The 57,671-nt window shown below is 47.4% G+C and carries 52 protein-coding genes (2 of these 52 only partly in view); 20 read left to right on the top strand and 32 right to left on the bottom strand.

The genetic code is table 11. The features are described from left to right. The 12 genes from AB4Z50_RS08500 to AB4Z50_RS08445 form a co-directional block, all read right to left on the bottom strand. Positions 1-79: the beginning of an ABC transporter substrate-binding protein gene (locus tag AB4Z50_RS08500; RefSeq protein ID WP_441877923.1), read on the bottom strand. 977 nt of this gene lie to the left of the window's left edge; only the first 79 of its 1,056 coding nucleotides appear in the window; its start codon is at positions 77-79; its stop codon lies beyond the left edge, outside the window. A 25-nt stretch (positions 80-104) separates the two neighbouring features. After that, complete coding sequence (locus AB4Z50_RS08495; RefSeq protein ID WP_441877921.1) at positions 105-968, bottom strand: ABC transporter permease; 864 nt, start codon at positions 966-968, stop codon at positions 105-107. After that, on the bottom strand, positions 968-1,762 hold the full coding sequence (locus AB4Z50_RS08490) for an ABC transporter ATP-binding protein (RefSeq protein WP_441877919.1): 795 nt from the start codon (positions 1,760-1,762) through the stop codon (positions 968-970). Before AB4Z50_RS08490 ends, AB4Z50_RS08495 begins: the two co-directional genes overlap by 1 nt. Before the next feature lie 676 nt (positions 1,763-2,438). Beyond that, positions 2,439-3,191, bottom strand: coding sequence for a type I methionyl aminopeptidase (map, locus tag AB4Z50_RS08485; protein WP_441877917.1), 753 nt, complete (start codon positions 3,189-3,191; stop codon positions 2,439-2,441). A gap of 452 nt (positions 3,192-3,643) precedes the next feature. After that, on the bottom strand, positions 3,644-3,832 hold the full coding sequence (locus AB4Z50_RS08480) for a hypothetical protein (protein ID WP_076268380.1): 189 nt from the start codon (positions 3,830-3,832) through the stop codon (positions 3,644-3,646). Between the two features lie 181 nt (positions 3,833-4,013). Next, a complete protein-coding gene (locus AB4Z50_RS08475) occupies positions 4,014-4,235 on the bottom strand; it encodes a hypothetical protein (RefSeq protein ID WP_076268381.1) in 222 nt (73 codons plus the stop codon). 138 nt (positions 4,236-4,373) lie between these two features. Further along, the gene (locus AB4Z50_RS08470; protein ID WP_076268382.1) at positions 4,374-4,802 is read right to left on the bottom strand and encodes a PaaI family thioesterase; all 429 of its coding nucleotides are present in this window, start codon (positions 4,800-4,802) and stop codon (positions 4,374-4,376) included. A 5-nt stretch (positions 4,803-4,807) separates the two neighbouring features. Continuing rightward, entirely contained in the window at positions 4,808-6,592 is a 1,785-nt protein-coding gene (locus tag AB4Z50_RS08465; RefSeq protein ID WP_441877914.1) for a long-chain-fatty-acid--CoA ligase, read from the bottom strand. 15 nt (positions 6,593-6,607) lie between these two features. Then, positions 6,608-8,395 carry an acyl-CoA dehydrogenase family protein gene (locus AB4Z50_RS08460; protein ID WP_339206530.1) on the bottom strand — a complete coding sequence of 596 codons (1,788 nt, stop codon included), beginning with the start codon at positions 8,393-8,395 and terminating at the stop codon, positions 6,608-6,610. Positions 8,396-8,469: 74 nt separating this feature from the next. Beyond that, positions 8,470-9,690 carry an acetyl-CoA C-acyltransferase gene (locus AB4Z50_RS08455; protein ID WP_441877912.1) on the bottom strand — a complete coding sequence of 407 codons (1,221 nt, stop codon included), beginning with the start codon at positions 9,688-9,690 and terminating at the stop codon, positions 8,470-8,472. Positions 9,691-9,714: 24 nt separating this feature from the next. Continuing rightward, a complete protein-coding gene (locus tag AB4Z50_RS08450; protein WP_441877910.1) occupies positions 9,715-12,156 on the bottom strand; it encodes a 3-hydroxyacyl-CoA dehydrogenase NAD-binding domain-containing protein in 2,442 nt (813 codons plus the stop codon). A 31-nt stretch (positions 12,157-12,187) separates the two neighbouring features. After that, on the bottom strand, positions 12,188-14,455 hold the full coding sequence (locus AB4Z50_RS08445) for a (Fe-S)-binding protein (protein WP_441877908.1): 2,268 nt from the start codon (positions 14,453-14,455) through the stop codon (positions 12,188-12,190). A gap of 18 nt (positions 14,456-14,473) precedes the next feature. Between AB4Z50_RS08445 and AB4Z50_RS08440 the strand changes: the two genes are divergently transcribed. The 3 genes from AB4Z50_RS08440 to AB4Z50_RS08430 all read left to right on the top strand — a co-directional run bounded on the left by AB4Z50_RS08440 (position 14,474) and on the right by AB4Z50_RS08430 (position 17,642). Further along, positions 14,474-15,538, top strand: a complete 1,065-nt coding sequence (locus tag AB4Z50_RS08440; RefSeq protein ID WP_441877906.1) for an electron transfer flavoprotein subunit beta/FixA family protein — start codon at positions 14,474-14,476, stop codon at positions 15,536-15,538. A gap of 139 nt (positions 15,539-15,677) precedes the next feature. Further along, positions 15,678-15,848, top strand: a complete 171-nt coding sequence (locus tag AB4Z50_RS08435) for a hypothetical protein (RefSeq protein ID WP_441877904.1) — start codon at positions 15,678-15,680, stop codon at positions 15,846-15,848. Between the two features lie 801 nt (positions 15,849-16,649). Beyond that, entirely contained in the window at positions 16,650-17,642 is a 993-nt protein-coding gene (locus AB4Z50_RS08430) for an electron transfer flavoprotein subunit alpha/FixB family protein (RefSeq protein ID WP_441877902.1), read from the top strand. A gap of 219 nt (positions 17,643-17,861) precedes the next feature. Here AB4Z50_RS08430 and AB4Z50_RS08425 read toward each other — a convergent pair whose 3' ends face one another. The 5 genes from AB4Z50_RS08425 to AB4Z50_RS08405 all read right to left on the bottom strand — a co-directional run bounded on the left by AB4Z50_RS08425 (position 17,862) and on the right by AB4Z50_RS08405 (position 21,981). Beyond that, positions 17,862-18,533: an SOS response-associated peptidase gene (locus tag AB4Z50_RS08425; RefSeq protein ID WP_076268391.1), complete on the bottom strand. Its 672-nt coding sequence runs from the start codon at positions 18,531-18,533 to the stop codon at positions 17,862-17,864. Positions 18,534-18,671: 138 nt separating this feature from the next. Then, complete coding sequence (locus AB4Z50_RS08420; RefSeq protein WP_441877899.1) at positions 18,672-19,523, bottom strand: helix-turn-helix domain-containing protein; 852 nt, start codon at positions 19,521-19,523, stop codon at positions 18,672-18,674. 435 nt (positions 19,524-19,958) lie between these two features. Continuing rightward, positions 19,959-20,672 (bottom strand): hypothetical protein, encoded by a 714-nt coding sequence (locus tag AB4Z50_RS08415; protein WP_441877897.1) that lies wholly within the window; start codon positions 20,670-20,672, stop codon positions 19,959-19,961. 25 nt (positions 20,673-20,697) lie between these two features. After that, the gene (locus AB4Z50_RS08410; RefSeq protein WP_441877895.1) at positions 20,698-21,150 is read right to left on the bottom strand and encodes a flavodoxin; all 453 of its coding nucleotides are present in this window, start codon (positions 21,148-21,150) and stop codon (positions 20,698-20,700) included. Positions 21,151-21,180: 30 nt separating this feature from the next. Continuing rightward, positions 21,181-21,981, bottom strand: coding sequence for a hypothetical protein (locus AB4Z50_RS08405; RefSeq protein ID WP_441877893.1), 801 nt, complete (start codon positions 21,979-21,981; stop codon positions 21,181-21,183). 374 nt (positions 21,982-22,355) lie between these two features. Here AB4Z50_RS08405 and AB4Z50_RS08400 point away from each other — a divergent pair, with 374 nt between their 5' ends. Then, on the top strand, positions 22,356-23,504 hold the full coding sequence (locus AB4Z50_RS08400; protein WP_441877891.1) for an exosporium glycoprotein BclB-related protein: 1,149 nt from the start codon (positions 22,356-22,358) through the stop codon (positions 23,502-23,504). 77 nt (positions 23,505-23,581) lie between these two features. Here AB4Z50_RS08400 and AB4Z50_RS08395 read toward each other — a convergent pair whose 3' ends face one another. After that, entirely contained in the window at positions 23,582-24,172 is a 591-nt protein-coding gene (locus tag AB4Z50_RS08395) for a hypothetical protein (RefSeq protein ID WP_441877889.1), read from the bottom strand. 122 nt (positions 24,173-24,294) lie between these two features. Here AB4Z50_RS08395 and ilvA point away from each other — a divergent pair, with 122 nt between their 5' ends. Then, the gene (gene ilvA / locus AB4Z50_RS08390; protein WP_076268397.1) at positions 24,295-25,563 is read left to right on the top strand and encodes a threonine ammonia-lyase IlvA; all 1,269 of its coding nucleotides are present in this window, start codon (positions 24,295-24,297) and stop codon (positions 25,561-25,563) included. A gap of 59 nt (positions 25,564-25,622) precedes the next feature. Here ilvA and AB4Z50_RS08385 read toward each other — a convergent pair whose 3' ends face one another. After that, positions 25,623-26,600 carry an aldo/keto reductase gene (locus AB4Z50_RS08385; RefSeq protein WP_441877887.1) on the bottom strand — a complete coding sequence of 326 codons (978 nt, stop codon included), beginning with the start codon at positions 26,598-26,600 and terminating at the stop codon, positions 25,623-25,625. A gap of 133 nt (positions 26,601-26,733) precedes the next feature. On the opposite strand from AB4Z50_RS08385, the gene AB4Z50_RS08380 reads away from it, so the two are divergent. The 6 genes from AB4Z50_RS08380 (at position 26,734) to AB4Z50_RS08355 (ending at position 30,715) form a co-directional block, all read left to right on the top strand. Further along, positions 26,734-27,897 carry an MGDG synthase family glycosyltransferase gene (locus AB4Z50_RS08380; RefSeq protein WP_441877885.1) on the top strand — a complete coding sequence of 388 codons (1,164 nt, stop codon included), beginning with the start codon at positions 26,734-26,736 and terminating at the stop codon, positions 27,895-27,897. 18 nt (positions 27,898-27,915) lie between these two features. After that, positions 27,916-29,109, top strand: coding sequence for an MFS transporter (locus AB4Z50_RS08375; RefSeq protein WP_441877883.1), 1,194 nt, complete (start codon positions 27,916-27,918; stop codon positions 29,107-29,109). 15 nt (positions 29,110-29,124) lie between these two features. Further along, positions 29,125-29,733 (top strand): TVP38/TMEM64 family protein, encoded by a 609-nt coding sequence (locus AB4Z50_RS08370; RefSeq protein WP_076268400.1) that lies wholly within the window; start codon positions 29,125-29,127, stop codon positions 29,731-29,733. Then, positions 29,726-30,124, top strand: coding sequence for a zinc ribbon domain-containing protein (locus AB4Z50_RS08365; protein WP_441877881.1), 399 nt, complete (start codon positions 29,726-29,728; stop codon positions 30,122-30,124). The genes AB4Z50_RS08370 and AB4Z50_RS08365 overlap by 8 nt, the downstream gene beginning before the upstream one ends. Before the next feature lie 122 nt (positions 30,125-30,246). Continuing rightward, on the top strand, positions 30,247-30,390 hold the full coding sequence (locus tag AB4Z50_RS08360) for a hypothetical protein (RefSeq protein ID WP_179089810.1): 144 nt from the start codon (positions 30,247-30,249) through the stop codon (positions 30,388-30,390). Between the two features lie 25 nt (positions 30,391-30,415). Next, a complete protein-coding gene (locus AB4Z50_RS08355) occupies positions 30,416-30,715 on the top strand; it encodes a transposase (RefSeq protein ID WP_339206509.1) in 300 nt (99 codons plus the stop codon). Between the two features lie 111 nt (positions 30,716-30,826). Here the strand turns inward: AB4Z50_RS08355 and AB4Z50_RS08350 are convergent, their stop codons facing one another. The 4 genes from AB4Z50_RS08350 to AB4Z50_RS08335 all read right to left on the bottom strand — a co-directional run bounded on the left by AB4Z50_RS08350 (position 30,827) and on the right by AB4Z50_RS08335 (position 35,789). Continuing rightward, entirely contained in the window at positions 30,827-31,894 is a 1,068-nt protein-coding gene (locus AB4Z50_RS08350) for an FUSC family protein (protein WP_441877878.1), read from the bottom strand. After that, a complete protein-coding gene (locus tag AB4Z50_RS08345; RefSeq protein WP_441877876.1) occupies positions 31,891-33,018 on the bottom strand; it encodes a DNA alkylation repair protein in 1,128 nt (375 codons plus the stop codon). The genes AB4Z50_RS08350 and AB4Z50_RS08345 overlap by 4 nt, the downstream gene beginning before the upstream one ends. Before the next feature lie 148 nt (positions 33,019-33,166). After that, entirely contained in the window at positions 33,167-33,934 is a 768-nt protein-coding gene (locus tag AB4Z50_RS08340) for a sporulation protein (RefSeq protein WP_339206505.1), read from the bottom strand. Positions 33,935-34,073: 139 nt separating this feature from the next. Beyond that, the gene (locus tag AB4Z50_RS08335; protein WP_441877874.1) at positions 34,074-35,789 is read right to left on the bottom strand and encodes an ATP-binding protein; all 1,716 of its coding nucleotides are present in this window, start codon (positions 35,787-35,789) and stop codon (positions 34,074-34,076) included. Positions 35,790-36,155: 366 nt separating this feature from the next. On the opposite strand from AB4Z50_RS08335, the gene mscL reads away from it, so the two are divergent. Both mscL and AB4Z50_RS08325 read left to right on the top strand, forming a co-directional pair. After that, positions 36,156-36,638 (top strand): large-conductance mechanosensitive channel protein MscL, encoded by a 483-nt coding sequence (gene mscL / locus AB4Z50_RS08330; protein WP_076268407.1) that lies wholly within the window; start codon positions 36,156-36,158, stop codon positions 36,636-36,638. Further along, the gene (locus AB4Z50_RS08325; RefSeq protein ID WP_441877872.1) at positions 36,631-37,266 is read left to right on the top strand and encodes an NUDIX hydrolase; all 636 of its coding nucleotides are present in this window, start codon (positions 36,631-36,633) and stop codon (positions 37,264-37,266) included. Before mscL ends, AB4Z50_RS08325 begins: the two co-directional genes overlap by 8 nt. A gap of 126 nt (positions 37,267-37,392) precedes the next feature. Here the strand turns inward: AB4Z50_RS08325 and AB4Z50_RS08320 are convergent, their stop codons facing one another. Together AB4Z50_RS08320 and AB4Z50_RS08315 are read right to left on the bottom strand one after the other, a co-directional pair. Then, positions 37,393-37,731, bottom strand: coding sequence for a hypothetical protein (locus AB4Z50_RS08320; RefSeq protein ID WP_441877870.1), 339 nt, complete (start codon positions 37,729-37,731; stop codon positions 37,393-37,395). Positions 37,732-37,916: 185 nt separating this feature from the next. After that, a complete protein-coding gene (locus AB4Z50_RS08315) occupies positions 37,917-38,339 on the bottom strand; it encodes a hypothetical protein (protein ID WP_441877868.1) in 423 nt (140 codons plus the stop codon). A 164-nt stretch (positions 38,340-38,503) separates the two neighbouring features. Between AB4Z50_RS08315 and AB4Z50_RS08310 the strand changes: the two genes are divergently transcribed. The 4 genes from AB4Z50_RS08310 to AB4Z50_RS08295 all read left to right on the top strand — a co-directional run bounded on the left by AB4Z50_RS08310 (position 38,504) and on the right by AB4Z50_RS08295 (position 41,410). Next, positions 38,504-39,184: a hypothetical protein gene (locus AB4Z50_RS08310; protein WP_441877866.1), complete on the top strand. Its 681-nt coding sequence runs from the start codon at positions 38,504-38,506 to the stop codon at positions 39,182-39,184. Positions 39,185-39,310: 126 nt separating this feature from the next. Then, positions 39,311-40,207, top strand: a complete 897-nt coding sequence (locus tag AB4Z50_RS08305) for a manganese catalase family protein (protein ID WP_441877864.1) — start codon at positions 39,311-39,313, stop codon at positions 40,205-40,207. A gap of 114 nt (positions 40,208-40,321) precedes the next feature. Continuing rightward, positions 40,322-41,002 (top strand): TraX family protein, encoded by a 681-nt coding sequence (locus AB4Z50_RS08300; protein WP_441877862.1) that lies wholly within the window; start codon positions 40,322-40,324, stop codon positions 41,000-41,002. 189 nt (positions 41,003-41,191) lie between these two features. Further along, positions 41,192-41,410, top strand: a complete 219-nt coding sequence (locus AB4Z50_RS08295; RefSeq protein ID WP_076268411.1) for a hypothetical protein — start codon at positions 41,192-41,194, stop codon at positions 41,408-41,410. A gap of 130 nt (positions 41,411-41,540) precedes the next feature. Here AB4Z50_RS08295 and AB4Z50_RS08290 read toward each other — a convergent pair whose 3' ends face one another. The 6 genes from AB4Z50_RS08290 to AB4Z50_RS08265 form a co-directional block, all read right to left on the bottom strand. Continuing rightward, positions 41,541-43,340, bottom strand: a complete 1,800-nt coding sequence (locus AB4Z50_RS08290) for a methyl-accepting chemotaxis protein (RefSeq protein WP_441877860.1) — start codon at positions 43,338-43,340, stop codon at positions 41,541-41,543. A gap of 1 nt (position 43,341) precedes the next feature. Next, entirely contained in the window at positions 43,342-44,655 is a 1,314-nt protein-coding gene (locus AB4Z50_RS08285; RefSeq protein ID WP_441877858.1) for a putative bifunctional diguanylate cyclase/phosphodiesterase, read from the bottom strand. 222 nt (positions 44,656-44,877) lie between these two features. Then, positions 44,878-45,606: a response regulator transcription factor gene (locus AB4Z50_RS08280; protein ID WP_076268413.1), complete on the bottom strand. Its 729-nt coding sequence runs from the start codon at positions 45,604-45,606 to the stop codon at positions 44,878-44,880. 102 nt (positions 45,607-45,708) lie between these two features. Further along, positions 45,709-49,557 carry a response regulator gene (locus AB4Z50_RS08275; protein WP_441878035.1) on the bottom strand — a complete coding sequence of 1,283 codons (3,849 nt, stop codon included), beginning with the start codon at positions 49,555-49,557 and terminating at the stop codon, positions 45,709-45,711. Positions 49,558-49,724: 167 nt separating this feature from the next. After that, positions 49,725-50,720: an L-glyceraldehyde 3-phosphate reductase gene (gene mgrA, locus AB4Z50_RS08270; protein ID WP_441877856.1), complete on the bottom strand. Its 996-nt coding sequence runs from the start codon at positions 50,718-50,720 to the stop codon at positions 49,725-49,727. Between the two features lie 109 nt (positions 50,721-50,829). Beyond that, positions 50,830-52,275: an HD-GYP domain-containing protein gene (locus AB4Z50_RS08265; protein WP_441877854.1), complete on the bottom strand. Its 1,446-nt coding sequence runs from the start codon at positions 52,273-52,275 to the stop codon at positions 50,830-50,832. A 291-nt stretch (positions 52,276-52,566) separates the two neighbouring features. Here AB4Z50_RS08265 and AB4Z50_RS08260 point away from each other — a divergent pair, with 291 nt between their 5' ends. Together AB4Z50_RS08260 and AB4Z50_RS08255 are read left to right on the top strand one after the other, a co-directional pair. Then, complete coding sequence (locus tag AB4Z50_RS08260) at positions 52,567-53,703, top strand: peptidylprolyl isomerase (RefSeq protein WP_441877852.1); 1,137 nt, start codon at positions 52,567-52,569, stop codon at positions 53,701-53,703. Positions 53,704-54,101: 398 nt separating this feature from the next. Next, a complete protein-coding gene (locus AB4Z50_RS08255) occupies positions 54,102-54,974 on the top strand; it encodes an aldose epimerase family protein (protein WP_441877850.1) in 873 nt (290 codons plus the stop codon). Between the two features lie 118 nt (positions 54,975-55,092). Here the strand turns inward: AB4Z50_RS08255 and deoC are convergent, their stop codons facing one another. Next, the gene (gene deoC / locus AB4Z50_RS08250; protein WP_441877848.1) at positions 55,093-55,782 is read right to left on the bottom strand and encodes a deoxyribose-phosphate aldolase; all 690 of its coding nucleotides are present in this window, start codon (positions 55,780-55,782) and stop codon (positions 55,093-55,095) included. Between the two features lie 177 nt (positions 55,783-55,959). On the opposite strand from deoC, the gene AB4Z50_RS08245 reads away from it, so the two are divergent. Beyond that, a protein-coding gene (locus AB4Z50_RS08245) for a PAS domain S-box protein (protein WP_441877846.1) crosses the window boundary here: on the top strand, positions 55,960-57,671 show its 5' portion. The gene runs 55 nt beyond the window's last position; the window shows 1,712 of its 1,767 coding nt (coding positions 1-1,712); its start codon is at positions 55,960-55,962; the stop codon falls past the right edge of the window.

The raw sequence follows: 57,671 nt of genomic DNA, 5'->3' as shown, positions 1-57,671 counted from the left end.
TCCCTCCACATGCTGCGAACAAGACCATCATTAGCGTTAGCGATAAAGCAACTCCCCCGAATTTCATCCATTTCTTCATTTTGTCTCTCCTCCACTTTTTCTATTTATTTTCTTGTCTTCATCGCGGACTCATGCCATGAGCCCAGTACTCGCTTAGCGATCATGCTGACGATGAGATAGAAGCTGATGCCTAAAATAGCTGAAGCAATACCGCAAGCAAATAAAAAAGGTGTTTTCATCTGTACAGCAGCTATCGTAATGGCGTATCCGAGCCCGCCTTTGCCGCCACCGATTCCCGCCACATACTCCCCTACAATGACTCCGACAATCGATAGGGTACACGATATTTTCAAACCAGCAATGATGTAAGGCATTGCAGCAGGAAGGCGAAGCTTCCACATTTTTTGCCACTTTGACGAATTGTAAAGCGTGAACAACTCATCCATATTGGAATCCACTGAATTTAATCCCATTAATGTATTGGAGACAACAGGGAAAAATCCGATTAAAAAGGAGATAACGACAATAGAATTGTAGCCGGCGCCAAACCAGATCACGACAAGCGGCGCTACAGCAACAACGGGAATGGTCTGAAGAATAATGGCGTATGGATAAATGCTTCGCTCCATAATGAGTGAGCTGGCCAGCAATATGGAGATGAAGATACCGATCACCGCGCTAAGTAAAAAGCCTACTACCGACTCCAAAACAGTAATGCGTACAGCTTCCCACAAAATGGACCAGTCCTCGATTGCTGCTTTCAACACATCCGTCGGTTTAGGGAAAATAAAAGGTTTCATGCCAAGCCAAGCAGGTATGAGCTGCCAGAGCGCCATGACAAGAACAAAGGCCACAATCGGTCCTAGATAATAATGTTTGAATGTATATCCGAAATTTCGGTTTGTTTTCTTCACAACAACAGGCGTCTCAAGCTTAGGCTGCAAGGTTTCGAATGATGAGATCGACATTATCCCAGCTCCTTCCGATGAGTGCCATGCTCCAAATAAGTTGAGGCAAGCTCAACATATTTACCGAAATCCCGCTCGGTTCGCATGCCAAGCGTTCTTGGATAAGGCAGCCGCACATTAATTAAAGCAGATAATTTTCCAGGACGTGCCGACATGACGGCAATCTTGGAGGATAGCAGAACCGCTTCAAACACATTGTGCGTCACGAACAAAACAGTCATCTTCTCACGTTCCCATATATCAAACAGCTCCATTTGGAGGGTTTGCCTTGTAATTTCATCAAGCGCTGCAAAGGGCTCATCCATGAGCAGAAGTTTTGGCTTCGCTGCTAAAGCGCGGGCAATGGAAACTCGCATTCTCATGCCCCCAGAAAGCTGCCTTGGATATGCTTTAAAATGGTCCTTTAAACCAACCATCTCCAGCACTTGTTTAGCCGCTTCTTTATTTTCTTTCATATTTCCTCCTCTGAGCTCCAGAGGTAAAATGACATTGTCCAGCACAGTGCGCCACGGCAATAAATTAGCTTCTTGGAATACATAGGCAATATCGTTCGACTCACGGATCAGCTGCTTCGGTTCCTTGCCATTCACCAGCACACCACCAGAGGTTGCCTCCTCCAGCCCTGCTACCATTCGAAGCGCAGTAGACTTTCCACAACCAGACGGTCCTAGAAAGCTGATAAACTCTCCCTCTTTTATGGAGAAATGAACATCACTTAACGCGATGGTTCCGGTATTATATATTTTACTTACTTGGTTAAAGGCTACGATTTCCTTACCTGCCGCATCATTCACATCGTCTCCCCCTTTTCCACATAACAATCGTCAGATGATATTGGTTTTTATGTTAATTTATATGACATATTATCATTCGAAATACCTGGGAACAATAGCTAAGTTAGCTAAAATTGACCGCATATTATTGTGCAATCCAAACAAAACTAACTTGAATGCGTTACATTCATGGTGAGCATAAAGTCTTTTATGTTAGAAAACCTAACTTAAACTGACTATTTTTATAAAATGCAAACAAAAAAAGTGATCATCCAAAAAAACCAGATGATCACTTCTAATTAATTAGCAGCATGAACATGTCCATTTTAAATAAACTGTTCAACTCATTTCTTACTCAGCCTTACGCTAAAGTACACATCGTCCAAAGCATGATTTCTTAGATAAATGCGACACTCTCCATCTTCAGGAACAGAAATAACGACCATGTCCGTTACCGATTAATCAGCTTCACTATTTGCGTTGATTGTGGAGATGGACAAGCTTTCTTTTCCACTCCTCTTCCCGCTCGCGTTCCACAGAAAAGAACTCTTAATTCATGACTGCTTTGGCATTATCATTGAATTTAAGTGGTGGACATTCAGCCGACACACGAAAATAGGCAAACTAAAAAAGCCGAGCAGCAGTTAGATCCTGCACAGGCTCGACTTTTGGTTATGGTTAGTTAAGATTAATATCATTATTCCCAGCGGGTCAACACGATTGGACCTTCCTTCGTAATCGCCACGGTATGCTCAAATTGCGCCGCCCAGGCCCCATCTCTAGTCCGAGCCGTCCACCCATCCTGTGCTATATATACGTCAGCTCTTCCTGCTGTAAGAATCGGCTCTATCGTTATCACCATGCCTTCTTCAAGCAAAATCCCCTGACCAGGCAAGCCATGATGCATCACCTGAGGAAATTCATGCATGCTTCTGCCGATGCCATGACCAACAAAAGCTGTTACTACCTCAAAACCAGCTCTTTCCGCTCTTCTTTGAATCGCGTATCCGATGTCTCCTAGTCGATTGCCTAGCACAGCTTGCTTTATTCCATCTTTTAACGATTGCTCTGCTGCAAGGAGCAGCTTTTCTGTGGCCATATTCGTCTTGCCAATCGCATAGGTCCATGCTGAATCAGCCTTCCATCCGTCCAATTCAGCCACCATATCAATCGTAACAATATCACCGGCTTCCAGCGGCTCAGAGTCTGGAAAGCCATGGCAAACAACCTCGTTAACGGAGGCACACGTAGCAAATGGATACCCTTTATAGCCTTTCTGCGCCGGAGTCGCCCCTCGATCCAGCATGAACCGCTCAACAAACCGGTCAATCTCCTGCGTGGTGACACCCGGCGCTATCCGATTCGAGAGCGCTTTGTGACAGGCAGCGACAATACGGCCAGCTTTACGAATGCCCCGAATATGTTCCTTTGTCTTCAAATCCACTGCCATGTGTGTACGTACCTCCTTAAGGTTTTACGTAAGTAAAATCCACTTCGAAAGCATAGGCTCAGGTGTTACGATAGTAAAATCCACTTCGAAAGCATAAGCCCAGGTTTTACGATAGTAAAATCCACTTCGAAAGCATAAGCCTAGGTTTTACGTTAGTAAAATCCACTTCGCAAACATATCCCGCCTATGACAACGAGTAGATTTGTCTATGTATAACTTATTCGAGAAAAGGGAGACACATGCCCATCAGATATGGCGAAATTATGATTTGAGGGGGGAAATATTCGTTGCACTATCGAGTGACCAAAAATAATTTGAGGTTAGTAGGATTGGTGGGAAATCCGCTTTTAGAAAAACCTAGCATCCTAAGTTTGTACGTCCTGTAAAAAAAACAAAAAGACTTTGCATCCTGCCTATAGACAGTTTACAAAGCCGTATCCTTCATGATGAGTCTAGCTGACCGAGGAGTTGATTCTGCACAATTCATTTTCCACCAATGTCGTTAATTCATCTTCGTAGCCCCCGGTAATCCGGTACTTTCGAATATACTCTTTAACAAATTTACGCGGGTCCTTGGGTTGAAAAATTCTCGTGAGTTCTTTCAGGCTTTCCTTGACTTCATTCTGGCTATGCTTCGCCATGAAATCTCCTCCCCTTTACGTTGGATGGTCGTCCTAAACAGCATTATACGAGACCGCATGCGGCGATTACACCGCAAGAACCCCCACTCGGTGCAGGCAACTCCATGGCCAATGAGTCACAATGTTCGCATTTTTCTTACTATTATAACATTTAGGTTCAGAATATGAAAGTTAACAATTATTAATCTCTTGGCGCGGCTTTTTTGGATTTGGGCGGCTTCTTATGCTCAGAATCCCTTGCGGTTGTTATGCTAATTACGTTTGGAGGCGAGACATCAGCTGACTGGTGAGACGTAGATGAAAGCCGATCTTTACGAAACATTCTTAAATATGCAATCACGCCAATAATGGCGACCAAAATTCCGAATGCTAAAACCAATGTCGTTACCCAGCCCTGAACCATGTCCTCGCCTCCTTCCCATATTACTTTTATCGGTATATTACGCTTAATTATTAGCTCTGTTCCACTCGAACTATTTTTCCATAATTAGGTATTATTATATCGTACCAGAAGCAAGCAATCAACTTACGAAAATGTGAACTAAATGATCCGATACGCACCAATCCCGCAAACGAGCAGCTTGCCTGCGTCATCCTTTACCTGCGCTTGCAGCGTCAGTGTACGTTCCGTTCGGTGAACCAGCTCTGCTTCGCAAAGCAGCACGCCGCCCTTGGCGCTGGCGAGAAATTGTGTGTTCAAATTTGCTGTTACCGCGCTTTTCTCAGGTGCTGCTAGCATAACCACAAGCCCCATCGCATTATCCATCAGAGACATCAGCACTCCGCCGTGAACGATGTTTAGCAGATTAAGATGCCGCTCAGTTGCATCCAGGCAAATGGCCGCTTTACTTGCGTTTGCCTGCACGATTTCACAGCCAAGCAATCCCCAAAAGGTGGCTTGCGCACGTTCTGCGAGCCTTGTCAGATGACCGGCTTGATCTGCCTGTTGAACAAACCAATCCTCATCCATACCGCTCACTCTCCCTTCTTCTCCGCCTTTCTCGCCTTTTCAGCCTCCGCCTCCTCCTCCTGCAGTTTTCGACGAAGCACTTTTCCGACCATCGTTTTTGGAAGCGTTTCCCTAAAGGAATAGTTGTGTGGCACCTTATAGGAAGCGAGCCGCTCTCTGCACCAACGGTCAAGTTGACTGCTTGATACTTGCCAGCCCTCCTTAAACACAATAAAAGCTTTTACCGTTTCGCCTCTGTACTCATCCTTCACACCAATCACTGCCGCTTCCCTTACGGCCGGATGCTCGAACAGTACCTCCTCCACTTCACGAGGATAAATATTAAAGCCGCCAGCGATAATAACATCCTTAATTCGATCCATAATCGTAAAATAACCATCTTCATCCATCGTAGCAAGGTCGCCAGTATGGAGCCAACCATCCCGCAATACCTGATCCGTTTCAGCAGGCTTATTCCAATATCCTCGCATGACCTGCGGACCGCGAACAATTAACTCCCCAAGCTCACCGATAGGCAATCTCTCACCGCTCTCAGGATCAATCACTGCCGCATCCGTATCCGGAAAAGGAATGCCGATCGTACCGATTTTGCGTTTCTCCCATACTGGGTTGGCATGGGTGACGGGAGAAGATTCCGACAAGCCATAACCTTCAACAAGCCTTCCGCCAGTTAAAGCTTCGAACTTCTCCTGCACCTCTAGCGGCAAAGCCGCTGATCCGCTTACACACACATTAATAGAAGAAAAATCGATTTTTGCCGCGGACTTATGATGGATGAGTGCGACATACATCGTTGGCGCGCCTGGAAAAATGGTAGGTTTCTGCTGATTAATCGTTTGCAGTACCGTCTCCACTTCGAAGCGCGGAAGTAATATAAGCGTTCCCGCACGCAGTACCGACATATTCATTAATACCGTTAATCCAAACACATGAAACAGTGGCAGCGCCGCTAAAAATCTCTCTTTAGCATCCTCCGCTTTATAGCACCAAGTAGATATTTGTATCGTATTGGCAACGAGATTGCGATGAGTCAGCATCACACCTTTTGGCGTTCCTGTTGTGCCGCCTGTATATTGCAGCGCCGCGAGATCAGACCCTTTTGCCGAATCAGGCAGGCTCATATCCGTATGCTTTGCTGCAAGCAGCTTCTTATAAGAAACGACACCAAAGCTGCCATATGGAATATCTGCGCGAAAGCCCTCTTTTCGCTGCTTAAGAGGATAAAGCAAGTTTTTCGGAAACGGCAGCCCATCCTTAATCGATGTGATGATGGCATGCTTCAGCTGCGGCAGCGGACCCGACTCCGGCTGCTTGCCTCGAACCCGAGACAAGCGTGCATAAAGCAGATCAACCGTAATGACAGCAACAGCTCCGCTATCTGCTAGCTGATGCTCAAGCTCCCGCTCCACATAAAGCGGATTTGTCTGAACAACGACGCCACCTGCAAGCAGCACGCCATAAAAAGCAGCCACTGCCTGCGGGCAATTCGGCAGCATGATTGCCACCCGGTCTCCTTTGGCTATGCCAATGGAAAGGAGACCATAAGCGAGATTAACCGCATTCTCGTGAAGCTCGCGGTATGTTAATATTTTGCCTAGGAAATGTACAGCAGGATGATTTGGATGATGATTAGCCGCATTTATTAAAAACTGGACGATGCTCTGATCGGGATAGTGCAGTGAAGGCGAAACCTCTTTCGGGTAATGTTGAAGCCATGGGCGCGCTTGCTCTTCAGATTGAGTGGACGGTTGCTCGGGCAAAGACGGATCTTCCGGTCTGAGCGAATCCATTCATGCTCTCCCCCTTCACACGACATAATGCTCACTGTTAATGACACGAGCGGCAATTGTTCGCTTCAAAGCAACCGTATCTGAGATAGGCGCGCGCATCAGCTTTTTGAGGACGGACAGCTGCATCTGCAGCCCGTCTCCCGTCTCTAGCGCAGCAAGTGCCAGCTTAGCTAGTGACTCGACCCGCTCCATGGCCTCCTGCACAAAAACTGTCGTCATCGCTAAAACATTTTCCGTCTTTTCCGAAGCGACTCCGCGGCTTGCCTTCCATATTTTTTGTGAGCGCAGCAGTGCGCTTTCCATGGCAAAAATGTTGATCATAAGATCAGCAAGAGAACACAGCACCTCTTGTTCCTGCTCCAGCCGCAGTCCCAGCTTCTGAACAGCAAGCCCGCCGATGGCGAGGAAGATTTTTTTCGCTTGACCTACGCGGAACGCTTCTTTGCTAAGCGGCTTTTCAAGAGGCGGAATCGGCATCGGCTGCAGCAGCTCTGCTTGCAATGAACGAGCTTTGCGAAGCAGCGGGAGCTCGCCCTTTAACGCTTTTTTCATCAGCGTGCCAGGAATGAGCATCCGATTAATTTCATTCGTGCCTTCAAAAATCCGATTAATTCGCGAATCCCGATAAATTCTTTCCACCTTATACTCGCGAATATAACCGTAGCCGCCATGAATCTGCACCCCTTCATCCGCCACAAAATCAAGCGCCTCAGAAGCAAAAACCTTTATAATCGAGCATTCAATAGCATACTCTCCGATTGCCTTAGCGACCGTCATGCCTTCAACTGCCGCCCCGCCTTCCTCTGTCGTCCGCAGCATCGAATCGATCCAGCCTGCAGTTCGGTAAACCATGCTCTCAAGCACATAAGTACGAATGTTCATATCAGCCAGCTTGGCGCCTATTAACGGATAGGAGGAAATCGCCTTCCCAAATTGCTTCCGCGTATTGGCATAGGCCGATGCAAGCTCAATGGTCTCCTTCGACGAACCGAGGCAAGCTGCTCCAAGCTTAAAGCGTCCTATGTTCAAAATGTTAAATGCGATTTGATGCCCTTTTCCAACCTCCCCAAGCACGTTTTCAACCGGTACCGCTACATCTTCAAAAAATAAAGGGCGTGTTGAAGAACCCTTGATGCCCATCTTATGCTCCTCCGGTCCAATACTGAACCCCGGCATGCCTTTCTCTACAATAAATGCTGTAAAATACTCACCGTCTACCTTCGCATAAACGATAAATAAGTCAGCAAAACCTGCGTTTGTAATATAGAGCTTTGATCCATTGAGCACGTAGTGCTTCCCATTTGGCGATAATCTTGCCGTCGTTTTCGCCCCTAGCGCATCCGATCCCGATGCTGGTTCAGTTAAGCAATAAGCAGCGATGCGCTCCCCCGTTGCAAGTGCCGGGAGATACGTTTCTTTTTGCTTTGGTGTTCCAAAAAAAACGATCGGCAGCGTGCCGATTCCCGTATGAGCGCCTACCGAAAGCGCAAACGAGGAGGATCTTGCCAACGTTTCTGCGAGCAGCGTCGTGCTTACCTTGTCGAGCCCCAGCCCGCCGTAAGCCTCCGGCACATCTGCGCCCAGCAGGCCAAGCTCACCTGCTTTGCGCATCAGCTCTACGGTCAGATCATAATTTAAAGCTTCCAGCTCCGCATCGCGCGGCGTTATTTCCGCATCCATGAACTGCTGCGCCGCATCCGCCATCATTCGTTGCTCTTCCGTAAAATCCTCGGGCGTCACGACCGATTCCGGCACACTGTCTTCCACGACAAACCGACCGCCAAAACGTATCGTCTCCGTCATGCGCAGTTCTCCTTTCAGCCAACCGAATATTTTATTTCAGGATGCTGCCAAACTCCCTTATCCACCTGCCGACCTTATTGGTCTGAGTTATACACTTCAATTACGCCTGCTGCTCCCATGCCTCCGCCAATACACATCGTGACAACGCCAATACCGCCGCCTCTGCGGCCAAGCTCATGAATAAGTGACACTGACAGCTTTGTTCCTGTACAACCAAGCGGATGTCCGAGTGCGATAGCCCCGCCGTTCACATTGACGATTTCAGGATTAATGCCAAGCTCCTTAATGATAGGGACGCATTGTGCCGCAAACGCTTCATTAAGCTCAAACAGATCAACCTGCTCAAGCGTAATTCCCGCTTTCTTAAGCGCTTTAGGCACAGCTTCGATGGGACCGATGCCCATGACCTCAGGAGCTACGCCAGCTACACTGAAACCGCGGAATACGGCAAGCGGACGATAGCCAAGCTCCTCCGCACGCGCCCTGCTCATCACGATTACCGCAGCTGCTCCATCGCTCATTTGGGACGTATTGCCCGCTGTAACCGTACCTTCTCTTGCAAAAGAGGGCTTGAGCGGCGCCAACGTCTGAACCGTCGTCTCCGGCCGGACGCCTTCATCTGTATCGAAAGTGATCACTTTCGACCATGGACGGCCAGCATCGTTCACGCCGGAGCGGCTTGTCGTTATCGGAACGATCTCGGCTTGGAAGCGTCCTGCTTCAATAGCTGCTGCCGCCTTGCGATGGCTGGATGCTGCAAACGCATCCTGCTCCTCACGCGTCACCCCATACCGGCGGGCAACCTCTTCAGCCGTATGTCCCATTCCCATATAAACCTCTGGCATCGCATCGACAATCGCAGGATGCGGCGACAGCCTGAAGCCGGTCATCGGCACATGGCTCATGCTCTCCACTCCGCCAGCAGCAATAACGTCCGCATCGCCAAGCCTAATTCGCTCCGCTGCATAGGCGATTGCTTGCAGGCCTGATGCGCAAAAGCGGTTAATCGTTACTGCTGGCGTCGCCACCGGCAATCCCGAATAAAGCGAGATCGTGCGCGCCATATTCAAGCCTTGTTCGCCTTCGGGCATTGCGCAGCCAATGATGACATCCTCTATAAGCTCGGGCGACAAGCCGGGCAGACTCTCAAGCGCACCTTGCAGCACAGCTCGCCCAAGATCCTCTGCCCTCGTCTCCGCAAGGCTCCCCTTTGATGCTTTGCCGACCGCCGTCCTCACCGCAGCTACGATAACGGCATCACGAGCGTGATCTTCAAACGGTGATGAAGCTGACATTTCACTCTCCCCCTTCGTTTTAGGCTAGTTGCGCAGTGGCTTGCCTGTCGCGAGCATATGGCTCATACGCTCCTGTGTCTTGCGCTCGCCGCATAGGCTGAGGAATGCTTCGCATTCCAAATCGAGCATATATTGCTCGCTCACTTCAGCCCCCGGCTGAATGTCCCCGCCAGCGAGTACAGAACCAAGCTTGCCGGCGATAAGCGCGTCATGCTCACTAATATGGCCGCTAAGCTGCATCGCTTGCACCGCTACCTTAAGCACCGCTCTGCCTTCTCGTCCGGCAACGCGAATACGTTCCTCCGCTGGCGGCGAGTAGCCCGCTCGGTCCAGCTCCAGCACCGCCCGCTTCGCTTCGGTTATCCGTGCCTCCTGCCGCATAATGACCTTATCCTGCGGCCGCATCAATCCCAAACGGCGCACCTCGTAGCCGCTGGTTGATGATTTGGCCAGCGCAATCGTCTCAAACAGCGCATTCAAATGCGGCTGCAGGTCTCCGCCTGGCTTGCCGCCATTCGCAATAAAGGCCCGTTCAGCTGCCATTGCAGCCGCTTCCTTGCAGCCCCCGCCCGCAGGAATAAGGCCAACTCCCGTTTCCACTAACCCAAAGTATGTCTCTGGCGAATAAATAATACGATCAGCAGGCAAGCATGCTTCTACTCCGCCGCCCAGCGTCATTCGGTGCGGAGCAGCTACGACAGGACGGTCAAGCCGCTTAAGCCCAAGCATACTGCTCTGGAAGAAACGAATAATATCCTCCACTTCATCCCATTCGCCGCTTTGCGCCTCCATTAATAGCAGCATCAGGTTTGCTCCTACACAGAAGTTTTTCCCCTCATTCGCTATCACAAGCCCGCGCCAATTTTGTGACACCTCCTCTGTGCTTTGCCGAATCGCCGATAAAATATCACCCCCGATGGCATTGTTAGGCGAATGGAATTCCAGCAGTACAACGTCATCGCCAATATCGATTAGACTAGCGCCTGAGGTGGACAATACCGTTTTTCCGGCAGCCTTTAATGCCGTTAAGGAAACCGAATCTGCTTCCTCCACTTCCCTCTTATATGCTCCGCTTGCAGCATAAACCCGCTCCGTTCCCTCCACCTTATAGAAGCTTTCATGTCCGGCTTCCAGCCAAGCCGCCACCCACTCTGGGATCGCATCGCCCTCCTTCTGCATTTGCTGCACCGATTTGCGAAGCCCTATCGCATCCCACAGCTCGAACGGTCCAAGCTCCCAGTTAAAGCCCCAGCGCATTGCGCGGTCGATATCCGAGATTGAATCCGCAATGACACCGACTTGTGCCGCTGCATAAAGCAGCGTTTTTTTGATAGTGGACCATGCGAATTTAGCGTAGCGGTCCTGCGGGTCTGTGCGAAGCAGCGCCTTTACTTTTGCCGCCGCCCCCTTCGCAGCCTTAGACGCATCAATAACAGGGGAGTTGACCGACCGCTTAGGCCCATACTCGAGCGTATCCAGCTTAAGCGATTCAATCTCGCTGCCTCCGTTCCCCTTCACCTTTCGATAAAAACCCGCCCCCGTTTTCTCACCTAGCCGTCCCGATGCTGCAAGCTTCTCAAGCAGGGGTGGCCTTGCAAAAACCTTTTGCTCCGCTGGATCGTTGCTCCGCTCCCGCACATTATCCACGACATGCAGCAGCGTATCCAACCCAACCAAATCGAGCATGCGCAGTGTCGCCGTCTTCGGCCTTCCCATCGCCGGACCGGTCAAGGCGTCCGCTTCCTCTACCGTCAGCCCAAATGCCAGCGTATCCTCAAGCGTAACGAGCATGCCGTAAGTGCCAATTCGGTTCGCAATGAAGTTAGGCGTATCCTTCGCTAGCACAACTCCCTTGCCAAGCCGCTTCTCGCACACCTCCGTCAACAACTGAATAACCTCGGAGGTGGTGTCTTCGGTAGGCACGATCTCAACAAGCTTCATATACCGCGGCGGGTTGAAAAAATGGGTTACCGCAAAATGCTGCCGAAACTCCTTGCTCCTCCCCTCTGCCATGGACGCCGCCGATAATCCCGACGTATTCGTAGAAACGATGCTGCCTGGGCGGCGTGCGGCTTCAACCTTTGCAAGCACATCACATTTAATGTCGAGCCGCTCCACAACCGCTTCTACAATCCAGTCTGCCTCGCCCAGCAGCTCTAGATGATCGGTCAAATTACCCGGCGTAATGCGAGATGACCAAGCTGGATCGTAGAGCTGGGCGGGTTGTGACTTGCCCATTTTTGCTATCGCCGCATTTGCGAGGCGATTGCGCACCTTGGCATCAGAGAGCGTAAGCCCCTGTCGTTCTTCCTCTGCCGTCAGCGAATGCGGAACAATGTCCAGCAGCGTAACACGCATCCCCGCATTGGCTAAATGTGCAGCGATGCCTGCCCCCATAACGCCGGAGCCGATCACAGCGGCTCTGCGAATCGTGCTTGAGTTATTTTGCGATGCTTGTGTCGTCATAGCCTCCTCCTCCTTTTTGACAAACAGCGGCTTATTCGCCAAAAACACTTTCGGCAAGCAGCTCAGCCACATCACGAGCGATTACCTTCTCATCCGCACCCAGCGCCTTTAAACCATCCTCCATCATCGTTAGGCAATAGGGGCAGGCGGAGCTGATGATCGATGGTTTCACTTCAAGTGCTTGAGCGGTTCGAGCATGGTTGATGCGAGTTCCAGAATGCTCCTCCATCCACATGAGACCGCCCCCCGCCCCGCAGCACATGCCGTTCGAGCCCGAGCGCTCCATCTCTTCAATCGATACGCCTGGAATGGAGCGAAGCAGGCTGCGCGGCGCTTCATACGTATCGTTGTAACGGCCGAGGTAGCAAGAATCATGTACGGTTACTCGCTCCTCAATCTTATGCTCCGGCTTCAATAAACCTTCCTCAAGCAGGCGAGAGAGCATTTCGGTATGATGCTCCACGATGATGCTAGGGCTAAGACCGAAGTCAGGATATTCATTTTTGAACGTGTTATACGTATGCGGGCAAGCGGTCACGATTTGTGTTACGCCATATTTGTTAAGCGTTTCTATATTCTCGCGGCATAGCTCTTGGAAAAGCAGTTCATTGCCGATTCGTCTAGCTGTATCGCCAGAGCTTTTTTCCTCCAATCCCAGCGTAGCGAAGTTGATACCCGCATGATCCAGCAGCCTAACCACATCGTATAAAACACGGCGGCTCCGCATGTCATACGCGCCCATCGATCCCGCCCAGAGCAGCACATCTGCTTTTTTGCCCTGCTTCTTCAGCTCCTGCATCGTCGGCACTTGAATGCCGGTTCTGCTCTCGCAATCGTTAATCCAAGCCGCCCGCTCGGCACGCGGCAAGCCCCAAGGATTGCTTTGCCGCTCGATATTTTGCAGCGCGCGCTGCCCGTCAGACGGCAGCCTCCCTTCCATCAGCACCAAGTAACGGCGCATATCGATAATTTTGTCGACATGCTCATTGCCAACCGGGCATTGCTCCTCGCAATTCCGGCAGGTCGTACATGCCCAAAGCTCCTCTTCGGTCAACACCTCGCCGATCAGCTCGACCTCCTCTGGCTTAGCACTCTCTTTTATATTCCATGCCCCAGCCTGCGCAGCCATGGTTGGCGCTATGTTTGTGCCCCATTCGGATTCAGCTTCCCAAGCAGGAAGCACCGCTCCCATCACATGGGCCTGAGGCTCACCCGATTTCGAATGCAGCAGGCTGGCTGGAAGCCATGGTGACTTGGACGTTATGGCAGCGCCTTTTTCGGTCAAATGGTCCCTTAGCTTCACAATAAGATGCATCGGCGAGAGCAGCTTGCCGGTGCTCGATGCCGGACAAACATTTGTACAGCGGCCGCATTCCACGCATGCATACAAATCTAGCATCTGTTTTTGCGAGAAATGCTCCACCTTCCCTGCACCGAAGGACTCCGCTTCCTCGTCCTCTAGGTTAAGCGGCACAAGTCGGCCGGGAGGCGTGCTGCGTCTGAACCAAAGATTCACAGGCGCTGTCAATAAATGAAAATGCTTTGATTGCGGCACGTACACAAGAAAGCTAAGCAGAACCAGAAGATGCAGCCACCAAAACAATTCAAACCCTGCATGGGCTGCGGTGCTTTGCGGCTGTACACCTGCACTCTCAAGCATAGTGGCCAAGGGAGCGCTCACTGGTGCGAACTTCGCCTCAACGATGGCCGCAGTGGACCCATGCACCGAAGCATTCTGGCCCATGCGCACTTCCGCAGCCAATCGCTCGAATGCTAATGAGAATAAAACAGTCAGCATCAACGAGCCAATAAACCACATGACGAGCGAAGGTTTCCATCCCCGCTTAAGGCGCGGGAGCCGTTCCCCATAACGCCGGAAAGCACCGTACAGCACAGCTGCAAAAACGAGCGTAACGGTCATCTCCTGCGTCAGCGAGAACCAATTATAATAGGGCAGCGGCAGCGGTACACCTTGGTTCAGCCCTTTCCAAACCAAGTCCGCCGCACCAAACTGAAGCACAATAAAGCCATAAAAATAAACCAAATGCATCACGCCGCTTCTCACATCGTTCAGTAGCTTCCGATGGCCGAGCACTTGTGAGGTAAAGCCGGATTTACTGCCTGACTTGCGTCGATACCGCGAAAAAACCGCCGGCACCCCTAATTTCATATACAGGATGCGCCGCTGTACAACCATTGCGAACATGGTAATAGCAAACAGCACAACCACCGCGAATAATGCCCATCTTCCCCCTATCAACCATTGATCGACATTCCTAAGTGTCAAAAAAGATGGCATACGCCCCGCCTCCCTTATATGCCGGCTATAAAACCGAGCACCTACGCGCGCAGTAGTCGGACAAGTATTGAAGCGCTTACAAAAATAGCCGCGGTGCTCCATGTATATGAGCTTTCGGCCTTGAACATGCCGCACAGCGGGCAATTGCAGGGCGGTCTATTCAATTCCAAGACAGCATATCCTAGCACTGATGGACAGTGTCAACAAATTAGCGGTACAAGTGAGGGAGCTTCTATGCTGAAAATAGTTGTGCTTCTCAAGCAAACGTTCGATACCGAGGAAAAAATCATTGTAACACCCGCTGGCGTTGACGAAAGAGACGCCAAATTTGTAATCAATCCCTACGATGAATACGCACTCGAGGAAGCCATTCGCCAGCGGGAGCAGCTCGGCGGCGAGGTCATCGTGATCACCTGCGGTGCCGAGCGCTCGCAAGAGGCGCTCCGAACCGCTCTGGCTATCGGAGCAGATGAAGCTATTCGGCTTGATAGCGCAGATTTGTCCGATGACAGCTCAGCCGTCGCTGCTGCTCTTGCTGCCGTAATTAGGCCGCTCGCCCCTAACTTGCTGCTAGCCGGCTTGTTTGCAGTAGACAGCGGCGCTGGCAGCGTAGCTCTGCAAATTGCCGAGCTACTTCACTTGCCTCATGCAGCTTCAGCTGTGAAGGTCACCATCTTGTCTGCGGAGGAGCTTGGCTCCTTGCCTGCCGATGGACTTCTCAGCTCACCTACTGCTGGGAGCGCTGAGCGTTACGCATTAGTTGAGCGCGATGTTGAAGGAGATACCGAAACGGTATCGATTCCACTCCCTGCGCTCATTACCGCTCAGCAAGGACTAAACGAGCCGCGTTATCCGTCGCTGCCAGGCATTATGAAAGCGAAGCGCAAGCCGCTTCGCACAATAACGGCGGCTGAGCTGATTGCCAGTGGCGAGCTTTCACTTGAAAGCGTATCGCCTCGCTCGGCACGTACGCAGCTGCTCCCGCCGCCTCCGCGCGCAGCGGGCAAACGACTCTCCGGCGAGCCGGCCGAGCAAGCCGCAGCTCTTGTGTCTCTGCTGCGAGAGGAAGCGAAGCTTCTTTGAGTTCGTGACTATTTTATAGTTGGGAGCGGTTTAGAGGTAGTGGAGTTGGGCTGGGGGATGTTGGGATTGGAGCTGAGCTGATCGCCAGTGGCAAGCTTTCACTAGAAGGCGAGTTTCGCCACGCATTGCGCACACGCGAATGCTCCCGCCGCCTCTGCGCGCTGCAGGAAAATGGCTCCCCGGCGAGCCGGTCGAGCAAGCAGAGCAAGCAGAGCAAGCAGAGCAAGCAGAGCAAGCAGAGCAAGCAGAGCAAGCAGAGCAAGCAGCGGCAATTGTCTCGCCACTGCGGGAGGAAGGGAAGCTTCTATAGGGCGTGACTTTTTATTATAGTTGGGACTGTTCAGGGTAGTGGAGTTTGGCTGAGGGAAGTTGGGATTGGAGCAGGTAGTAAAATTGTATTGAGGCATGTTGGTATTGGGCAGGTAGTGGATTTGTGCTGAGGCATGTTGATATTGGGCAGGTAGTAAATTTGTGTTGTAGCATGTTGGTATTGGGCAGGTAGTGGATTTGTGCTGAGGCATGTTGGTATTAGAGCAGAAATGATGCAGAGACATTTGACAAGAACTGAATAGTTACTGGTTACTAGACAATTTAGTTAGTTCTCTTGTTGATAGAGTGGCTCAAATCAAAAGCAGTGTTTGACCAACATTGGACTTTGGTAATTAATCAAACCTTCCCAATTAACGGACATCAGATGCCTTATTTGCTGTAAAACCTTCTATTTCTCGATCTAACGGACATAGGTTCCCTTATTTCATAAAATATCGAGCGTTTGGGTGCCATTTAGGGCAAATAACGGATCTCATGTCCGTTAAATTGTAATTTAGCCCTTAAATACAGAAATAACGGATCTCATGTCCGTTAGATAATAATTTATGCACCTAAATTCAGAAATAATGGATCTCTTGTTCGTTAGTAAGTAATTTATGCCCCTAAATTCAGAAATAACGGATCTCATGTCCGTTAGAAAAGTAACTTCGCCCTAAAACCCACAAATAACTGCTGTAATGTCCATTAAGACGATACCTAAACACGTCAAGCACTGAATATAGAGTTAAACGTGTATGAGATAAGCTTATTCGTAAAAGCTGTGGAAGAGGAGCTGTATCCTATGTCCAAAACCATTCTCGTATTTGCAGAAAGCCGGAATGGCGCGCTGCGCCGAGTGGCGCTGGAGGCACTCGGTGCAGCGCGCCGGCTCGCAGGCAAGGACGGCCATGTCCACGCCGTCCTTGCCTGCTTCGGCGGTGCGGCGGATGAAGCCGCCGCACTGATCGCGCGGGGCGCGGACGTCGTGCATATCGCCGACGATCCGGCCCTTCGCGCCTTTGCGCCCGAGGCGTACATCGCCGCCCTCGGCGCAGCCATAACTGCGGTGCGGCCGGACGCGCTATTGCTCGGCCACACCGCTTTGGGGCGCGAGCTCGCGCCCCGAGTGGCCGCTGCCCATGGCGCCGGCCACATCGCTGACGTCATTGCCATCGAAACATCTGACGATGGCAATGACGTCTTATTTACCCGCCCGCTCTACGCCGGCAAGGCGTTCGAGCGGCGCAGCTTTGTTTCGGGCGCGACGTGGGTCATCACGGTGCGCCCGAACAACCTGCCGGCGGCAGAACCACTGGACGCCGCAGAAATAAAGGGCACCGCAGCGGAGCTGCCGTTCACGGTGCCGCCGCTTTATACCGCTGTGCGCAGCCTTGTGCGCCGCACCGGCGGGCAGCTTGATCTTGCCGAAGCCGACGTCGTCGTGTCCGGCGGCCGAGGCGTTCGCAGCGCAGCAGGCTTTGAGCCGCTGCAAGCGATGGCAACAGCGCTCGGGGGCGCAGTCGGCGCCTCTCGCGGCGCATGCGATGCCGGCTACTGTGATTATGCCCTCCAAATCGGGCAAACTGGCAAAGTTGTTACACCTCAGCTCTATATAGCCTGCGGAATCAGCGGCGCTATTCAACATCTGGCGGGTATGAGCCAATCTCGCGTCATTGTCGCTATCAACAAAGACCCCGATGCCCCTATTTTCAGCGTTGCTGATTATGGCATCGTAGGCGATTTATTCGAGGTCGTACCGCTACTAACAACAGAGCTTCAACGCGCTCGCGCTTAATTGTTCTATTTTTCATCTAATTGCCTCTCATCCGTATCGTGCTTAAAATTTTTTACCAAAGTTGATTCCATCTACAACCAACTAAATCATTATGTTTCTTATTCAAGCACCTAACCCTGTCCACTAAATAATCAAAAAAAGGCGTCTACCCTGTTTCGGCCGCATACAGAGCCGAGTCAGAGATAGGACGCCTTTTTGGTTAACTACACTTCATTTTACTTAAGCAAAATCAGGACGGATTTCACGGATGCAATCCGGCGATTCGTACAGATCATCATGCACTGCGTTCGTTACCGGGTAGGCGCGCATGAGATAAGTGTCCATTGCCTCTAAATGTTTCCGCAATCCACTGAATTCGGTAATACGCGGATTGAGCCAATCTTCCATGCCCTCTTCGTCCAAAATAACCGGAACTCGAGGCTGCCACACCGACATCGCTCCTGTCGAAGCTGCGGTAATCATAGTGAAGGCACGCACTTCCTTGCCGCTCACGTTTTTCCAGCAGTCGTAAATGCCCGCTATGCCAAAAAGCTGCTGGCTTGGAACAACGATATGCATCGCCCTCGGATCACGCTCTTTGCCGAATTGTTTCTGACCAAAAAAGCCGCTGCATGGCAGCACACATCTTTGTCTGCGAAGCATTCTTTCTAAGAAAGGCTTCTCGGACAATGTCATATGATCTGCATTAACCGCATCCTTCGCCCAAAAAGGAAACAGCCCCCATCTCGATTCCTCCATCGTCCGCTGATCAAATCGATCATTCATGACAATCGAAACCATCTGAGTCGGAGCTGCATTAAATCGGTTTGTATGCCCTCGAATTACTTTTCCTACCTGAAACATATCCACTATATCGCCAATATCTGCTGTTAACGAAAACCGTTCAATCATCGCGACCACCCTTTTCACGTTGTTGAATCCAGTTTTTGTTAAAGTCGCGATATTTATGCAACGTTTCTAGTCAGAATATTAGAAAGTCTAAACAACAGTTTGCCGAAAATAGTTCCTCTACTCTTCAAGTCCGCCCGTCTACATCGTAAATCTTTTTCGGAATTTAAGAGGAGGCATTCCCGTATGGGATGCAAACAGCCTAGAGAAATGCGGCGTCTGCCGGAAGCCCGTTTCCTCTGCTACTTTTGCAATCGTCCAATCTGTCTTAATAAGCAGCAGCTTTGCTTGATCGAGTCTATAATAAAGCAAATATTGCTGCGGCGTACAATCAAAAACCTCACTCATGCAGCGAGTAATATAATTCGTATGTAACTCCAGCACATCACTCAGCATCGTGTTGCTGATTGGTGTACGATAATTCAGCTTTAAGTAGGCAGCCGCACGCTCTGCTACCGATACGGCAGCTTTAGCCGCATCCGAGCGCCAGCCTTCGTCCAGCATTTGAAGCAAATGCAGAAACCGCTGCTGCCGATCCCAGAACGCACCATGTGACGAGCCTTTGGAAGCCTCATGCAATTGCGAGAAAATAAGACTCGCTTCATCTGTGTAGGTAAGCTTCATTTGTTTAGGCAGACGTATGGCATAAGTGTAGTAGTCCCCTCTAAGCGATCCGCTTTGATTGCCTACCGTCTCCTCCCAAGCGCCTACTGTTTGAAAATGAATCCAATCAAACACAGTCTCTTCCTCGCATGGACGTGTAGAATAATGCCAGCGGTCCGGCCTTAAAATAAGCACATCTCCAGGACCGAGCGTCCATCTGCGATTATCCTCTGCTACATGCAGTGCTCCCTTGTTCACATACAACAAATCAAATACGCCGAGGTTCGTCCGATTCGGATGCTCCTCGCCCGCACGATAAACCAAACGGTTGGATTCTATGAAAAATGGCAATGGTGGTGAACGAAACGTTAGTAATAGCTCCTCTGACAACCTAATCTCTCTCCTTCTAAAGTTTTGCATAGCAAAACTTACTTCGTAAGCACTAGCTTAGTTTTGCGAGCAAAACTTTCTTCGTAAGCATGAGCTTAATTTTGCATAGCAAAACTTTCTTCGTAAGCATGAGCTTAATTTTACGCAACAAAACTCTCTTCATAAGCATTAATCCAGTTTTGCATAGCAAAGCCTGCCATCCTAGCCCATGCTCAATTTACCTAGCAAAACTTGCCTCAAAAAGCATACGCTTACTTTTTCACAGTAAAATAAACTTCACAATTAATAATCATGTGTAAATGTGCAAAAAATGACTACTGCTCATGTTACTTGAAAACCATTTCATTTGTCTACAACAAAAGAAATCCCCCACCATTCCGCTTCCGGAAATGACTTGGGGGATTTGCAAATTTTGTATTATTTTCAGCAGCAATTTCACATAACCAGCTGTACATCCGAGCCCGGATTAACCTTAAAGAAATCTACGTCCGGCAGCAAGCTTTTGACCAAAAACATATAATCATAAGAAAGCTCAAGCGATTGCTCGTCAGGCACGAACACGACCTGCTTACTGCTTAAAAGGGAGAACACCTCGATTCGGTCAGGGAGCTTCTCGAATGCACTCATACAAAATACCGATGTCATATGAAAATATAGATTAAGAGCGTCTTCATCTGTATCTACTGCTAGCTTTTGAACTATATAATGATCAAGCGAATCCTCTTGCTCGGCAGAAACCAAATGAAAGATTTGTGAAATCTCCAAATCGAGCTCCTCTACATAAGCCGTCATTTGCTCATAAAAGATAATCGGCATACTCGGTGCTCCGCCTCCAAGCAAGAAGGCTGCCAAATGCTCCTTAATCGTTTGCTTCATCTGCAAGAAATGCTGGTCGGAATGAAATTTATAATTGCGATTCGTCCACCAATTCTCAACGGAAGTATGTATCGTCTCTACTCCGCGTGTCTCTTTGGACCGACGATAAAAGTCGTTTACCGTGTGGCTGGCTGCATATTGAACAAGCTGCCGCCAGTTCACATCACTTTCCTGCTTGCGACCGGACTTTCTTCGAGCGAACCGTTCGGGGCAACGCAGCAGCTCTTCTAGCTTATAGTCTTCAACTCTCAAAATCGCTGGCAACTGCTCCATTACAAAGTCCGCCTTTCTCGTTCCACTATCCGGCTACCGCTACAAGACCCGCAATTTGGCGTCCTAATCTTCTTCCTTGCTCTTTCTCTTCTTCAGACGCGTTATATTCAAATTTAATGCATTCGCCCGCAATTTCTGCGCCGAGCTCCTTCAGCTTCGCTTCAATCGTATCTACAGCGCCGCAATAGATTGGGTATGATGTATCACCTGAGCCAAATACGGCTGCTTTCTTGCCGCTAAGATCAAGTCCATCCATTTCTTCGAAGAAATCGAGAAATTCATCCGGCAGCTCACCGTCTCCCCATGTGTAGGCGCCTATAATAATCGCGTCATAATGATTCAGCTCATCTGCAGTGGCATCGAAGGCCTCTTTAGAAACAACCTCGGCACCCGCTTCCTTAGCGCCTTCTACTATCGCCTCGGCCATTTCTTCTGTATTTCCGGTCATGCTAGCATACACCACAAGTATTTTGGGCATCTTTTTTCCTCCGCTTTCTATTTTTTGTCGTTAGACATTTATCGTTTGAATGCCTTGGAAAAGCGTAGCGAGATACAGATTTCCATCTTGCATATCAATATCTGTTACAGGATAACCAAGTTTAACGGATAGAAGAGTTACTTGATTACACAAATAAGTAAGCTGGAATAATCCGCGATCCGTACATACATAAACCTCATTGCCCTTCGCCTGCACAGAAAAAATAAAAAGTTTGCCGAATCTTATCCGGTCAAATCTTCCTTTTTTATCGCCAATAAACAGCTCGCCTTGATCGCTCGTTCCAATCAAGTGGCCTCTGAATACCGCTAAGCTTGTTACACTTGCATCCAGCTCAAAATGAGCCCAATCATCCATAAAACGATCATATAAAGAGATGCCGCTCTCATGCGAAATAATCAAATATTGAGGCAAATTCATAAAATCATATACACGTTTATCTTGGCATGCTATTTGCTCCCATTTGGAGCTAGCTTTGGACCAAAGCCCATATTCCGTTGCAACGTAGCTGCTTCCACCAATCTTGCGATACTGATAACTAGGAATCAATATGCCATCATTGACCCATGCTTCTCCGTTCCATTCATATAAGCCGCTGCTTGAGCAGGCATGCAGCAAATCATGCTGCAACTGCAGCCGATTTACATTAGTCTGGTCTTCCATGCCTTGATCAAGCTTCTTCCATTCTCCTTCAGCATCGATTTGGTAAATCCCGTGACCGACTGAAGCGGCATACAAGCTATCAGCTCCTGCTTTAACGGACGAGAAGGGAAAGAGCAGCCAATTCCAAGGCTTGCTCGTTTCAGTCTGCATGTCTCTCACTCCTATAAAAATAATCGTTATATCGTTATCCATTCACTAATAATGCAATATGTTTCGTTTCTTATAAGGTGTTATTGGGGATGTCTATCCAAACTCTTTCATGGCAGTAGTAAAAGAACAACACCATATAGTGATAATGATTATCACTTTCGTATACATGATAACCATTCTCAATAATAATGTCAATCCTGTTCTTCATTTATTCTTCATTCATGCTCTTCTACTTCTCTATCATTTAGTAGTTGATCATCCATCCCATACAAACACACATATCCGCAAATATAGTTGAAGGACTATGACCATAGCAGATAGATACCCAATCAATAGATAGAGTACAGCCGTATAATAAGGCATCTAACAAGGAGGTGTTTTCGCTGAGTCATTATTATTATAAGAAACGTTGTGTCAGAAAACCGACTGCAGGTTGCAGTCCAAGAAGGAAGAAACACGATGACAAAATAATAGTTGTAAAGAAAAAAATTATATCTCAAAGAGTTAAAGTCGTAGCTGAGCGAGGAGAAGAAGGCCACAAAGGCAGAAGAGGACCGCAAGGACCACAAGGTCCACAAGGGCCTCAAGGAATAGCTGGTCCTACAGGTGCAACAGGATCTGCAGGGGCAGCGGGTTCTACCGGCGCTACTGGAGTTGGAGTTACGGGAGCGACTGGTGCAAATGGTATTAGCGGCGTAACCGGTGCTACTGGTCCAGCAGGTCCTACAGGACCAGGAGTAGGAGCTACAGGAGCGACTGGTGCTACTGGAAATCCAGGTGTTGCAGGAGCTACTGGCGCTACTGGTACCGCTGGCGTTACCGGTGTTACTGGGGCTACTGGCGCTACCGGTACTGCTGGTGTTACCGGTGCTACTGGGGCTACAGGAGATCCGGGTGTTACTGGTGCTACTGGTACTGCTGGCGTTACCGGCGCTACTGGGGCTACTGGGGCTACGGGCGCTACTGGAGGTACTGGCGCTACTGGGGCTACTGGTATTGATGGTGCGGGCGCTATTATTCCTTTTGCTTCAGGAATTCCTACCGAATTAACGACAATATTAGGCGGTTTGGTAGGTACTTCGAGTCTGGTAGGTTTTGGTTCCTCCGCTGTAGGCGTTAGTATACTTGGCGGTATAATCGACCTCACAGGCGCTGCAGGAACACTTCTTAACTTTGCTTTCTCTGTGCCGCGCGATGGTACGATCACTTCTCTTGCAGCTTACTTCAGTACAACAGCAGCGCTTTCGCTTGTCAACTCTACAGTAACTATTACTGCTCAGCTTTACCAGTCAACGACTCCAAACAATTCGTTTACTGCAGTTCCAGGCGCTGTTGTAACATTAGCTCCTCCACTTACCGGCATTCTGGCTCTAGGCACTATTAGCAGCGGCATTACTCCAGGTTTATCTATTCCTGTTACTGCTGGAACACGCCTTCTTCTTGTCTTCTCTGCTACAGCTACTGGTGTATCACTTGTCAATCTTGTAGCTGGCTATGCTAGCGCTGGATTAGGCATCTCTTAAAAAACGAAATTATGAAAAACGACAGATTAAGGATTCGTCCTTAATCTGTCGTTTTCTTTTCCAAGATTCTTCGTTCATTACAGCTTTAATTGAATTTGGAGCTTGAAACGAATTTTTATCTGATTATTCTCGAACTGTACATCTCTCACCGTTACAACTTCCTGTGCCGGCAAATCTAGTGGAATGACGATCGTTTCTAGCATACTTAGCGGCAGCTGAATAGCTTTGACAGAAAGCGATTGGGGTTTAAGAATAATGTTTGGAGACTCCCAGTCCAGTGAATATACCGCATCCAATCTCGCAGGAATTTTGTTCTTATAGGTAATATTCATTTGTGCAATCAGCTTGTTCTCTTCGAGGTCAAAGTTTGCCCCATCTAGATGAATATCCCTCGCCATTTCTTGATCAGCGGATTCTGGTCTGCTGATGGCAAGCTCGTCTTTCATATTCATTTTGATCAAATGGTTAATATCGGATTCCGTGAGGACGAGCTCCAGCTTCAGCTTTTTGACCATATCCAGTGCTTTCTCTTTCACATCAATCGGCGCATAGCTCATGTCCAGCGGCTCATCCGGTGCAATGTACGACAGAAACCACCATAGTGCGCCGCCAAGCAGTAAAAGAATAACAATGAAGCTCATTAGAAGTCTTTTTAAGGTTTTTCCCATGTGAATCCTCTCCTTGCTATACAAATAAACGATTTCTATTACGCCAACTCATAATGATAGTGCTATAATGAATCCAATCATTTTTACTGTTGATCAAAAAAATGCCGAGAGGATGGTCACCTATGAACACAAATCCTATACCGCTGCATCGTATTGGGCTTGAAGAAATCGTTCAAGCTCAAATGCACTTAAAGGATATCATTACACGAACACCACTTCAACATAACCGTGTGCTGTCCGAGCGGTTTGGATGTCATGTTCTTCTAAAACGAGAGGACCTGCAAATCGTTCGTTCCTTCAAAATACGCGGAGCCTACCATATGATGCGTTCTCTGTCACCAGAAACGCTCGCTAAAGGGGTGGTTTGCGCCAGCGCCGGCAACCACGCGCAAGGCGTAGCCTACTCGTGCCAAACACTTGGCATCCCCGGCAAAATATACATGCCCAGCACAACTCCTCGCCAGAAGGTGACGCAGGTTAACTTTTTTGGCGGATCGCAAGTTGAGGTCATCCTTACAGGAGACACCTTTGACGATGCTTATGCCGAAGCAGTCGCAGAGAGCAACCGCAACGGCCTTGCCTTCGTACATCCCTTTGACGATCCCAAAATCATCGCAGGAAACGGAACGGTAGGACAAGAATTAATGGAAGCCGCGGATACCGTACCTGACTTCGTATTCGTGACCGTCGGCGGTGGCGGGCTTGCAGCCGGCGTCTCATCTTATGTAAAAATCGTCTCACCGACAACAAAGGTAATTGGCGTGGAGCCGGAAGGCGCGCAATCACTAAGAGCATCGCTTGATGCAGGTGAAGTCGTTACCCTTGATCAAATTGAGAAATTCGTCGATGGCGCAGCTGTTAAACGTATCGGTGATTTATCATTTGAGCTATGCAGAGACCTGCTTGACGATGTTATTTCCGTGCCTGAAGGAAAAGTGTGTACGACGATGCTCGATTTGTATAATGAGAATGCCATCGTAGCCGAGCCGGCAGGCGCACTGCCCATTGCTGCGCTAGAAGCATATCGCGATCAAATTCAAGGCAAGACGGTCGTCTGTGTCGTAAGCGGCGGCAATAATGATGTCGATCGGATGCAGGAAATCAAAGAACGTTCTCTCATCTATGAGGGCTACAAGCATTACTTTATGGTCAGCTTCCCGCAGCGCGCAGGAGCGCTACGTGAATTTCTCGACAGCGTGCTTGGTCCTAATGATGATATTACACGATTCGAGTACACCAAAAAATCAAACAAAGACAACGGTCCGGCACTCGTCGGCATCGAGCTTACGCACCGTGAGGATTACGATCCGCTCGTTGCTCGCATGAGCAAGAAGGGCTTTCAATTTCTTGAGCTGAACAAGGACCCTGTTTTGTTTAACTTGTTGATTTGATCGGCATGATGTGAATAAGATACGCCCCGTATCCATGAATGGATACGGGGCGTTTGTCATTACCAGGCGTAGGCACGCGGTGCATCTCCGCCAGGACCAGGGAATATTTCATCAATACGTTTCAGTGCAGATTCATCTAAAGAGATTTCAACTGCGCGAAGCGAGCGCTCGAATTGATCCAGCGTGCGGACACCGATAATCGGAGCCGTTACTGCCGGATTTGCAAGCAACCATGCGAGTGAAACCAGATCCTCAGGCTCTCCAAGCTCGTCACAAAATTCAGCATAGGCATCTAATTGATCACGATGCTGCTCCAATCGTTTCGAATCTCCGCTGCGGCGGCCTCCGTCTTTACGACGATGATTGCCTGCAAGCAAGCCGCCGTCAAGCGGACTCCACGGAATAACGCCAAGTCCTAATTCCTTCGAAGCTGGCAATACCTCCAGTTCCGGCAAACGGCATAACAAATTATATTTGTGCTGCTCAGATACAAGACCGATCGATCCTCTTGCCTTCGCTTCGCCCTGCGCAACTGCAATATCCCAGCCGGCAAAATTACTTGAGCCTATGTAGCCAACCTTGCCTTGGTTTACTGCTGTTTCGAATGCTCCCCAAAGCTCATTCCAATTTGCACTGCGATCCACATGATGCATTTGGTACAGCTCGATATGATCCGTTTGAAGACGCTTAAGCGAACCTTCCAAATGTCTGCGAATTTTATATGCGGATAGTCCCGCTTCACGGTTCGGACCGTCATGATTATCATGCATGTCGCCGTATACTTTTGTAGCCAGCACCGTACGTTCACGGCGTCCGTCGCCCTGCTTGAACCATTTTCCGATAATTTCTTCTGTACGGCCTGCGTTCTCGCCCCAACCGTAAATGTTAGCGGTATCGATAAAATTAATGCCTGCATCTAGAGCTGCGTCTAATATACGAAATGATTCCTTCTCGTCCGTGTCCACGCCAAAATTCATTGTGCCCAGACATAAACGGCTTACTCGAAGTCCAGATCTTCCTAGTTTCGTGTATTGCACTCTAATCATCGCTCCTTCAATTTTGAAATAGGATGGATTGCGTATTCATTATACTAAAAATACACAAAGTAACCAAACGCCGTTCACAATCGCATAACAAATGTTCGTTACACTAACGGCAGGAGGTGTGTCTATGATACGTTTCGAGGAAAAACCGCAGCCGAAATTGTTAATTTTGTACGCTTCATATGGAGAAGGCCATCTTCAGGTTGCTCGCGCGATTAAGAGCGCTTGGGAGGAGCATGGCAATTATCGTACGGTAATGGTCGATCTCATGGCAGAATCTCACCCTTGGATAAATGAGTTTGCTAAGCGCTTTTACTTAAAGAGCTATACGCATATGCCCTCGCTATATGGCTGGTTGTATGATTTCACAAGGCTAATGAAGCATGATTCATTATTTGGCGGGCTTCTTCATTCCTTTGGTACAGAAAAAATTAGGCGTATTCTTGCAGTCGAGCAGCCAGATATCGTCGTGCATACGTTCCCCAGCTTTGCTCTGCCGAAGCTTAAGAAACGTAAAAGCTTTCATCCTCCCTCCTATGCTGTCATTACCGATTTTGATCTTCACAGGCGCTGGGTTCATCCAAGCGTCGACCGCTATTATGTCGCTACAGAGGATCTCCGATTAGAGCTTTCCTCGCTGGGAATACCGGAGAGGGCAATTCAAGTGAGCGGCATTCCGCTCAAACACGGATTCCGTGCAACAGCCGCCTCAAGCGAGCTCTACGAGAGATATAAACTAAATCCTAATCAACCTATAGTCCTAATCATGGCGGGAGCGCAGGGCGTTTTGCCTGATGTATCGCAAATTTGCAGCAGCTTGCTGCAAAACGCTGAGGTTCAGGTCGCGCTGGTATGTGGACATAATCTTTTTATGAAAAATATTATTGAGCAACAATTTCAAGCACATGAAGGAGCTTCTCGCCTGCAGGTGTACGGGTTTATTGAGTCTATTCACGAGCTTATGGCTATATCTAATTGCCTCATCACTAAGCCAGGTGGCGTTACATTATCAGAAGCGATCGCTGCCGAGCTGCCCATATTCATCTACAAGCCAGTTCCTGGACAAGAAAAACAAAATGCATTGTATCTTAAGTCCAAAGGTGCAGCCGTCGTTGCCTATGAGGTGAATGAGCTGACGGAACAAATTTTGAAACTCGTTCATGATCCATTACGTCTTACTAATAGCAGACAATCCACTAAACAGCTTCAAGCCTCACAAACCGCAGCCGACAGCATCGTTTTGGATATTTTATCCAACTTACGTATAATGGAGAAAGCAATCACTTTATAATGGATAAGGGGCTTGCCCGTGATTACAAATCAAAAAAGTTGGTTTGGAGCGGAGATGCGACTTATCTCCGTTATTTTGTTTGTTGTGGAGTTTGTAAGAGGTGCTGTTCTTGTTAGTTTGCTGCCTATTTTTGGGGCAAAAACATTAGGCCTATCACCTGATGTTATCGGCGCTGCGATTTCAGCTCATTATTTAACCGATACGCTGCTCAAAATGGCTATTGGCTACTTGCTCGATCGTTTCTCAACTCGTATCGTCGTTCAAGCAGGTTTAATTATTTCGCTGATCGGCATATATTTGCTGCAATTCTCCGAGCTGCCATGGATGTTCATTGGTGCAGCCGCACTATATGGCATCGGAATGTCACCGATCTGGATCGTATGCTTAACGAAAGTAACTGAGCAGCAGCGTGCAACCCAAATGGGAACGCTCTACACCATTTGGATGGTGGGACTAGGAAGCGGTCCGATCGTATGTAATATTCTGCTCGATTTCAGCGTATCTTTTACGTACAAGCTGCTTGTCAGCATGTCTGTGGCTGCATGCGTATTAACGCTTTTCATGAGCAAAGAAAGGGCTGCTGCATCAAACCGTATGCCATTTCGAACGCAGCTCGTCATTCTGAAGGAACGACTCGGCCATATGAAGATGCTGCTGCCGGGGATGATTTTGCAGACGACAGGCGCAAGCATGCTCGTTCCCATTTTACCAAGCTTCGCAAATCAGGAGCTAGGTATCTCAGGCACGCAATACTCCATTCTTTTAACGGCCGGAGGACTTTTTGCTGCAGGTGGACTCATCCCCATGGGGAAACTTGCCGATAAGCTGGTTAATAAAAAATGGTTTCTCGTGACTGGATTTGGAGCGTTTGCATTTGGTTTATATATGCTGGCATCAGGACTTTCGTTCTGGTATTGTTTACTAATAGCGGCTGCTCTTGGATTATCCTATTCAGCTATTTTGCCTGTTTGGAATGCGCTGCTCGCTGCCTATGTTCCACCTAATCAAGAAGGGCTTGGCTGGGGCGTATTATCCACTTTTGAAGGAATAGGCGTTATGATCGGTCCAGCTGCTGGCGGCTTAATCGCGGCTTGGAACGGAGAAGCATCCGTTTTTTGGACAAGCGCAATCCTCTTTGGATTGATCGGTTTATTTTATTTATGGTTCCCATTTCCGGCATTCGCTACAAATGAAAAAGCTACAAACAAGTAGAACGGGGTTAGATCTATGGATGATTGGCGCAACTGGCTTGAATACTTAAAACACTTGGATCTCGATTCAATCCAATGGACATTGGAAAGCTATTCGCAATGGGGGCCTTTTCCCGGCATTTTGCTTCCCATGCTTGAATCGTTTCTCCCTTTCCTCCCATTAATTCTTATCATTGCGGCTAATGCCAACATTTACGGCCTCGGCTTTGGATTTCTTTTTTCATGGATCGGTGTAAGCGCTGGTGCCTTCTGCGTATTTTGGATCAGCCGAAAGCTCGGACGCAATGTAAAAGGGAAACTAGAGCGAAGATTTCCCAAGTCGCAGCGGTTCTTCAATTGGGTTGAACGCCGCGGCTTCACGCCGCTATTCCTGCTGGCTTGCTTCCCTTTTACACCTTCAGTTGTTATAACTGTCGTATCCGGACTTAGCAAGGTGCCATTCCCTACTTTTATGCTCGCTACACTGCTTGGGAAGGCAGTTATGATATTTTGCATTTCCTTGATTAGCTTCGATATTGGCAATTTAGTCAATGAGCCTTGGCGTATATTCGTCTCGATTACTGCTGTTCTGGTCATGTGGTTCGGGGGCAAACGTCTCGAATCCCGCTATCAGCTGAATGGGTGAGGTGATGGAGTATGTTTTATGGACCATCTTGGCTAGTTTGCCTGTACAAGCGCCTCTCCCTCTCCTCACATGGTTTGATGTTGGGGCTACGACGATCGTGCTGGTCATTGCGTTTGCTCTGCTCGCCGGCATGTTTATGTTCATTCGAATTGTTACAGATGACTCAGATAAATTTAAGGACATGAAAGAGATGGTGGAGACGATCTTCGGAACGCCTGCCCATCTCCGTCCGAATCCCGAACAATCCTCCGCCATAAAAGAAGGCAAAGGCGAGCTCATACATGATGCCGCAGCTGCTAAAGCACCATTTTCCGAACCATGTCCCGCTTGCGATGAGATCGTCACTGAACGTGATTCGGTTTGCCCCTCATGCGGACTCCACTTATTATAGTTTGCTCCTGTTCTTCCACCTTGTACTCATACATTTCATCCTTTTGTGGCACACTGTTGAGGATCTTCTTCTGAAGATAAAGAAAATAAAAAAACGATGAGATTCTCGAGGAGGGTGACCACATGTCAGGCAAACAGCCATCCGATCAACAGAAGGCAGCAAGCAAGGCGCAATCCCGAGCAGACCGCAATCTAGCCAGCAAATCGTCAGCGAGCGAACTGCAGTCAGATGCCGATCGTTCAGCTGTGCCCAAGCACGGATTATAAGGACAGGAAGGTTGGTTGACACCATATGAGCAATGATAATAACCATAATGAGATGAATCCCCTATCTGGTGAGCCTGTTGAAGTAAAAGGCACCTACCGCAATGAATGGGGACGTGAAGAGCAGCTCGAACGCGGAGATGTGTTCCCAGCAGATCCGATGCTTGGAACAACCGAGTGGCAGCTCGTTGAGCTCTTCTTCAATAATCATCATGAGGGGCATACTGATCCGAGGCTGGTGCCGCATGATGATGATAATAACCCAGAGGCTCATATGCAGCATCCAAGGCGTCATGAAGGCAGCAACAAAACTGACGATGATCAGTAAACATTGAGCATGCTGTAATATAAGCAGAAAAACAGCAGGCAAGAACGCTCTTAAGCGGCGTTCTAACCTGCTGTTTTTGTTTTATTTGCTAAACTAATCAGCTAAATCCGTTCATGATGACTTTGGTCCATTCTCTGCCTCTTCAGCACAGCGCTTTGCGTTTTCCTCGCGCTGCGTCACTTGATCGAGCAGCTTCTCCAGTCGCCGCAAATGGTAGGCATATTCGAACAATGCCGAAGCGACAAAGACGAGACGCTTATGCTCGTCCGGGTCTTCCAAAATGTATGCTGTCAATTCCTTCACAAACCGCGCTTCTCGTTCTTCCTCAGGCTCAATCAGCGCATTAGGCTTCATTTTCCCTTCAGCTTTCAACAAGATGTGCTCGTGATACTTCGATAAATCCTCAATTTGCCGATCGAAGCGCAGCGCCCACTCACTGGCACTTTGGGAGGAAAAATAATGCTCCTCCACCACATCGAGCAGATCAGCCCCTTTTTGCAGAGACTTAATCATTTGTTTCGATACAAGCAGCTGACGGGCATGGCTCGTCTTCGTCTTTGCAAGCACTTTGCGCTCCTCTTCGAAAACGGTGTGGCGTTCCTCCAGCTTGTGCAGCGTATCGTGAAGCTTGTCCTTCTCTTGGCGGAAAACCTGCTCCTTCATCTCATTCGAAATGGCTGTGCGAAGCAGCAGAGAAAGCTGTGAATAGGCATGATGAACCTGTTCGGTAAATTGCTTCCTTGGCCGTGGAGGGAATACGAGCACGTTAACCGCAAATGATGCTCCAATACCCGTTAGCACCATTAAAAATCTTCCTATTGCCACGTCCCAGCCTTGTCCATTCGCTTCCATAATGGCAACAACCGTAACCAGCGTCAGACTAATCGTGCTCTCCATCTTCAAGCGAATACTAATGAGAATGACAAGGATACATACAAGACCTGCCGCAATCGGCGTATGACCGAATAACCGAACGGCTACAATCGCCATTACAGCACCCAGCAGATTCGTTTGCACTTGATCCGCTACACGCTGCCATGAGCGGTAAATAGAAGGCTGAATCGTAAATATAGCTGCCACGGCAGCAATAAGCGGGGAAGCGAAGCCGAACAAGCTGCTCAAGTAAATAGCTAAGGCAACAGCCATCCCCGTTTTTAAAACCCTTGCACCAATCGTCATGTTGATTCTGCCTCCGTCACCAGAAGTTCGGCTGAAGCCACCTCTCTTCCATTTACCCAAAGCGTTACAAGATGAAGCCCGCTATAATGCTTGCGCGTCGTTAAATCAGCAAAACGATGAGTGCGAACACTTGAAGCTGAAGCTCCTCCGGCATACTCGCGATCCGATAGCAGGAAACGTTTCAATGAAGTTTTCCCTCCAGACTTCACGAATGCAATTCCATATTCGATACGCAGCTTGGCCGGCTCACCCTCACGCAGCTGTACGCGATATCGTATAGATACCTCACCACCAATAGCAACTGTCTCTGGATCTACCTCGATTGCAGCAAAAGCAACAAGCGGGTGTTCCTCTTCTTCTGCAGACGCGTGCTTCGCGTACCCAAACAATTCCATGATCTGCGGGCTTGATTGCTTAATCAGCGTACGGCAGCCATGACGAATGATCCAATCCGTCTTCGCATCATTGCCGATCCAAGCCTGCGCAAGCGAAATGACAAGCTCGGGATGATCTTTCGCAATATCATTCAAGTTGTTAGCTACGCTCTTGCGCACATAAAGTGAATCATCACATTTGAGCTTCTCCAAAATCGGAACAATCGGCGATGGATCTCGCTTAAAGAGCGGCAGCGCCTGCGCCCATGGCAGGCGTGGTCTTATGCCTTCGCTCGCAAGCCGCCTTACGTGCTCATTCTGATGATCTGCCCATATAAGCATTTGCTTAGCCATACGCTGTGGATCGGCAAGAATGAAAGCTCTTATTGCAAATTCTGAGGTCGAATATTTCGTAAAGCGCTCCAGCGCGTCCAAAGACAGCTCCCAGTTTTGTGGCTCCAGTCCAAACACCTCGACGAAGTCCGGAAATATGATAAAAGGCAGCCCTGTGCATTTTTCATCTATTTGATATAAAACAGCCAGCGCTTCATCATATGCCTGCGGTAATGTAGCACCTAGCGCTTCTGTAATTTTTCGAGTTCGAGCCTTTAACTCTAATTGCTCCCAGTCACCATCCCTTACACGCTCTGCGAAAAGAACGGCGTCAAAAGGACTCCATGCTGACTTCAGCAAACCCGCAAATTTCTCCAAAAATAATCCATCGTACATAGCCTTAAGCGGTTCTGCCAAATTAATCCCCTCCTCCAGTTATTATACCGAAAAAACCGATTCGATCACTACTTGCATCCGTTATTCATTTATAACTGCGCTGCAAGCAGCAAAAAAGCTCCGAAACGCCCCTGCAGGAGCGCTCCCGAGCTTGTTTTATTTATAAAACTTAAATATAGCGCGCTATGATTCCAGACAACTGCTGCGCAATTGCGTTCGGCCCTGCTGAGAGCTGCTCATTCGTGAAGCGAGCCCGAACAAATGTCTCATCCATATCCATAGCCTCTGCAAAAAAGGATGATAACCCGCGTGCGCGCCGGTCGATTTGGAGCACCAGCTCAAGCTCGCGATCCGATGGATAGAACATCACTTCCAGCTCGTCAAGCTGGCCTCGGAACTGCGAGGTCGGCACAAATTCCAGCTCTTGAATAAATGGCATTTTGCCGCCAAGACGGGAAGAGTACTCGCATTCTGCCTTGCGCAACCGGAATCCGAGCACATTCAGCGCCTCCAGCACCGTGTTCATGGCGTGTGTCGGAACCACTTCGATTCGGTCATTATCACCAGGATCGACGCCTCCGCGAACGTCTAATTCCGTCTTCACCCATACTGGCGCGCGGCCAATTGTAAGCGGTGTTTGATGGGGCAGCTGAAAGGAGAACGGCACCTCGCGACTTTCATTTGCCTGCAATGTGAAGGGAGCGCTCACGTGATATCGTCCCACCACTCCCTGCTGCGTTATTTTACTGTCATTGCTCTCACGTATATATTCTGTCATGACCGATAGCTGTATCGTTTCAATTCGCTGCTCTACGTTGCCGCCTTGCATTTTGACGATACCTCGAACCTCTTCACCTGGTGCATAACGTGCTTTTTCTAATAGTGTATCAATCTTTGCTGAGCCAATACCGATGCTTGCCAAAAAACGATTAAACATCAAACCGACCTCCACTCAAATTATCTTCATTCCGAACTGCATAACCGTATTACGATGTCTTGAAAATTAAGTTTCAAATTCAAAAAGTCATCCTTCGGCGCGTGATAAAAAGTTAATGATGAATGGCGTGAACCCGTCTCTAATGGTCTGAATCATCTGATTGGCCTAGCTCGCTCAGCTTCTGATCCATCGGCAAATTCGGCTGCTCCATATACGGCAATTGGATGATGAAGGTCGTCCCGACTCCTAGCTTGCTTTCGGCCGTAATTTGTCCCTGATGATTATTAATAATTTTGAAAGTGACCATTAATCCAAGTCCGGTCCCTTTATCCTTTGTTGTATAAAAGGGTTGACCAATCTTCGACAGTTGCTCCGCAGGCATGCCTGATCCTTCATCTTTAATGCGTATCATTACTCCGCGATCAGGATCAAGGGACATATTAATCATGACGATGCCACCATTATGCATCGCTTCTATCGCATTTTTAAGCACGTTAATAAACGCTTGCTTTAATTGATTCTCAACACCGTATACCCACAATGGGCGATAGTCAGAATGAAATTCAATGATCACATTGTGCAAAATAGCTTGTGTCTCCAGTAAATTAACCGTGTCCGCCATTAATTGACGGCAATCTTTATGCACAAATTCATAAACCTGTGGCTTGGAGAGCATAAGTAGTTCGCTGACGATTGACTCGATACGGATGAGCTCTGTTTTCATAATGTCATAAAAATGGTTGATATTGCCCCGGCCCGATGAAAGCAGCTGCATAAACCCTTTTAATGAGGTAAGCGGATTTCGGATTTCATGTGCAATGCCCGCCGCTAATTGACCTGCGACATAAAGCTTCTCAGAATTAATGAGCAGCTCCTCATTCTTCTTCCTCTCAGAAATATCCCGAATAATGACTTGTTCAATTTGTTTACCCGAGAAGGTAGAGCTCACCCGTACCATTTCTGTATGAAGCAGCGTCCCTTGCATGGACATCCATTGCAGCTCGATTGGCTTATTGGACGCATCATCTCCTGCTTGGCCTGCCGTGAGCCATGCTTCCAGTTCATTATGATAGGGTTCAGCCAATAAATTATAAACATTTGAACCGATTATTTTATCCGCTGAATGCACTTCGAATAAACGCAAGCCAGCACGGTTCATAAATTCCCATTTGCCGTCGCTTATTAAAGCTATTGTATCTATGGAGTTCTCCACTAGAAGTTTATAACGCTCATTCATTTGAGTATATTTGTTGGATGCAAACCAGGTGGTAAGACTGAAGCTGAGGATAAATAAAGTAGATAAACCAAGTAAAGATGCTAGAATCAACAAATATTGGTTTAGAAGATCTGTAGATAAAACATCGCTATAATCAATCTGCAGCGCGTGCATGCCAACTTGATGAACGACTATATTAGACAATCCGAGTGAAAAGCAGCTTTTTATCTTATACCCTGACCCCTTTGTTTCCAGCCAATAAAAAGCCAAATATGCGCCAATAAAGTTGACTCCAAAGGAGATCCAATACAGCGGCCAATCCATTTTTAGTATAACGACCGATTCGGAAAGCATCGACAAGTAATGAAGCATCGTAGCTCCCAGAGCCATTAATAGGGCTCCAACTAAGAAGCGTACCGATGAGAGATTTTTCTTTTGCATAACAACTAATGAGACATAAATGATAATGACACATGCGAATACTATAGGGAGCATGCTCCAATTCATGACCAATCTATAGTGGGATGCAAGCAACAAAACAACATGCATCGTCCATTGGCCAAGTCCAAATACGGCAGCGCCGCCAATGATCCAATTGAAGCCGTGTGTATGTTCATTTTGCAGAGGCTTTTCAATCATTTTCAGCATCGTATAGGAGGCAAAACACATGATGAAGAGTGATAAAACTAAATAGAATCCATTTCCATGTATAACGAGGTCGCTCATAGAACTCCTTAAATAACCATTAATTTGCTTTCAAATAGTAAAATTCGACAATATCCTTTAAAAACCTCTCTTTGTCCCGGCAATATTTCAATTTTTTGTAAGAAATCGAGCGTGAGTTTCTCTTCTGCTCATCTTCGGCTATTATGTTAGAATGACCTTAGTAGAAACAGGCGATAATAGTCTAATAGGATTACTAGATTTGATCATTCCGCTTCGTAATAGTACGAGGCTTACGTCAGACATTATTACCGCTTCTTAAAATGTGTAGGAGGAAAAGCAATGAAAATCATTAAAGAGTTTAAAGAGTTTGCAATGAGAGGCAATGTCATCGATTTAGCGGTCGGGGTCATTATCGGAGGAGCTTTTGGTAAAATCGTAACTTCTCTGGTTAACGATGTAATTATGCCGCCGATCGGTGTGGTTTTGGGAGGCGTCGATTTTAAGGATTTAAAAATCCCTCTCTATACCAAAGAACACGCTGCCAAAGTCGCTGCTAGTAGCAAAGATAAAATCGATGAAACCTTGCTGCCTACCATCAATTATGGCCAATTCATAAACGTAATGCTGGACTTTATTATCGTTGCATTCTGTATCTTTCTGCTTGTAAAAGTAATCAACGTGCTTCGCCGCAACGAGAAGAAGGAAGCTCCACCTGTTGAAGTGACCGAGAAGGATTGCCCTTACTGCTTGTCCAAAATCCCTGTGAAGGCTACGCGCTGCAAGCACTGCACATCCCAGCTAGAGGCTGCTGCACATGGCTGATGAGCTCTTTGACATTTATGACGAGCAGCTTCGGCCGCTGGGCACAGCAACACGCGCAGAGACGCATGCGAAAGGTTATTGGCACCGCAGCTTCCATTGCTGGCTGACGCGCCGTGAAGGAAACCGCAGGTTCGTGCGGTTTCAGCTGCGTCAGGCAGGCAAGGATACAAATCCGGGCTGCTATGATATCACGGCGGCCGGTCATTTGAGTGCGGGCGAAACTATTCGCGAGGCCATTCGTGAGCTTGAGGAAGAACTAGGGGTTTCCGCCTCATTTGAACAGCTCATACCACTCGGGCAAATCAGGGAAAATATTAGCGGTGAAGTAAACGGAAAACCCTTTATCGACCGTGAGGTCAGTGACGTTTTTGGCCTTGTGTGCGAGCTGCCTTTGACAGAACTTCTGCTGCAGCCTGAAGAAGTGGCCGGCGTTTATGAGGCTGATCTAGATGAGCTGATTGCATTGTTTGAAGGCTCTTTATCTGCGGTTTCTGCGTCAGGTGTTGAGCTCGGAGATCAGAACGAGCAGCTGACGATTGTCCAGCGCTCCGTTTCGGCGAAGCAATTCGTGCCTCGCGAGTTTTCTTATTATACGAGCGTACTTCAGGCTCTGCGCGGTTGTACTTAAGGGATGCCTTGCTTTTGCTAGCTGGATCGCGAACGCCCATTGTTCGCTCCCAATTGCTATACCACTGGTCAATTAAGCCATGGATATTATAAAATTCAGTATGGCGCGGCGCTAGGTCAAAATCATTCAGCTCGGGCTGATTGTACAACCTCGCCGCCATTTCATGAAAACACCCGTGAAGATTGTACTCAATAAAGCTGCCCAGCTGATCGGCTGTAGCGAATGAACGCGGATTGTTCTGTACTCGCTGCTCTGCGCCTGGATTAAAGCAGGAGGAACGCCTGATCTCCTCAGGCACTTGGTTCCAGCCAGCAATCCAGCTGCGGTCATAGCCCATCGAATCATGCCAGCTGTATACCCTATTAATAAAATCTCGATGAAATCGCAGAAACCGATCGCCATAACCCGGCGGCGGTATCGTTCCTGGAACCAAATGATTCGTATGATGCCATACGCGGTGCTCATCCAACAATGCTTGCGGAAAATTAGGTATTCGCGGCATCCTCTTTCCCTCCAAACTTATACATGATTCTCGTCTCTCACTCCTATAACGTATGCAGCCCATACAACTCCTGTGATATGCCTCCTTTTTAAATAACAAAAAGGACTGCCAACATAGAATATTGACAGCCCTTCCTATTAAATTGAAATTACCAGAATTGACGACGGCATTCATCTACTTCTCTTTTGACGCAAATATCAAATGAGACGGTTACATCTTGATTTCTTCCGAACGCACAGAAAATTCTTACACAGTCCTTGTCGCGCGTGCAGAAGAAGTTTACTACACGGCAATGGCAATCGATTAAGCTTTGAACGGCTCTTGCATCACGACATCGTATCGCTCTCACAAGTTTTGCAGCAGTGCGCTCATCCTTCAACTGTTTAAAAATATCACTTAACTCAGCTCCTGCTTCTTGCATCGCTTCAACTGCCGGGTCTTCTCTGCGTCCGCAGCTTTTTTGCTCCACTGGGCTTATGCACTCAGAAGAGATCCGAGCTCGGCTATTTGTTTTACTTGTTTTACGAGCCGCTTTCACATTGCTAACTTTCAGTATTGATTTAGCAGACATATTACTCCACCTCCCTCTCGAACATACTCTATTCTATGTAAATTTAAGAGAGTTGCATGGACGAGTATCGCCCTCCAAGTGTTGAATTTAACCTTCCATTTTTGTATGACCCGCTCGCTTCCTGCATACCTATATGACATACCATACGAATGGAGGTCTTTGGCTTGGCAGAAAATATGATGAGCATGGGCAACATCGGCAATATGGGCAATGTGCCAAACCCCGGCAACATGGGGAGCATGAGCAATATGCCGAACGCTGGGAACGCGGGCAGCATGCCTAACATGAACACCATGAGCAGTATGCCGAATGCGGGGAATATGGGAAGCATGTCCAATATGAGCAACATGGGCAATATGCCGAAAGCAGGCAATGTGGGCAGCATGTCCAATATGAGCAACATGGGCAGTATGCCGAACGTCGGCAGTATGAGCGGCATGCCCAATATGAGCAACATGGGCAATATGCCAAACGTCGGTAGTATGGGTGGCATTCCCAATATGAGCAACATGCAAAACGCAGGTAGTATGGGCGGCATGCCCAATATGAGCAACATGGCAGGCATGGAGAAACCCGCTCCAGTGATCTATGAAGCCGAAGCGCAGCACACGGCAATGGTAATGGAGGTACGCGATAGGATTATGAACATGTGCGGCGGTCATATGCATAAATACGTTTGCGTACAGACCATCGATGGACATGTATTTGAAGGCAAGCTTATGCATATCGATCACTGCATTCTTTATTTGCAATGTACGATGCGAGACCCTCGTGCTTTCATGAACCCGTATAATGCGGTGCTGCCACTCGTTCTGTATGAGCTTCTTGTCATCACACTGCTCTAAGTATCAAGTTTGGCTTGGATTCATTCGACAAAAGCATGTCCCTTTTGACATCGACGGTCTATGACTGCGAAAGCTGTCATACATATGCATAGAATGAAACGTCGATGAAATGAGGGGAGTAGACTCATGATTGAACGGATAAATCGGCTTCAGATAGAACTCCCGCCATCACCTTACGCGGATGCGAACGCCGCGGCAGCGGTGCAGGAGCTGCTTGGAGGAAAATTTGGTGAAATGTCCACCTTAAACAACTACATGTACCAGTCCTTTAATTTCCGTGAGAAAAAGAAGCTTAAACCGTTCTACGACCTAGTATCCAGCATAACAGCAGAGGAATTTGGCCATGTGGAGCTTGTTTCGACAGCTATTAATATGGTGTTAACAGGGACAACAAGTCCCGGTGATCCTAATTCTGCCCCACTAAAGGAAGGCGTAAATAAGCGCAACAGCTATTTTTTTATACAAACCGGTCAAACCTCGCTGCCAGGTGATTCGATGGGACGCGCATGGACTGGTGATAATGTATTTAGCAGCGGCAATCTAGTGCTTGATCTGCTGCATAATTTCTTCTTGGAGTGCGGAGCACGAACGCATAAAATGCGAGTATTTGAGATGACGGATCACCCTACAGCAAGGGCAATGATTGGCTATTTACTCGTTCGCGGCGGCGTCCATGTACTTGCCTATGCCAAAGCGCTCGAAATCGCAACGGGCGTTGATGTGAAGAAGCTTATCCCTATTCCCGACCTTAGCAACAACAGCTTCGAAACGGCTCGAAAATACGAAGCAATGGGGCTTGGCAACAAGCTGTATACATTCAGCCAAAACGACTACAAGGATATTGTCCTCATTTGGAATGGACAAAATCCGCTTACCGGCGCTGAGCTTGAGGTCATTCAGGGCGCACCGCAAGGCGCACCTATGCCTGATTTGAGCGAGCTTCCAGAAGAGTTTGCGCCAGGCATCTCGCAAGAGGATTTTATTGAAATTGCCCGTCGGCTGCAGAAAAACGCCGGACTATAACCATGTCATGATTCAAGGAAGACCTCCTCATGCGCGCAAAGCGGCTTGGAGGTCTTCCTGCTCCTATTCCCTCGTTTTCCTATGCTATACTAAACAAAAGGCGAGGGAACGAAGGTGATTGCGATTCAAGTTTTGGCTATGCTTACTATGCTTATTGATCATATTGGTTTGTTGTGGTTCCCTGAGAACGTCATTTGGAGAATCATTGGACGGCTGGCTCTCCCCTTCTATGCGCTCGCGATAGTTCTCGGTTATTACCGAACGAGCAATCTGGATCGTTATCTGAAACGGGTAGCATGGATCGCGCTTTTATCGCAGCTGCCTTATCAATTTGCTTTTTACCGGCTTGAAGTCAATACGGTAGGCACTTTATTCGTCTGCCTGCTGCTTCTGCGCCTTCTAGACAAATGGAACGGAAAGCCACTTCTGCAAGTTCTGCTTTGCCTTTCACTCGCTGGACTTCTCGAGTTTATGCCCTTCAGCTATGGCGCATATGCTGCACTGCTCGTACTCATTTATCGTTATGCTCAAAATCAATCCTTTGTTGTGTTTCACTTCTCCTTGGAAGTGGTAAGCATCTTTATAAAGGAATGGTTCATACAGCCCTTTAGCATATTTGCTACTATTCTTATGGTCTATGTGCCTGATTTCATGCGCAGCCTCGAAACCATCAAAGTACCGCGCTTCGTTTGGCGCAGCTTTTATCCGCTTCATATGACGCTCATCGCAATCGTTTATTATGCAACCAGCAGCGAAAGCTTTAAGGAAATATTTCGCAAGCTATCATTCAGTTGATCATTCCGCCAGTTTTTCTATGGCTTTCATACATGAGATTGCAGCTGCTACACCTCTTAAGCATGTGCAGTAATTGTCGAACATGTTAGAAAAGTGTAAATAAAGTAAACAAAATTCTGACCACATATTCATAAGGGGCTAAAATATTTACGTTAGAATGGAGGAAATTGATCGGAGGTGTTATAGGAAATGATGAAAATCGTTACCTTTAAAAGTCGTTCTGTCCCAGTCTATTACCCTAATGAACAATCCGCATCCATAGATCTGCTTCATCATAAATTGTACGAACTAGAACTCGATTTTGACTTCCGCAAAAAGTGGAGAAGAATCAAATCTGTTGAAATGGTGCGTGATGTCGCTATTTTCCAGTATAACGACGGCACAAAGCTCTACCTTGAAGTATGTTAGATAACTCGTAAAGAAAGACCTGCAGGCAAAGTGCCCGTCAGGTCTTTTTGTGCTTTCATCACCCCCATTCACCTACAAAAAATGCCCCAACAGCATATCGCTGCTAGGGCATTATTCATTCTCCTTTAAGCTAAACCTTAAATTTCATAATTTCCTTCTGCAAATGCTCTGCCATATTGGCAAGCATAGCTGATGCCGCTGCAATTTCTTCCATCGAGGCCGTCTGCTGCTGCGCCGCTGCAGCTACAGATTGCGTACCAGAAGCCCCTTCAACCGCGATATCAACGACCTCTTTAATGGTCAGCATCACTTGCTCTGTACCTGCTGCAATGCCATTTGCTGCTTGCGAAACCTCATCAATTTGCTCAGCAACCTGCATAACCTCATCCCGTATAGAGCCAAACATGCGGCCTGCTCCTTCAACTGCTTGGATGCCGCCGGATACGACAGTGCCCGCATCATTCATCGCCAGCACCACACGTTCCGTCTCCGTGCCAACAGCCATAACAATTTTCGTAATATGATCGCTTGATTCCTTCGTTTGCTCTGCCAGCTTGCGAACCTCGCCAGCTACAACCGCGAAGCCTTTGCCGTGCTCGCCAGCCCTTGCCGCTTCTATAGAAGCGTTCAGTGCAAGCAGATTCGTCTGAGCAGAAATGTCTGATATAACCTGCACCATTCTAACGATTTCCGTGGATCGATTCCCAAGTCCTTGTACGGCTGCAGCCAAACTATTAAAAGATAGCTGTATCGATTCCATTTGAACAACTGCCTGCTGCAGCGTCTCGTTTCCTTCTGTTGCCTGGCGGGAAGTTTTTTTGGCTGCATGTGACGCTTGCTCCGTGCTGACCGCAATTTGCTGAACGCTTGCCGACATTTCATGTATAACCTGAAAACTCTGCTCAGCACTAGCCGATTGCTTCTCAGCCCCATCTGCTACCTTCTGAATCGTATATGCGATATGTTCGCTTGCATGGCTGGTTTGTTCTCCGCTAGCCATAAGCTCCTCCGAGGAAGCAGCTACCTGATCCACGCTGCTCCCCACCTCGTGCACAAGCGTTTTAAGCTGCTTTACCATTTCATTAAAGCTTACAGCAAGTACGCCTGTCTCATCTCGGTAATGGCAAATAATTGGTTCTATTTGAAGATTACCTTTTGCAACCTCCATCGAAAGCGCAGAAACCTGCTTGATTGGCCGTGTCATGCGGATCGTAAAGAGTATTGTTGCTGCCATACCGACCGCTATCGTAATTAATAAGGTAACGATTGTAACCGTCACAATCTGTTCAGCACCCTTATTAAAATCCTGCATATATGTACCCGAGGCAATAATCCAGCCCCAGTGAGGGTCCTTCTCTAGGTAAGTAATTTTCGACGCCAGTTCATTCTCTGTACCCGGAAGCGCCCAAGTATAATAAACAAAACCGCCACCCGACTCCGCTTTCTTCATGAAGGCATCCGAAACAGGGAGACCCCATTCAGAATCGAGCACTGGTTCTCCATCGCTGTACTTAAGTCCAGCAAGACTGCTGCCCTCCATCGTGGGATGGGCAATCGTGAGTGAGTCTTTGTCTAATGCAAAAACATAACCGTTTTCGCCGAGATCAATGCTTTTATTGATAGGCCGTTTGCCTGCCTCATTCTTTGGTCCAAGCATAGAGACTTTGACGAACTCCTCTGCTTTGGCGCGGTCAATCGCTCCTGCTTTCACCTGTGTGTCGAGCAATGCAATTAAACCGATGGTGCTTTTAACGCTATTTTGAAGCAGCTTCTCGCCGCCGTTGTCCAGTTCGCTAACAGCAGTATTGTAACTTAAAGTACTAACTAGAATGCTAGGAATTAAAAGAAGCGACAAGCATAACGCCATTAGCTTTATACGAATCGTAGGTTTGATCGATCGAAGATTTTTTACCTTGTTCAATAGACTCACTTTACAGTTCTCCTTTAGTCATCTTCTTTGCTGTGTATTCCGAACATCGTATCATGGATATATCAAGCACGTCAGGTTCCTGTGGTTTGCCCAGAAGGAATCCCTGTACATAATTGCAACCCCATTCGCCTAATAATTCGTATTGTTCCTTGTACTCTACACCCTTGGCAATCACTTCAAGACCAAGCTTATGAACGAGATTAATGATGCCTTCAACGATAATGCGATCCGCGCTTTGCAGATCAATGTTTCTAATGAATGACTTATCGATCTTAAGGCAATGAATCGGCAATTGATTCAAGTTGTTGAGGGAAGAGAATCCTGTTCCAAAATCGTCTAGTATGATTCGAACGCCTGCTGCTCGAAGCCAGCTAAGTGTAGATATGGCTGTAGTTGAAGTATGAAGCATACAGCTTTCCGTTATTTCAAGCTCAAATGATGAAGGCGCAAGCTCATACTCCTTTAACACATGCAGCACCGTTTGTGAAAAGGTAGGATCTTGCAGCTGAAGAGAAGATATATTAATTGACATGTTAAGACTATTCAAACCATATTTGCTCATGTTCGCGAGCGTTTTGCACGATTCTCTAAGCACCCATTCTCCAATAGGTGCAATGAGACCGCTATGCTCTGCTATAGGTATAAATTCTGTAGGTGAAATATCGCCAAGCTCAGGATGCTGCCAGCGCAGCAGCGCTTCAAATCCTCTAAGCTTGCCGTCCTCCATGCGATAGATTGGTTGATAGCTGAGGTGAAATTGCTGTAAATATAATGCCGGTCTTAATGCCGCTTCGATAGCGATGCGTCGGTTAAGCTTATTCGTATCTTCCAAATTATAAAATCTTGCTCGATTGCCGCCCTGCTCTTTTGATTGGTATAGGGCAGACTCCGCTCGGCATATGAGCTGTTCGCTTGTTCGTCCATCCTTCGGGTATAACGTTGCCCCAATACTCGAGGTCATATATAGCTCCGCTCCGTTAATATCGATGGGACGCTCAATTGCATTTTTGATAGCCTCCACAGCTTGCATGCTTTGACATTCATCATGTTCTACAGGCATAGCTACCATAAATCTGTTTCCACCAACTCTACTCACCGTTGTAGCAGCCTTTCTAGCTTCAGCCAGACGCTGCCCCATCATGAGGAGTACATGGTTGCCAAACTCTGTTCCTTTGGTTTCGTTTAAGCGATAAAATTTATCCAAATCCACCAACGCCACCACCATCCGCTTGCCTGCTGCACGTACGACATTTACGGCCAATTCCAGCTGTGCAAAAGCCTCCTTGCGACAAGGCAAACCGGTCAACGCATCCATGTTGTTCGACCACCATCCATTTCCATTTCAGTTGTATAAAGTTATTTTGTCATAAAACTATTAGAAAAATTAATGATCGATATTTAGAACTATGTTAGATATCTTAATACCCATTCATTTAACCTTACAATTAGGCCAAAGGTAGCGATTTTTCGCACCAATTGTTAGCAAAAAAAAAGAACCACTCCGCTACAATGGAGTGATTCTTATTAAAATCTGTATTCAGCTTTGATTCTTGCTCGTATGCTGAGCGGTATACTTATAGCCGAATCCCCAAACCGTTCGAATGAGCCGCGGTTCCTTCGGGTTCTGTTCAATCTTCTTGCGAAGGTTGACGATATGTACGTCTATGGCACGGTCTGTTACGAAGGAATCAAAGCCGCGGATCGTATTTATAAGTTCTTCCCTGCTAAACACCTTGCCCGGATGTGCAAGAAATAATTTCATCAGCTCATATTCCGAGAAGGTTGTTTCAACTAACTTCCCGCGAACCAGCAATAGGCGTCTCTCAAAATCAAGCTGAATGAGCTCCCCCTCTTCGGTCGCTTCCACTGCTGCTGAAACCTGCTGCGCTGTCTCTGTCTGCATCGTATTCGATCGACGAATTAACGCCTCTACCCTAGCTGTCATTTCGTGCATGCTGAATGGTTTGCACATGTAATCATCCGCTCCAGCTTTTAAAGCCTGAACTCTTTCTGACACTTCACTCTTCATGGATAGAATCATAATCGGTACGTTAGAGCGCTTTCTAATTAGCGCACACACTTCCATTCCGTCCAGATCGGGCAAGATTAAATCAAGCAGCACCAAGTCCGGATTAAACTCTGATGCGAGTCTTAATCCGTCATCTGCTCTATAAGCTTGCATGACAGAATAGCCTTCCTCGGATAAATACATAGACAGCATATCACTCATCATGACGTCATCTTCAATAACTAAAACCTTATACATTGTCGTCACCCTTTTTGAGGATTGAAGATTTCTGTCGAATATTTTTTGTATCTCTACTATACCTTAACGTTATTAAAGGAACAACAAGTTGTTAGAAATTTGTTAGGTTTTATTGTCGAATACATCTTTCGCTTTCCGAAGCCCATCCAAAAGCCGCTTTAACGTCACCTCTAACTGAATAATAGCTTTTTGCAAATTGTCCGATTCAAGCTCCGGCAGCTTCACGATTCGCTCAACCTCACAAGCCGCCTCTAACAATTCGTATGCGGATAAATAACCGGCAGCCCCCTTAAGTGTGTGAGCCATTCGTTTGACAATTGTTAGCTCCGATTGCTTAATCATCATTCGCAGCTGGTCTGCAAATGAATCGTAATCAAGCATAAATTGCTCCATCATATGCAGCAAGATCGGCAGTTTTCCATTCACTCTTGCCAGTGCGCTTTCAACGTCCATGCCGTCAATAGACGGCAAACTATCTATATTTGCTGGTTCTAATGCACGTGAACGATCATTTAGCCCAGATTTGACGACCGGCTGAATAGTCGAACCGCTGATTTCCTTCAACCAATAGGAAATGACATTATGAATTCGCTCGGAGGAAATAGGCTTCGTTACCACATCGTTCATCCCCAGCTTCAAATAACGCTCGTGATCATTGCGAAGCACGTTTGCCGTCACGGCAATAATCGGAATATGATCATATTTAGCTTGTGTGCGAATGATGCGAACTGCTTCCGATCCATCCATTATCGGCATATGAATATCCATTAATATAAGATCCCAGCGCTCTTCGCCCAGCTTAATCAGCACTTCCTCGCCATTCTCAGCTAAGCCGACCTCGTAGCCCCGCTCCTTCAAAATTTCGATTGCAACCAGCTGATTAATTTTATTGTCCTCTGCTAACAAAATCCGCGTATTTGTCACATTTTGCTGAATCGTGGCTACTGACTCGATTTCTTGTTCCTTCCCATCCGTGCCTTTATGATCGAGAACACTTTCAATTGCACGAAGCATAGCCGTCCTCATGATAGGCTTAATCAACAATGTTACCGGTCTTTGCTCAGCAGGAAGCTGCATCATTTCGTCGCGTCCATAAGAGGTCGTCATAGCAATGGTTTTGACACCAGCTAGTTCCGCATCACGATGGAATTCAAGCCAGGTTTCTGCACCGTACATATCCGGCATCTCCATATCAAGCACGATAAGCTTCGGCAGAGCGCCAGCTCCAATGCGGCGCAGGCGATCCCTAGCCATTTTCCAAGAGTGAAATGGAATAGGCGTCAAGCCAAACGATTCGACAATATCGCTCCAGTGCTCCCGCATCTCGTCATCATCCTCTACGATCCACACGGGCTGCTCCAATAAATCCTGATGAACCTGCAAACGCGGTTCTGTATACTTATGAATAATAGTGAATGGCAGCGTAAAGTAAAACTCGCTTCCAACAAGCGCTTTGCTGGTAACCTTCAGCTTGCCTCCCATTAATTCAACAAATGATTTGGATATGACAAGTCCAAGTCCCGTTCCACCAAACTTCCGTGTTGTTGATCCATCCGCTTGCGTAAACGGTTTAAAGAGCTTCTGGACCTGCGCCTCGCTCATCCCAATCCCCGTATCCGAGATGATAAACTTCACGTCTACCCCTTTATCCGTCTGCTCCACTATCTCCAGCTTCAGCCTTACTTTTCCTCTATTCGTGAATTTGATCGCATTCATGCACAAATTGAGCAGCACCTGCTCAAGACGCAGCGCATCGCCAATAATCGTTTGAGGCAATTCCTCTGGCGTATCAATAATGAATTCAAACTGCTCTTTACCGCCCATAAATACGCTTAATTGATCAGTGATCCGGTGCATCAGCTCCTCAGGCTGGAACGGCTGACGTTCGATGTCGACCTTGCCTGCTTCAATTTTGGAGAAATCCAAAATATCATTAATAATTCGCAGCAGCGTCTCCGAGGAGGTATTCATCTTGTCCATATAATCCTTCTGTGACGAAGAAAGCCCTGTCTTGCGCATTAATTGCGTCAAGCCGATAATGCCATTAAGCGGCGTGCGTATCTCATGGCTCATGAGCGCCAGGAATCGACTCTTCGCTTGATTCGCTTCCTCCGCTTCGAGTGTGGCGCGAACAAGCTTCTCCTGCACCATCTTCTGCTCCGAAATATCTCTTGCTATACAAGAGAAAAACAGCTCACCCGTATCTTCATCCTTATGCGGCACGATGACCATGGAAACGTACAGCGGCTCGCCATTTTGCTTCATCAACTGCGCGTCGCTTTCCCAGTAACCAAACTCTTTGGCGAGCGCTGCTCCTCTCACAAGCTCCGAATACATTTCTGGATGAGAATATTCCTCTACCATATGCACCTGATCCGCATTGCTTTGCAAGCCCAGCATTTCTCTGCCTGCCCCATTCATATAGACGAGCTTGCCTCTTGAGCTGACTGATGCTATTAAATCCTTGGCTGATTCAACGATGTCGAGCAAACGGTTGCGTGCTTTCTCTACATGCTTACGGTCGGATATATCGAGCACCATACCTACAACACCAGAGAACCGTCCATTGCGGTCACGCAAACCATTCGAGCTGTGCAGCGTTGGAATTCTTGTTCCGTTTTTATGAATAAAGGTCCATTCCCTCTCATAGGAGAAGCTCGTGCTGCGGAGCTCCTTGAATACTTCAAGACCAGGCTGAACCGTTCTGCCAAGCTGTTCGGTAAGCTTCTCAGCTTCCAAGCGAACCTCATCTAGATCCATGAACAACAGCGGTGTAGCGCTCCCAGCTAGCTCCGAAGTCTTGTAGCCCAGCATCTCTTCAGCTGTTTTATTCAAATAGGTGACCTTATACTGATCGTCGAGCACGATAAATGCATATTGATTCTGATTAATAATTGCTTCAAGGCGATCGAACATTTCTTGCAAATGCTCCATCATGCCGTTCACAGAATGACCAAGCTGACCAATCTCATCATACGGCTCAACTTCAAGATGCTCAGCCTCGAAGCTCCCCGCTGCAGCCTGCTCCGTCACGCCCAAAATACGTTCTAATCGCTTCACAATACGTTCGAAGTAGAGAAAGAAGAAGATAACAATGATCACTTCCGAGACAGCAATCGTCGTGAAAATACGCCAAAAGATCGGCTTTACCTCTTCTTCCAGCTTGGACATTGGCTCTTGCAGTGCAAAACGCCATGGCGTTTCACTCACCTTCGTATGAAAAACCGCGTACGATCTTCCCGCTATATTAATTTCCGAAACACCCTCATAAGAGCCAAGCATCTTCTCCGCAATCGGAGACAAGGAAGACTTCTCATGAAATAAGCCTTTGCTAATGATTTCTTGGTCATCAGAGCTATAGATGATGCCACCTTCATCATTGAATAAGCGTATAATCGTTTGATCGCCAGTAAATTCAATGAATGGCCGGAGTGTCGCCATGACAATAGAGGCATACACAACTCCTTTGAGTTCATTCGTAGCCCCATATACTGGTACAACGATAAATGATTGCGTAGCATCAGAAAAAGAAGGCTTAAAAGGGTCTGTAATGACCACTTTGCCTGTAATCGACTCCTGAAAAAATGACTCCATGCTCATATCTCTTCTAATACCATCGGTACGCAGGCTTATGCCTGATTCATCTATATACCCAATCGAGTGATAGATAAAGCCCCCACGAACGAGCTCACGTCCAAAATAATGAAGACGCTCCTCATCTGTGCCAAATCGGACAACCTCTGTTCGGCTCATCACAATAACCTCCGCTTTGCGGATAGCCATCCATGACGCCAATTCGTTTGCACGTTTGTTTTGCATACTGCTTGTTTTCTCGATTTCAGATTTGAGCATTGCATCCTTGACCGCAGAATAGTTGCCTATTCCAGCAATCAACAGCGGAAAAAAAGAAATGAGAACAATCAGGATCAAACCTTTTGTACGCAACGACATTTTTTTCAAACCACTTCCACCTTTCGCTACGCATGAGCCAAATCTGCCTGACTTTGACACTATTATATCTCTTTCAACTATTATTTGGATAATAAAAAAACGCTAGAGCCTGCATGCCGCAACACTGCGGTTAGCTGCTCTAGCGTCTCATTATCATTTATACTAAGTTATTCGGCTGCAAGCACCGATTCAATACGGCTAAGCTCCTCGTCGCTGAAATCAAGACGGCTCAATGCTGCAACATTATCATCAATTTGTTCAACACGACTTGCTCCGATCAAAGCCGAAGTTACTCTTCCGCCTCGGAGTACCCAAGCAAGAGACATTTGGGCAAGCGATTGTCCACGATGCTGTGCAATCTCATTCAACAGCTTAATCTTATTCAATGTGCTGTCTGTAATATGATCCGCCTTCAGAAATACACTTGGTCCTCCAGCGCGTGAATCGGCAGGAACACCGTTCAAATAACGATTCGTCAACAAGCCTCCAGCAAGCGGAGAAAATACGATCGAGCCAATGCCTTCTTCGTCCAAAACATCCTGCAAGCCGTTCTCGATCCAGCGATTGAACATCGAATAGGATGGCTGATGAATAAGGAAAGGCGTACCTAGATCCTTCAGAATAGCGGCCGCTTTAGCTGTTTGCTCTGGATTGTAATTCGAAACGCCGACATACAGCGCTTTTCCTTGGCGCACAATATGATCAAGAGCCCCCATTGTTTCTTCAAGCGGTGTATCCGGATCTGGACGATGGTGATAAAAAATATCGACATAATCAAGGTTCATCCGCTTTAGGCTTTGATCCAAGCTGGAAACCAAATATTTGCGTGAGCCCCATTCGCCATAAGGACCTTCCCACATATAGTAGCCAGCTTTGGTTGATATAATAAGCTCATCACGATATGCTGCAAAATCTTGTTTAAGTATTTGGCCAAACATTTCTTCTGCTGAGCCAGCAGGCGGTCCATAGTTATTCGCAAGATCGAAGTGCGTAATGCCTAAATCAAATGCACGGCGTACCATGGCACGCCCATTCTCATGACGGTCAATGCCGCCGAAATTATGCCACAATCCTAAGGAAATTGCCGGCAGCTTTAAGCCGCTTCGTCCGACACGGTTATACTTCATGCTCTCATACCGATTATTAGCCGCTAAATAAGTCATGTTCAATATTCCCCCAAACCGTTATTGGAATCGCTTATTGTGCTTATTAAGCATCAACAAGCTGCTTCCCGTATATTGTACAACTGCAGCTTGCCAAATGGAAATGCAACTATTTGATCTGCCTTTTCTCCAGCTTCAAATGCGGACTGTTGCGGACGGTTTCCTCGAAAAAGCTCGTTTGCTCCCGAACAAGGCGCTCCCATGCCTGAACGCACACGGGGTCGAAATGTCGCCCGCTCTCCTTTAGGATAATTTCCATAGCCGCCTCATGCGACATCGCCTTTCGATAAGAACGTGACGAGGTCAAGGCATCATAAACATCCGCTACGGCAGTCACCCGTGCAAGCAGCGGTATCTGTTCACCTACAAGCTGATCGGGATAGCCGCTGCCATCCCACTTCTCATGATGTGACCTTATAACGGAAAGCTCCTCCGGCATAAAACCTAATCTTTTGCACAAATCGTAGCCCGATATAGGATGCACCTCAATAATTTCACGTTCCTCTGGTGTAAGCTTGCCTGGCTTGTTCAAAATCGTATCCGGTATTCGCAATTTGCCGACATCATGAACTAACCCGCCTTGCGCAATCGCTCTTAATTCAGCTGAGCTGAGTGAGAGCTCCTCGCCCAGCTTCAAAGCATAGAGGGCTACCCGATAGTTATGGCCTGCTGTGTAAGAATCACGTGCTTCCGTTGTCATCACCAGCTCTCGAACGCTTGAAGACATATAGGTGTTAATCCAATCGCGCGGATTGGCGCGGAACATCAGCTTAATAGAGGCTGTAATGGACTTGGAGCTGACATATTGATTCACAATACCCCAAACCATGACGACAACTGAAGCAAGCAATAGGATATGGTAAAGCCACCAGCTTATATTCCAAGCCTCGCCACTCACGATAATCAGCTGTGCAATAATCATCCAGCCTGAGCTGTACACGATGGCTAGCTGCAATGGAAAACGAGAGGATATGTACGCTTGCAAATACCGATATATTGTCCAGCCATTCAAAGCGATCGTAAATAGGCTTGCGGCCCATTTCATTGGCAAATCCTTAAAATGCAGAAATAGAATAAGATTCGGGTAAAACCAAAGGATGGTGCAAAGGGCAAGAAGCAAGGATATCCATAAGGGCAAAAGCATTCGCTGCAACTGAGCAAACCATTTGATGAGAGGACGATCTACAGATATAGAGGACAACCACAACCATACAACGGCCAGTATAACGCTAAGCTGAGCAGTGCTGCCTGCAGTACTTGAGTGATGCGTTAAAAAACCAGGGGTAGATAAGCCATGCAGAACAAACAATGCAGATAATGATACATAAGATAACGATAGAAAACTAATCTTAATATTGCGAAGGGTAATCGCGACGAATCCTACAGCAATAGCAAGGATCAGTGAGATCAATGCTACGAGACTGACGATATAAAAATGCTCTTGAGGTGCGTTAATGCTCTTATCAAGCTCCGAACCTCGCAACGCGAAATAGCCTGCCAACGGCAAAATCATTAATAAAACTAAACGTGTGTACACCCACATATTTTTGCGCAAGCTTATTCCTCCTAGATGTCGTTCTTTATATGTATTTGCTGGTAAACATACCGCCTGTGGGAGGCGCAAAATGTAAAGCTTCATCAAAAACCAACATGAAACTTGTAGGATAATGTTGGATATTCGTCTTTTACTATCATATCATCACGCAGTCAACCTATAAATAGTGAAATTTCGCGGAAATACGGATAATTCGAACCGACAACATATATTTTTATTTTAGATTAAGGTTTTTTCAATCTTGTTTTGTTATAGTAGTTGAAGACAGGTAAATTGAAGGGAGTTTATGGAATGAATAACAAGGAATCGCAGCCAAACAAAGACGCAGAAAACGAATTGACTGCGAAGGAAGAACGTTACGAGCTCGAACAGACAGAAGAGCAGGACAAGCTTTCGGATCAAGATACAGCTATCGAAGAGGAGCTTCAACAAGAATTAAACGAAGAGCTTCCTGAAGCATCAAACGACGAGGTTCGTGCTGCTGCCCTAAATTCGGAGAGCGTTCATCAGGCTCCCAAAGGCGGAAGCGGTAAAGCATGGTTGATCGTCTCAGCAGTACTAGCTATTTTGCTGATCGTCGTATTAATTAAACCGCCATTTGGATCAAGCAATGAAACCGTGGCAACAGTCAACGGTGTCAACATAGGGAAAGACAGACTTTACGATGAGCTAGTTAAAGCAGGCGGTCCGGCTACACTTGAGAACATCATTACACAAGAGTTGATCTTCCAAGAAGCAGAAGCAAATAACGTCAAAGTTACAGACGCTGACRTGGATGCTGAAATTGCGCTGATCAAGAAGAGCTTCGGTACGGACGAGCAGTTCAATAATGCACTTGCTCAGTACAACATGACGCTTGAAAACTTGAAAAGCGATACAAAAATCAATCTAACGATTCGTAAAGTTTTGGAGCCAAAAACAGACGTAACTGCGGAAGAAATTCAACAGTTCTATGATACGAACAAAGCTGCACTTGGCACACCTGAGCAAATTCAAGCTTCACACATTTTGGTAGCAACAAAAGAAGAAGCTGACGCTATTCTAGCTGAGCTTAAGCAAGGCGGCGACTTCGCTGCAATTGCAAAAGCGAAATCGATCGACCCAGGATCGAAAGATAATGGCGGAGATCTTGGCCTATTCGGAAAAGGAAAAATGGTTCCTGAGTTCGAAGCTGCTGCTTTTGCATTGAAAATTAATGAGATCAGCGGTGTTGTTCAAACCGAAAACGGCTTCCACATTATTAAGAAAACAGCTGAGAAAGCTGCTGTTGTTCCAACGTTCGAAGAGAAAAAAGAAGAAATTAAGAACCAGCTTGTTGCTACAGAAGCAAATGAGCTATCCGAAGCTTGGATGACAGAAATTCGTGCAAAAGCAAAAATCACGAACACACTGACTCCAGCAGCTACTGACGCTCCAAAAGCTGAATAATAGCTAATGCTTTCTTTAAAAGGACTGTGCTTCATAGGTTATTTATAACCTGTGGGCACAGTCCTTTTTTCACAATAAAAAGCCCCCCTTTCGCCCGGAGGGATGGGCTTCAGGGAGGCTTTGGCTTCAGAAAGACAGATGAGCCTCTTCAATTTTATGTCATTCTTCTGAAGTTAATATATATTATTCTATGACTATCAATTGGCGTAGATGATTGTTTTACTAGATTCGACCATTTTAAAACAGGCAATCGATCGGTTAGGGATAGTCGTACGGATGACGGGGAGGGCGAAATGACTCTGTAGACGTGATTTAGGACATAAATAGTGAGGTAGCGTGTATTGCGAATATGATATGATGGTGAAATATGCCATGTACCTATTATTGGAGGGAAACAAGTGAGCAACTACGAAGTACGCAGCTATAAGGATACGTATACCTTGTATGAATTAACGGAAGAAAGCACGCAATCCCGCATCATTGTATGTCCAGAGCGCGGCGGTATCGTTATCGGCTGCCAGCTGCATGGACTAGAGCTCTTTTATTTGGACAAAGCGACGTTTGAGAACCCCACAGCCAATATCCGCGGAGGCAATCCGATCCTGTTCCCAATTAGCGGGCAGCTTGCTAACCAAACTTATGAGTGGAACGGTCAATCGTACACGATGGCTAATCACGGCGTTGCCCGTACTGCTGTATGGGATGTTGTCAGTACAAAAACGGATGGTGAGGCTTCGATTACAATCCGCCTGCAAAGCAATGAAGAAACGCTGCGCTCCTACCCTTTTGCATTCGAATTGTTGTTTACCTATGTACTGCAGGATGGTCAATTACATACGCGTCAGCTGTACCGCAATCTAAGCGAAGCAGCTGCGATGCCTTTTTATGCTGGCTTCCATCCTTATTTCGCCATTGATTCGGGTAAAAAGATCGCATATGAAAGCGATGCTACCCGCTATGTCGATTATAACGATAATGTAGAAAAACCATTTGATGGTGTTATCGACTTGGAAGGACTTGTGGAATCCGTATGCCTGCTCGATGCGAAGAAGAGCGAAATCTCCTTCGTCGCTTTGCAAGGCGCTCGCGTTCGTCTAACTTACGATGACATTTTCAAATATATGGTGCTTTGGTCCGTTAAGGATCGGCCTTTCGTATGTGTAGAGCCATGGATGGCTGAAAATGGTGAGCTTAATCGTCAAGAGGAGCTTGTCCTGCTGAACGCTGGCGAAGAGCTGCATGCCAACATGACGATTAGCTGCGAACGTTAAGTCCCGCCTCTTTGGACGAACGATTCAGCCATTAAGCAAAAAAGAGAGGGAAGCCTTGCAAGCCATGGGTTCGGTCCATGGTACAAGGCTTCCCTCTTATCTTTTTATGAGCAATGAACTAATAGCCTTCGCCTTGACCGCCTGTAACGATAGCGATGCCAGAGCTTGCTCCAATACGTGTTGCGCCCGCTGCGAACATTTGCAGAGCAGTCTCCCGGTCGCGTACGCCGCCGGATGCTTTCACACCGAGGTCAGGACCTACCGTACGACGCATCAGAGCGATATCCTCTACCGTAGCGCCTCCCTTGCCAAAACCCGTGGATGTCTTCACGAAATCTGCGCCAGCCTGTTTGCAAATTTCACATGCGACAACCTTTTCTTCATCCGTTAGAAGTCCCGTTTCAAGAATAACTTTAAGCAGGGCTTTTCCTTTAACCGCCGCAGCTACACCCTCAACATCACGCTTCACGCCTTCAAGATCGCCTGACTTCATCAAGCCGATGTTTAAAACCATATCCACTTCCGTTGCTCCAGCTTCAATAGCAAACTTCGCTTCTGCTGCCTTAGATGCCGTCATCGTCGCTCCTAATGGGAAACCAACGACTGTCGTTATGCCTACTCCCGATCCCTTTAGTTCTTCAGCAGCTGTTGCTACCCAGCCTGCATTTACGCAAACCGTTGCAAATTGATACTGCTTAGCCTCGCGGCAAATTTGAAGTACCTCATCCTTTGTTGCATCAGCTTTAAGTATTGTATGATCGATCATCGCCGCTATTTCCGCAGGCGATAAATTCATATCGTTGCTCATTTTGCTGCTCCTCCTCTATCATTTTGATTGCTCCAAACATTGCTCTGCCGGTACGTCTCATCCCTATCCTATCCAAACGAATGGGCGAGATACGCATGATACGTTTCATTATACGAAGCTTTGTTCAAAACAACAATAATATAGCGCCGAAAATACCACATGCTTACTTTTTTGCAGATGATCTTTCCTACAGAAGTCATGTGGACAAACGGATGGTTGTGTTCTATTCTTTACTATGTACTAACAAACTTATCCAGTCTGAACCGCAGAGAGGTGCGCAGCTTGACCTTGTTTTCGAAATCAAAGCGCGAAGCTGATTTATTCGGCAGCGCTTTTCATTATGCCTCAATAGGCATGGCATTAGTAGATTTAGATGGTCGTTTTATCGTAGCCAACCCTTCCGCTCAAACGATGCTCGGTTATGAGGAGAAAGAGCTTATCAATCTTACGTTTGGCCAAATTACCCATCCGGATGACTTGGAAGAGGATTACCGCTACGTGAAACAGCTGCTCGAGGGCGAAATCGACACCTTTCAAATGGAGAAGAGATACTTCAAAAAGACCGGCGGCATTGTAACCGTGCTTCTTTCCGTATCCCTTGTATATGATAGGCATGGCGCCCCCCGTCATTTTATATCGCAAATGATGGACATTACAGAGAAGACGCAAGCCGTGTCGGAAGTAAGGCAGCTTACGATGCGGATCTCCACTATTTTGGAGAGTATCTCAGATGCATTTTTCTCACTGGATCATGAATTTAGGTTTATCTATACGAACAATGCGACTCAGGAACTATTTAAGCGAAACAAGGAACAATTGATTGGTTATAGCATATGGGAGCTATTCCCTTGGCTCGCAGAGTCCATAAGCCATCTAGAATATAGATTGTCTATGGAAACCAATCAGCACCGCATGTACGAGCAATTTATTCCACGGCTTAATAATTGGTTTGAGTCGAATTTATACCCGTCCGAATTTGGACTCTCCGTTCATTTTCGCCAAATTACAGAGCGGAAGCGAATCGCTGACAAGCTGCTGGAGAGCGAGAAGAGCTTCCGGCTGCTTGCTGAAAATTCAAGCGACATGATCTCCAAGCATGATCGAGATGGGTTATTTACTTATGTATCCCCTGCTTGCTATATGCTGCTAGGCTTTCGTGATGACGAGCTGATTGGATCGTCACCGTTTGTTTTGTATCATCCTGATGACAGAGGGAGAATGCTCGAAAATCAGGAGCTCATTTACAGCAACGTTGAAGCCAATACCATTACTTATCGCATGCGCCGCAAGGAAGGCATTTATCGCTGGCTCGAAACGACCTCCCGCGTCATTTATCATGATGGTGATCGCACGCAGACGATCGTTTCTGTCTCCAGAGACGTTACCCCTCGCAAAGAAAATGAGTTGAAAATGATTGAAAAATATCAATTATTACATAAGCTCTCGCATGTGGATGAGTTGACCAATATTGCAAATCGGCGAGTGTTTGATGAGTCTTGGAACAAGGAATGGCTGGAAGCGCAGCATCACCATATGCCGATCACGCTCATGCTGGGCGATATCGACAACTTCAAATTATTCAATGATACGTTCGGGCATCAAAAAGGCGACGAATGTCTCAGACAAATCGCCGCCGCATTGCGGAGCGCCCTGAAGCGTCCGCTTGATATTGTCGCCCGCTATGGGGGCGAGGAATTTGGATTTATTTTACCTCAAACGAGTGAAGAACGTGCCGCCAATATTGCATCTAGACTTCTGGAAGCGGTCAGACAATTAAAGATACCGCATGCAGAATTATCCGGCTGCCAACAGGTTACGATAAGCTTGGGATCAGCAACATGGAAGCCTGGCTGTTCCGCTAAGCAAGATGAGCTGTTTACCCATGCGGA

Source organism: Paenibacillus sp. 2TAB26, from assembly GCF_052115145.1.
Lineage (GTDB): Bacteria > Bacillota > Bacilli > Paenibacillales > Paenibacillaceae > Pristimantibacillus.
The sequence above is the reverse complement of the archived record's forward strand: the minus strand, read 5'-3'. Positions and strand labels throughout refer to the sequence as shown.

Excerpts from the sequence above, each read along its gene's own strand:
- AB4Z50_RS08495 (WP_441877921.1), bottom strand. The coding sequence starts at position 968 with ATGTCGATCTCATCATTCGAAACCTTGCAGCCTAAGCTTGAGACGCCT.
- map (WP_441877917.1), bottom strand. The coding sequence starts at position 3,191 with ATGGCAGTGGATTTGAAGACAAAGGAACATATTCGGGGCATTCGTAAA.
- AB4Z50_RS08480 (WP_076268380.1), bottom strand. The coding sequence starts at position 3,832 with ATGGCGAAGCATAGCCAGAATGAAGTCAAGGAAAGCCTGAAAGAACTC.
- AB4Z50_RS08475 (WP_076268381.1), bottom strand. The coding sequence starts at position 4,235 with ATGGTTCAGGGCTGGGTAACGACATTGGTTTTAGCATTCGGAATTTTG.
- AB4Z50_RS08470 (WP_076268382.1), bottom strand. The coding sequence starts at position 4,802 with ATGGATGAGGATTGGTTTGTTCAACAGGCAGATCAAGCCGGTCATCTG.
- AB4Z50_RS08465 (WP_441877914.1), bottom strand. The coding sequence starts at position 6,592 with ATGGATTCGCTCAGACCGGAAGATCCGTCTTTGCCCGAGCAACCGTCC.
- AB4Z50_RS08460 (WP_339206530.1), bottom strand. The coding sequence starts at position 8,395 with ATGACGGAGACGATACGTTTTGGCGGTCGGTTTGTCGTGGAAGACAGT.
- AB4Z50_RS08455 (WP_441877912.1), bottom strand. The coding sequence starts at position 9,690 with ATGTCAGCTTCATCACCGTTTGAAGATCACGCTCGTGATGCCGTTATC.
- AB4Z50_RS08450 (WP_441877910.1), bottom strand. The coding sequence starts at position 12,156 with ATGACGACACAAGCATCGCAAAATAACTCAAGCACGATTCGCAGAGCC.
- AB4Z50_RS08445 (WP_441877908.1), bottom strand. The coding sequence starts at position 14,455 with ATGCCATCTTTTTTGACACTTAGGAATGTCGATCAATGGTTGATAGGG.
- AB4Z50_RS08440 (WP_441877906.1), top strand. The coding sequence starts at position 14,474 with ATGCCGGCTATAAAACCGAGCACCTACGCGCGCAGTAGTCGGACAAGT.
- AB4Z50_RS08435 (WP_441877904.1), top strand. The coding sequence starts at position 15,678 with ATGCTCCCGCCGCCTCTGCGCGCTGCAGGAAAATGGCTCCCCGGCGAG.
- AB4Z50_RS08430 (WP_441877902.1), top strand. The coding sequence starts at position 16,650 with ATGTCCAAAACCATTCTCGTATTTGCAGAAAGCCGGAATGGCGCGCTG.
- AB4Z50_RS08425 (WP_076268391.1), bottom strand. The coding sequence starts at position 18,533 with ATGATTGAACGGTTTTCGTTAACAGCAGATATTGGCGATATAGTGGAT.
- AB4Z50_RS08415 (WP_441877897.1), bottom strand. The coding sequence starts at position 20,672 with ATGGAGCAGTTGCCAGCGATTTTGAGAGTTGAAGACTATAAGCTAGAA.
- AB4Z50_RS08410 (WP_441877895.1), bottom strand. The coding sequence starts at position 21,150 with ATGCCCAAAATACTTGTGGTGTATGCTAGCATGACCGGAAATACAGAA.
- AB4Z50_RS08405 (WP_441877893.1), bottom strand. The coding sequence starts at position 21,981 with ATGCAGACTGAAACGAGCAAGCCTTGGAATTGGCTGCTCTTTCCCTTC.
- AB4Z50_RS08395 (WP_441877889.1), bottom strand. The coding sequence starts at position 24,172 with ATGGGAAAAACCTTAAAAAGACTTCTAATGAGCTTCATTGTTATTCTT.
- ilvA (WP_076268397.1), top strand. The coding sequence starts at position 24,295 with ATGAACACAAATCCTATACCGCTGCATCGTATTGGGCTTGAAGAAATC.
- AB4Z50_RS08380 (WP_441877885.1), top strand. The coding sequence starts at position 26,734 with ATGATACGTTTCGAGGAAAAACCGCAGCCGAAATTGTTAATTTTGTAC.
- AB4Z50_RS08370 (WP_076268400.1), top strand. The coding sequence starts at position 29,125 with ATGGATGATTGGCGCAACTGGCTTGAATACTTAAAACACTTGGATCTC.
- AB4Z50_RS08365 (WP_441877881.1), top strand. The coding sequence starts at position 29,726 with ATGGGTGAGGTGATGGAGTATGTTTTATGGACCATCTTGGCTAGTTTG.
- AB4Z50_RS08360 (WP_179089810.1), top strand. The coding sequence starts at position 30,247 with ATGTCAGGCAAACAGCCATCCGATCAACAGAAGGCAGCAAGCAAGGCG.
- AB4Z50_RS08355 (WP_339206509.1), top strand. The coding sequence starts at position 30,416 with ATGAGCAATGATAATAACCATAATGAGATGAATCCCCTATCTGGTGAG.
- AB4Z50_RS08350 (WP_441877878.1), bottom strand. The coding sequence starts at position 31,894 with ATGACGATTGGTGCAAGGGTTTTAAAAACGGGGATGGCTGTTGCCTTA.
- AB4Z50_RS08340 (WP_339206505.1), bottom strand. The coding sequence starts at position 33,934 with ATGTTTAATCGTTTTTTGGCAAGCATCGGTATTGGCTCAGCAAAGATT.
- AB4Z50_RS08335 (WP_441877874.1), bottom strand. The coding sequence starts at position 35,789 with ATGATTGAAAAGCCTCTGCAAAATGAACATACACACGGCTTCAATTGG.
- mscL (WP_076268407.1), top strand. The coding sequence starts at position 36,156 with ATGAAAATCATTAAAGAGTTTAAAGAGTTTGCAATGAGAGGCAATGTC.
- AB4Z50_RS08325 (WP_441877872.1), top strand. The coding sequence starts at position 36,631 with ATGGCTGATGAGCTCTTTGACATTTATGACGAGCAGCTTCGGCCGCTG.
- AB4Z50_RS08320 (WP_441877870.1), bottom strand. The coding sequence starts at position 37,731 with ATGAGCACCGCGTATGGCATCATACGAATCATTTGGTTCCAGGAACGA.
- AB4Z50_RS08315 (WP_441877868.1), bottom strand. The coding sequence starts at position 38,339 with ATGTCTGCTAAATCAATACTGAAAGTTAGCAATGTGAAAGCGGCTCGT.
- AB4Z50_RS08305 (WP_441877864.1), top strand. The coding sequence starts at position 39,311 with ATGATTGAACGGATAAATCGGCTTCAGATAGAACTCCCGCCATCACCT.
- AB4Z50_RS08295 (WP_076268411.1), top strand. The coding sequence starts at position 41,192 with ATGATGAAAATCGTTACCTTTAAAAGTCGTTCTGTCCCAGTCTATTAC.
- AB4Z50_RS08285 (WP_441877858.1), bottom strand. The coding sequence starts at position 44,655 with ATGGATGCGTTGACCGGTTTGCCTTGTCGCAAGGAGGCTTTTGCACAG.
- AB4Z50_RS08280 (WP_076268413.1), bottom strand. The coding sequence starts at position 45,606 with ATGTATAAGGTTTTAGTTATTGAAGATGACGTCATGATGAGTGATATG.
- AB4Z50_RS08275 (WP_441878035.1), bottom strand. The coding sequence starts at position 49,557 with ATGTCGTTGCGTACAAAAGGTTTGATCCTGATTGTTCTCATTTCTTTT.
- mgrA (WP_441877856.1), bottom strand. The coding sequence starts at position 50,720 with ATGACTTATTTAGCGGCTAATAATCGGTATGAGAGCATGAAGTATAAC.
- deoC (WP_441877848.1), bottom strand. The coding sequence starts at position 55,782 with ATGAGCAACGATATGAATTTATCGCCTGCGGAAATAGCGGCGATGATC.